This window comes from Clostridium lapidicellarium (assembly GCF_041224415.1).
Classification (GTDB): Bacteria; Bacillota; Clostridia; order Clostridiales; family Clostridiaceae; genus Clostridium_B; species Clostridium_B lapidicellarium.
Genome location: NZ_JBGFFE010000005.1, coordinates 57,672 through 115,342, shown reverse-complemented (window position 1 = coordinate 115,342; position 57,671 = coordinate 57,672). Strand labels below are relative to the sequence as shown.

The following is a 57,671-nucleotide window of genomic DNA, read 5'->3' as shown; positions in this document are numbered from 1 at the left end:
CACGGCTTCAAGCTGGTCGAGGGACGATCCGTCCGCAAGTACACCGACGAGACATCCGTCGCCAAGGCAGTCGCTGATGCCGGGTACGACCCGTATGAGAAGAAACTTCTGGGCATCACCGCCATGCAGAAGCTTCTCGGCAAGTCCCGTTTTGATGAACTCCTGTCGGCATACATTGAGAAACCACAGGGCAAACCGACACTCGTGCCGGACAGCGACAAGCGCCCGGCCATAAACACAGCAAAAAATGATTTTATGGAGGACAAATTATGAGTAAGAAGATGCAGAACCCGATGAAAGTCATCACCGGCCCGGATACACGCTGGAGTTATGCCAACGTGTGGGATCCGAAATCCATCAATGGTGGTACCCCAAAGTACAGTGTTTCGCTCATCATTCCGAAGTCCGATGCCAGGACACTCGCTAAAATCAAGACCGCCATCGAAGCCGCCTACAAGGAAGGCGAAGCAAAGCTCAAAGGCAGCGGTAAGACTGTACCAGCGCTTTCCGCAATCAAGAGCCCTCTTCGTGACGGCGACACGGAACGCCCGGATGACCCGGCCTACGCACATGCGTACTTCGTCAACGCAAACGCTGCGTCTGCTCCCGGCATCGTGGATGCAGATGTGAATCCAATTCTGACCCGTTCTGAGGTTTACAGCGGTGTCTACGGCAGAGCCAGCATCACCTTTTACGCTTTCAACTCTTCCGGTAACAAGGGAATTGCCTGCGGTCTCAACAACTTACAGAAAATCCGCGACGGAGAACCGCTCGGCGGCAAGGCAAGCGCTGAGGAAGATTTTGCGGCTGACGATGATGAGGATTTCCTGAACTGAAGGAGGCTGCTATGACCTGGACATATACTCTCTGCGCTCTGACCCTGGCTCTGTATATCCTTCTCGCTGTTTTCTGGATTGTCCGCTCGCTCATCGATACGGTCGATGACCGCAGGCGCGACAAGGAAAATGCAAAGTGGGAGTCCGAGAAGAAAAAACTCGAACTCGAAAAAGCACAGCGTGACAAGGAATATCACGAGGCACGAATGAAGGAACTTAACCTGAAGTAAGCATATGGCAGGCGGCGGGGAGCAATCTCCACCGCTTGTTTTGAATAGAGGTGAACATATTGAAAAAAGAAATATGGAAAGACATACCTGGATATGAAGGTCGATATCAAGCCAGTACAGAGGGCAGAATCCGTAGTCTTGATAGACAAGTTCTCGGCAAATGTCATTATACAGGCAAACCATTCTACCGAACTGTGAAAGGAAGAATTCTCAGACCTGGTAGGTTCTGCAAGACAGGACACCTATCGGTTGTTCTCGGTCATGGGACTGCGGGAAAACCTGTTCATCAGCTTGTCATACTCACCTTTGTAGGACCTCCGCCAGAAGGCATGGAAGTGCTGCATAGAAACGGGGATCCAACAGATAACAGGCTGAAAAATTTACACTACGGAACTCGCTCTGAAAACATTCTTGATGTGTACCGCCAAGGTGGCAAATGGAGAAAGCTGTCGATCGACGATGTTCAATCAATTCGATTCGGATTCTACTGTGGAATCAAAGAAGTTGAGCTCGCAGCAATGTACGACGTAACGCCATCGATCATCAGTGCAATAAAAACGGGGAGGAATTTTGCATGGCTAAAGTGAACAGTTTGTCATTGGATCTGGAGACATTTTCCAGCATCGACCTTAGCAAATGTGGCGTGTACAAGTACGCATCTTCTCCTGACTTCGAGATCCTGCTCTTTGGATATTCCATTGACAGCGGAGAGGTCAGAACGATTGATCTTGCTCAGGGAGAAACGATTCCACAGGAGATCATCGACGCACTTGTTAGTGACGAAGTCGTCAAATGGGCGTACAACGCGAACTTCGAACGGATATGTCTTTCCCGGTATCTGCGTGACATGGAAATCAGTCTCGACCCATTTCATGACGATCATCCTCTGTCCATGGAACGCGCCCGTCTTCTCAATCCTGAAAGCTGGCGCTGCTCAATGGTCTGGGCGTCAACGATGGGACTTCCGCATTCTCTGGAAGGCGTGGGCGCTGTCCTCGGCCTTGAAAAGCAAAAGCTCACAGAGGGCAAGGACCACATCAAATACTTCTGCGTTCCCTGCGCTCCGACAAAATCGAACGGCGGAAGAACCAGAAACCTACCCTGTCACGCTCCGGATAAATGGGAAACCTTCAAGCAATATAACATCCGGGACGTTGAAACGGAAATGGGCATCAAGAAGCGTCTGTCAAAGTTCCCGGTACCAGACTTCGTTTGGGATGAATACCACATCGATCAGGAAATCAATGATCGCGGCGTCCGGCTGGACATGGATCTTGTGGAAAAGGCCATCGAGATGGATTCCAGGTCACGGTCAGAACTCACCGCGGCCATGAAGGAGATCACTTCCCTCGATAATCCGAACAGCGTGCAGCAGATGAAGCAGTGGCTTTCGGATAACGGCCTTGAAACTGACAGCCTCGGCAAAAAGGCCGTCGCGGAGCTCTTGAAAACTGCTCCGCCGAAGCTCTGCACCGTCCTGGAACTCCGCCAGCAGCTTGCCAAATCCTCCGTCAAAAAATATCAGACCATGCAGCGGGCCGTCTGTGATGACGGAAGAGCCCGCGGGATGTTCGCCTTTTACGGCGCGAATCGCACGGGTCGCTGGTCAGGCAGGCTTATTCAGATGCAAAACCTCCCGCAGAATCATCTCCCCGATCTGGCCGAAGCCCGCGCTCTTGTGAAATCCGGAAACTTTGAAGCCGTCAAAATGCTCTACGAGGATGTGCCGGACACGCTTTCCCAGCTCATCCGGACAGCGTTCATTCCGAAAGACGGCATGCTTTTTTACGTCGCCGACTTTTCTGCCATCGAAGCGAGGGTAATCGCATGGTACGCCGGTGAGAAATGGAGACAGAAGGTATTCGAGAATGGCGGTGACATCTACTGCGCATCGGCCAGCCAGATGTTCCATGTACCGGTTGTGAAACACGGCGTGAACGGACACCTGCGGCAAAAAGGTAAAATTGCGGAGCTCGCGCTCGGCTACGGCGGATCGGTCGGAGCGCTTAAGGCGATGGGCGCTCTTGAGATGGGGCTTTCTGAGGACGAGCTTCCTCCATTGGTCGACGCATGGCGGCAGACCAATCCTCATATTGTTCAGTTCTGGTGGGACGTGGATCGGGCTGTCATGAACGCCGTCCGATACCATACCCCTTCTACCATTTACGGTCTGTCGTTCGAGTGCCGCTCCGGAATGCTGTTCATCAGGCTGCCCTCCGGCAGGAAACTCGCATATGTGAAGCCGAAGATCGGAATCAACCGGTTCGGCGGCGAGTGCGTCACCTATGAAGGCATCGGCGCTTCTAAAAAATGGGAATGCCTCGACTCCTATGGGCCGAAATTCGTAGAAAACATCGTGCAGGCCACTTCCCGTGACATTCTGTGCTACGCCATGAAAACGCTACGCTGCTGCCGGATTGTCATGCATGTCCACGATGAACTGATTATTGAAGCAGACCCGTCGGTTTCTCTTGACGCGATCTGTGAACAGATGGGTCGGACTCCTCCGTGGACGCCGGGACTTATCCTTCGAGCAGACGGTTATACTACACCTTTCTATAAGAAGGATTGAAACAACGTCAATAGACAGTTCTCACCTCCGTGAAAAAGCGGAGGTGATTTTTTCGCTCAAAACGACTGCCTTTCTCCAGTGGAAAGTGAAAGGGTGAGCGTCATATAAAAATTTTTCTGCCCGCCCGGAAAGGACAATCATATGTCAAACGAAATAACAACATTTACAAACGCGGAGTTCGGATCTATCCGGACAATCACGATTGCCAACGAACCATGGTTTGTTGGTAAGGATGTGGCCGATATTCTCGGCTACAGCAATCCTCGTAAAGCACTGATTGACCATGTGGATGATGACGACAAGGGAGTAACGAAATGTGACACCCTTGGTGGAAAACAGCAGATGGCCGTAATTAATGAATCTGGTCTGTATTCTCTGATTCTCTTCAGCAAACTTCCTTCAGCAAAGCGCTTCAAAAAGTGGGTAACATCTGAAGTACTGCCTTCAATCCGTAAACATGGTCTCTATGCGATTGATGACATTCTGGCTGATCCTGATCTTGCCATTGCTGCGCTGCAGGAACTCAAAGCTGAACGTGAAAAATGTAAGTCTCTTGAAAACACGGTTGCCGTGCAGACACAGCAGATTGCCGAAATGAAACCAAAAGTCAGCTATTACGATGTCGTTTTGAACTGCAAGGATCTCGTGGCCATTTCGATTATCGCCAAAGACTATGGTTGGAGCGCCAAACATATGAACAAGTGGCTGCACGACAAGAAAATTCAATTCAAACAGCCAAGTGGAATCTGGCTCCTTTATCAGAAATATGCCGACAGAGGATACACGTCTACCAAAACCACTACCTATTCCGGTTCGGATGGAGAAGCGCATACTGCCGTTCATACTTATTGGACCCAGTCCGGGCGTCTCTTTATTTACGACCTTATGAAAGCTGACGGGAATCTTCCACTCATCGAACAAGGGAATTAAAAATCATCCGCTCAAATCAGGCGTTCATCTCCAGTGAAAAGTAGGGATGGGTGCCCTTAGTCTACCCAGAAATGAGGTTTAACGCGATGTATGAAGTGAAAGAAAAAAGAAGAACACTCGAGGACAGTACTGAGATTACAACCTATAGCCGCAACGTCATAAGCTGCAATATTCTCGAAGTGGAAGCCGGTACCACAGGATACAAGGGCGGCGATACCGGCCACGGCGGACGCACCTATTTTAGGATTGAAGACGCAGGCGGCACGGACATGACGGTCAATTCCTACGTGAATCAGTTCGGCTGCAGCGGACTTGAAGTTACGCTCTGCGGCGACTGCGAACTTGAAACCATGATTCGTGCCCTAAAGTTCATTACAAAGGTACTGGAGCAGGAATCGGAGGAGGTGTACGACTGATGTTTACCCTCTACAGTTCAGATGTAATTGGAAATCCGAGTAACTGCTCCTATCCGCATAAGACTGTCATCATGGATGCAGACAATCTAAAAGCTGCCGTCTGCCATGACTATGTCTGTGCAGAATATAAAAACCACTACAGGAATGGCGACAACTTTATCTCCGCTGACTGCCTTCCGGTAGACTGCGACAATGACCACTCGGAGAATCCGAAAGACTGGGTTACCCCAAAGAATGTCATGGACGCCTTTCCGGGAGTCAGTTTTGCCGTTCATTACAGCCGTTTCCATAAACGTGAGAAAAACGGAAAACCCGCGAGGCCGAAATTCCATGTGCTTTTCCCGATTGACCGCGTGACCGATGCCTCACTCTACAGCGATATGAAGAAACTGGTCAATTCCATCTTTCCGTATTTTGATACAAAAGCTCTGGATGCAGCGCGCTTTTTCTTTGGTACAGCGGATTCCAATGTCGAGCTCTATCCCGGCCGCATGAATCTTACAGAATTCCTGAACGGTGAGGATTTTGACAAGAATCTGTCCGGCGGCTATGAAAATGATTCTGTTATCCCAGAAGGCAGCCGCAACGCGACGATGTCCCGCTTTGCCGGTATCGTCATCAAAAAATACGGCGATACAGACACTGCTTACCGGAGCTTTCTTGAAGAAGCTGCAAAGTGCAATCCACCACTTGAAGCCGGTGAGCTTAACACAATCTGGCACAGCGCCCAGCGCTTTTATTCCAAGATTAGCAAGGAGGATGGCTACGTTTCTCCGGAAGTTTATAACGATGAAAACAGCTATAAGCCGGATGATTTCTCCGACGTCGGTCAGGCCGAAGTGCTCGCAAAGTACTTTTCAAACGAGCTCCGCTACTCTCCGTCCACTCACTTCATCCGTTACAGCGGCCACTACTGGCAGGAAACAGAGCCAGGCGCTCAGGCAGTCGCGCACGAACTTACCCGAAGGCAGATGAAGGAATCAGAAAAAGACATGATGGAAACCTTGAAAAAGCTGAAGGACACCGGTGCCCAGGATATCCTCGACAATACATCAAAAGCAAAAGCCGTACAGTTAATGAATGACGAACAGATGCAGGCTTATCAGGACTTTCTCACTGCTAAAGCCTATCGGGATTTTGCAATCCGCCGCCGGGATTCCAAGAATATCACGTCAACACTGAAAGAATCGCACCCGATGCTGGAAATCTCGCCGCGGGATTTGGACGCGGACTGCTTTCTGCTCTGCACGCCGGAAGCAACTTATGACCTCAGAAAAGGCATGGCCGGTGCGCGGGAACATTCAGCGGATGACTTTATCACAAAAATTACGTCCGTCTCGCCCAGTTCGAAAGGCGAAAAGCTCTGGCTGGACTGCCTTGACCTCATTTTTCAGAAGAATCAGCAGCTTATCAATTACGTCCAGATGATCTGCGGCCTTGCCGCTATCGGAAAAGTCTATGTGGAAGCACTGATTATTGCCTATGGTGACGGACGGAACGGGAAGTCAACCTTCTGGAATTCGGTGTCCCGTGTGCTCGGCCTTTACAGCGGAAATATCTCCGCCGATACCCTGACCGTCGGATGCCGCAGGAACATCAAGCCGGAAATGGCTGAGGTCAAAGGAAAGCGGCTTCTCATCGCTGCAGAAATGCAGGAAGGCGCGAGACTCAATGACTCAACAATCAAACAGCTCTGCTCTACGGATGACGTATTTGCAGAAAAGAAATACAAAGACCCGTTCTCTTTCAAGCCCTGCCATACTCTCGTACTCTATACCAACCATCTGCCGCGTGTCTCAGCATCGGATGATGGTATCTGGCGCAGGCTTATTGTCATTCCGTTTGGTGCCAAGATTGAAGGCAATACCGACATCAAGAATTATGGCGAGTATTTGTATGAAAACGCTGGTGAAAGCATTCTGGCTTGGATCATTGAAGGTGCAAAGAAAGTAATCGCACTCGACTACCAGATTCCAGTTCCCGACTGTGTGGCGAAAGCCATCAATGAATACCGCAGTCAGAATGACTGGTTCGGGCATTTTCTTGAATATAAATGTGAAGCCGGCCCTTCATTTAAGGAAAGCTCCGCGGCCCTGTACCAAGCGTACCGGAACTATTCTCTCGACTGTAACGAATATGTTCGCAGCACTGCGGATTTCTATTTTGCTCTGGAGAAGGCTGGATTTGAACGGCTGACGCTGAATCGAAAACGCTATTTTAAGGGTCTTCGCATTCGTGAGGATACCGGCGCCGAGGAGGATTTTCTGAAATGAATGGCACCGATGACAAGGTGTATCAACCTCTCTACACAGACTTTTCTATAGGCCATAAAAAATCATATAAGAAAAAGTTCGTGCAGCTACCTTGATACACCTTGTAAAAGTCCGAAAAATCAACGTTTAGAAAGGGTTTGTAGATATGCAGTTTTACACTTGGATGAAACACAATTTCTTAACTGACGATTCCCCGAAAGGCAATCTGGCACGTGACATAAAGGATGATGGTTTTTATTTTCCGAAAGCTGGCAGACATGACAAGGTAAAAAAATATCTCATTTGTAGAAATGCCAGTGACAAATGTCTGAAAACGTTCGAGGAATGTTGGAAGGAGTATACGGAATGCGAGAAAAAGATATTGAAAACAAATTAACGCTGGCAGTTAAAAAGGCAGGCGGCATCGCCCTGAAGTTCGTGTCTCCAGGTTTTGCGGGAATGCCAGACCGCATCGTCTTATTATCTGACGGCCTTATCGCCTTTGCGGAACTGAAGGCACCCGGAAAGAAGCCGCGCCCGCTCCAGTTGGCAAGGCACCGGCTGCTTCGGTCGTTGGGTTTTAAAGTATATGTGATCGACAGCGTAAAGCAGATTGGAAGGATGCTGGATGAACTTCAAGCCACATGATTATCAGAAATATGCTATAGACTATATCGAAACGCATCCTATCGCCGCAGTTCTCCTCGATATGGGCCTTGGCAAAACTGTAATCAGTCTGACGGCCATCAAAGACCTGTTGTTCGACAGTTTTGAAGTTCACCGGGTTCTCGTCGTCGCACCGCTCCGCGTCGCCCGCGATACCTGGCCTTCCGAAATCAGAAAATGGTCGCACCTCAAAGAACTGACCTATTCTGTTGCAGTAGGAAATGTAAAGGAACGCAGAATCGCCCTAATGCAGAATGCCGATATCACCATCATAAACCGTGAAAATCTCGGATGGTTGATTGACGAGTCCGGATTCCCATTTGACTTTGATATGGTCATTCTTGACGAGCTCTCTTCCTTCAAAAATCATCGGTCAAAGCGCTTCCGTTCCATGATGAAAGTAAGGCCCAATGTAAAACGTATCGTAGGACTCACCGGTACCCCTTCATCAAATGGCCTTATGGATCTCTGGGCGGAGTTCCGCCTTCTGGATATGGGCCAGCGCCTCGGACGGTTCATTACCCAGTACCGCACGAATTACTTCATGCCGGATAAGCGAAATGGTGAGATCATCTATTCCTATAAGCCGCTGCCGGGCGCGGAGGACACCATCTACCGGGAAATTTCGGATATCACGATTTCCATGAAGTCGACGGATCACCTAAAAATGCCAAAGCTCATCAGCAGCGAATATGAAGTCCGCCTGTCCGATGAGGAACAGAAACGGTACGACAGCCTAAAGAAGAATCTGGTTCTGCAGCTTCCGGCCGGCGACATCACAGCCGCCAATGCCGCGTCCCTCTCCGGAAAGCTGTGTCAGATGGCCAACGGTGCCGTTTACTCTGACACCGGAATCGTTGTTCACATTCATGACCGAAAGCTGGACGCACTGGAGGACCTGATCGAAGCGGCAAACGGGAAGCCTGTGCTGGTGGCCTACTGGTTCAAGCATGACTTCGCCAGAATATCCGAGCGGCTGCACAAACTCCACATCCCGTCCTCCTGCCTTAATACTTCCGACAGCATCCGCAGATGGAACAACGGCGAACTTCCCGTGGCCCTCGTGCATCCCGCTTCTGCCGGGCATGGGCTGAACCTGCAAAGCGGCGGCTCAACGCTCATCTGGTTCGGGCTGACATGGTCGCTGGAGCTCTACCAGCAGACAAACGCCCGTCTCTGGAGACAGGGCCAAACCGCAAGCACTGTGGTGATTCAGCACATCATCACAAAGGGAACCATTGATGGTCGCATTCTGAAAGCCCTCTCGCATAAGAACAACACACAGGCAGCCCTGATCAACGCCGTGAAGGCGGACCTGAAAATCAGAGACAACTTTTGACAATCCGTGCCAATCCGAGTGAAACTTTCAATTCATCTTTACGGAGGTACGGTTATGCAGATAGCATGGAAATACCTGAATAAAAGGGCTGCCGCCTTGGATGCCCTCAAGGACTACGGCAGCATGCAATTCATTCTGGAACACACGCCCGACAACATCCGAGCGGAGCATGAAAAGATAGAAAGCGTCCGCAGTCCCAGTTTTGATAGGATGCCGCACGCCTATAACCCGCAGGCCTGTGAGGAACGCATTTTAAACGGCATCGAGGAAATCGACGTGCTGAAAGAGCGGTACTGGCAGGCGCTGGAGTACATGGCGTGGTTCCAGCCAGCGTGGGAAAATCTGACCGAGGGTGAGCGGTATGTGCTGAAAGCGTTTTACCTTTCCAACGGAACAGATGAACCCGTTGGCACAGTCTGTGAGCACTTCAGCATAGAGCGTTCCTCCGCCTACAACAAAAAGAACCGCGCGCTGAAGCATCTGGCGCTGCTGCTGTACGGAAAGCAGTAAAGTGAGTAAAATCGTGGACGACTTTCCCGTTTGAGTGTGCTATACTAATAGCATAGAGAACTGAAAAGGTGAAAGCCATCGAGGAGAAATCCCCGGTGGCTTTTTTGATACCCGTGAGGAAGTGAATGAATGCCGTATAAACCAAAACGTCCGTGCCGTTACCCCGGGTGCCCGCGTCTAACTGACGGTACCTACTGCGAAGAACACGTGAAGCTTGTGCGGCGGCACTACGAACAGTTTACCCGAGGTTACTCCACCAGCAAGCGCTACGGCAGAGCGTGGAAGAAAATCCGTGACCGTTACGTCCGCAAGCATCCGCTCTGTGAGCAGTGTTTGAAGGAAGGACGCTATGTTGCAGTCGAGGAGGTCCACCACATCATTCCTCTCTCCGAGGGAGGTACAAATGACGAATCAAACCTGATGAGCCTTTGCCGCTCCTGCCACGAGAAGATTCATAAGCAGCGTGGTGATAGATGATTTTTGGCGGGTGGGGGCGGTCAAAATCATGAAACACTCCTTCAGCGGAAAGCGCCGTCCCCTCACACGCGCGAAAAAAGCGTATTCAAAAGGGTAATAAAAGAAGGCGGTGAGAAAAATACCAACAAAATCGAATAATACCGGCGGCCGCGGCGGCAGACGTTCGGGTGCTGGACGCAAAAAATCTGCAGTATCCGAGAAAGCCGCGAACGGAAATCCGGGCGGCAGACCGCTTGAGGTGCTGGATATCCCGGAGATGGAAGGTGCCGACATGCCAGCACCGCATGACTTTCTTTCTGCCAAGCAGCATGACGGCTCGACGCTCGAAGCCGGTGAAATCTACCGGGAAACCTGGGAATGGCTCCAGAGAATCGGTGTCGCGCAGAAGGTTTCGCCGCAGCTCTTGGAACGCTACGCTATGTGCTCCGCAAGATGGATTCAGTGTGAAGAGATAACAACGAAGCTCGGATATCTTTCAAAGCATCCGACGACTGGCAAGCCGATCCCTTCTCCCTTCATTAACATCGGCATCAACTACATGAATCAGGCCAACCGCCTATGGGATGAAATCTTCCAGATTGTGAAGGAGAACTGCTCAACAGAATACGGCGGCCTCAATCCGCAGGATGACGTCATGGAACGGCTGCTCCGCGCCAGAAAGGGAATATAAATGGATACAACCAAATTTGAGCAGGTACCGATCGATAAACTGGTGCCCTATGCCCGGAATGCGAGGACGCATTCAAAAGAACAGATTGCGCAGCTGAGAGCCAGCCTTCGGGAGTTCGGTTTTGTCTCTCCCGCCGTCATCGACAGCAAATACAACATCTTGGTCGGCCACGGCAGAGTGCAGGCGGCACGTGAGGAAGGCTATACCACCGTTCCCTGTGTCTTTGCCGAAAACCTGACGGATGCTCAGAAACGGGCCTATATCCTCGCGGATAACCAGCTCGCACTGGGCGCCGGATGGGACGAAGAGATGCTCTCCGTTGAACTGTCCGACCTGCAGGATGAGTCCTTTGACATTTCACTTCTCGGTTTCGACAGCGATGAGCTCGAAAAGCTGATGAACGACGACTCCGGAAAAAACGTCGAGGACGATGACTTCAATCTTTCCGCTGCACTTGAGAAAGCGTCATTTGTGGAACGCGGCGACATCTGGACAGTTGGAAAACATCACCTCATGTGTGGTGATGCTACTTCGGCGGATGACGTGAACACGCTCATGGGCAACAAGAGGGCCAACCTCATCGTAACCGACCCGCCTTACGGAGTTTCCTTCAAAGCCTCGGACGGCCTCACGATAGAAAACGACAGCCTGAAGGGCGAGGAATTTTATAACTTTCTACTCTCTTCTTTCAAGAACATGGCTGACCATCTCGAAAAAGGCGGCGCGGCTTATGTGTTCCATGCGGACACGGAAGACCTGAACTTCCGGAAGGCCTTCATCGACGCAGGCTTTCATCTCGCGGGTGTCTGCATCTGGGTAAAGAACAGTCTCGTACTCGGCCGCTCCGACTATCAATGGCAGCACGAGCCGATTTTGTATGGCTTTCTGCAGAATGGAAAACACCCGTGGTACGCTGACAGGAAGCAGACGACCATCTGGAATTACGATAAACCAAAACGAAATAAAGATCACCCGACTTCCAAACCGCTCGACCTCCTTGGCTATCCGATCCAGAATTCCAGCCAGGAGAACGCTGTCATCCTCGATACTTTCGGCGGTTCCGGTTCCACGCTCATGGCCTGTGAAAAGTTAAATCGGATTTGTTACATGATGGAACTTGACCCGAAGTATGCCTCCGTTATCCTCCGCCGGTATGTAGAGGATACGAATGATGCATGGGATGTGCATGTAGAAAGAAATGGCGAGAAGATTCCCTATTCCAACCTCGTAAAAGACGTTGAAATCGAGAGTGTATAGCACACAAATTTCATCCCGATAATTCGGCGATATTCTACAGCACAAAATTTCCCAAATTGCTTGATAAATAAGGCCTTCTGAGTGATAGATGTACATACCAAAACGAAGGAGGCAAATACCAATGAAAATAGATTACAACGTAACAGGAAAAGACAGGAAGTCCTTAGTCAATGCCATCGCAGCAATCACAGAAGGAAAGGCAGAATACCTCGGTATGCCGACAGCGGCCTACAAAGTCGGCTGCTTCACAGTCGACCGGAACGGAACACTGGAGTTCGGCAACAGAACAGACAGCAAAGGAACCGAGGACCTTATCAAAGAGCTTGACAAGCGCGGCTTCACTGCCAAAGTTGGGGAAACGTCCGGAGAAGAGTCTGAAACGGCGGATGGCGCCGGACAGGGCGAAAACATGGGCCTTACGATTTCGGTTCCACTGGCGGCGGTCTCAACCGGCAACCTGACGAACCTGCTCAAGGCGAAAGGTGCGCTTATCAAGAAGGCACTTGGAATTGACGACATGCCGATTGAAATCGGTGAGAATAAAGTTTCATTCCCATGGTTTCCGGAAATGCCGGGATCGGATGCATCCAAAGCATACACTCATTTCATTGCCGCCCTCTGCAAACTCTCGAAAGACCAAAAACGGGTAAGCAGTACCGAGCACCCGGCCGACAATGAGAAATACGCATTCCGCTGCTTCCTTCTGCGGCTCGGATTCATAGGACCAGAATACAAGCAGGAGAGAAAGATTCTGCTGAAGAACCTGACAGGAAATTCGAGTTTCAGGAACGGGGCGAAAAAAGAGGCCACTGACGATGAAATTTCCGAATAAAGAAACGGCTGAAAAGGTGAAGCGGCAGTTTCCAGTGGGATGCCGCGTGGAACTCCTTCGGATGGACGATGCTCAGGCACCGCCCATCGGCATCAGAGGAATAGTCACTGGAGTCGACGACACCGGCTCCCTTCTCGTAAACTGGGATAATGGCTCCAGCCTCAATGTAATTTACGGCATCGACATCGTGCGGAAGGTGGTGGATTCCGATGACTGAGAAAATTAAGGAACAGATTCTCGCGATTCAGAACACCGGCCTTACAAATATGTTCGACGTAAACGCCGTCCAGCGCCTTGCCTACAAACGTGATTTCTATGAGCTGGTGTTTTTCCTTGAGGAACACCGCAAGGAATATGTGCATTTCATTCTCACAAGCGAAGCGTAAACTACACAATTTTACCGTTCCTAAAAGGCTTGACTTCTCGCATAGAATTCTCCGGAATCCACTTGCTATTCGTTCCCTTCAGAGTGATATATGTATATGCAAAAAGGAAAACACATCTGAATAAAACGGAGGGAAAAGACCATGTGGAGCAAAGGAAGCCTAAAAATCGGAAATCACATCATTCACTACTGGGTCAAGCACTACGAGCAGGGCAGCCAGTACGGAATTGAAAACGAAGGCAGAATCTCGAAGCTCATGCTGAAAAAAAACGGCGCGGTCATTGCCAACTACGACCGGGGTTGGGATATGGAACCGGAAACGGAAGCCGCGCAGCTTGCCTATGCGATTTTGGTAAAGAAATATAACTGAACATGAATAGAAATATTCCGAAAGAAGAAGCCGTACGGCTCTTTCTCTCGTACCAACATAGATTTGTGAGTATCGCCAGTCGAATATATCGACAGGCGGCCTTTTATTTTGCCTTGAAAGGAGGATGCCGCCGTGGCAATGAGGAAATTGAAACATTACAAGCCAACCCGCTTCATGGCAGAAGGTTCCGCCTACAACAAGGTTATGGCGGACTACGCCGTGACGTTCATCGAGCAGCTCTGCCATACCAAGGGCACATGGGCAGGAAAGCCTTTCGAGCTCATTGACTGGCAGGAGCAGATTATTCGTGACCTCTTCGGCATTCTGAAGCCGAACGGTTACCGGCAGTTTAACACGGCCTATATCGAAATCCCGAAGAAGATGGGAAAGTCTGAGCTTGCCGCTGCGGTCGCGCTGCTCCTCTGCTGCGGCGACGGAGAGGAACGCGCTGAGGTCTACGGCTGTGCCGCTGACCGCCAGCAGGCAGCCATCGTGTTCGACGTCGCCGCCGACATGGTCCGAATGTGTCCGGCGCTCGACCGGCGCATCAAAATTCTTGCTTCTCAAAAGCGGATTATCTACCAACCTACGAACAGTTTCTATCAGGTGCTCTCCGCCGAAGCATATTCAAAGCACGGTTTCAACGTCCACGGCGTCGTCTTCGATGAACTGCACACACAGCCGAATCGGAAGCTCTTCGATGTCATGACAAAAGGTTCCGGCGACGCCAGAATGCAGCCTTTATATTTTCTCATCACGACAGCCGGTAATGACACAAACACGATCTGCTACGAGGTCCATCAGAAGGCGCAGGATATCCTTGACGGCAGGAAGGTTGACCCGACCTTCTACCCGGTCATCTACGGTGCCGCTGAAACGGACGACTGGACAGACCCGAAGATCTGGAAGAAAGCAAATCCGTCGCTCGGCATTACAGTCGGCATCGATAAAGTCGAAGCAGCCTGTGAATCGGCGAAGCAAAATCCCAGCGAGGAGAACTCCTTCCGGCAGCTCCGCTTAAATCAATGGGTTAAGCAGGCCGTCCGCTGGATGCCGATGGATAAATGGGACACCTGTGCGTTCCCTGTAAACGAAGAGGAACTGGAAAACCGCGTCTGCTACGGCGGTCTCGACCTCTCATCCACGACCGACATCACGGCATTCGTTCTGCTTTTCCCTCCCAAAGACGAGGACGGCAAATATGTGGTTCTCCCGTACTTCTGGGTGCCGGAAGAAATGCTCGACCTCCGTGTCCGGCGCGACCACGTGCCCTATGACATCTGGAAAAAGCAAGGGTATCTCGAAACTACGGAAGGAAATGTGATACACTACGGCTATATTGAAAAGTTCATCGAGCGTCTCGGTGAGCGCTTCAACATCCGTGAGATTGCTTTTGACCGCTGGGGAGCTGTGCAAATGGTGCAGAACCTCGAAGGCATGGGTTTCACGGTCGTTCCGTTCGGGCAGGGCTTCAAGGATATGTCGCCGCCCACGAAGGAACTCATGAATCTCACGCTGGAAAAACGCATCGCACACGGCGGCCACCCGGTGCTCCGCTGGATGATAGACAACATCTTCATCCGCACCGACCCTGCCGGAAACATCAAGGCGGACAAGGAAAAAAGTACAGAAAAAATCGATGGTGCGATTGCAATGATCATGGCGCTTGACCGTGCCATTCGCTGCGGCAACGACAACGGCGCTTCTGTTTACGATGACAGAGGCATTTTATTTCTGTAAATAATATTTTCATTTTTGCTTGCTGTTAGCTTGCATATTGCAGCCAACTTGTGTTATGCTATCCGTGAAAGGATGGGATTTGTATGGCACGAACTTCTAATGTTTTCGCCCGTGTAGAGCCAGAAATCAAAAAGCAAGCCGAAGAAGTACTCAATCAGCTCGGCATTCCGATGTCCAATGCTGTAGGAATGTTTTTAAGACAAGTCGTACTGCAGCGCGGTATTCCATTTGAAATGAAGCTGCCTGCAAATGCTCCGATTGCCTTTGGTGCCCTTACCAAAAAACAATTTGATACTGAAATGAACAAAGGTATGGACGATATAAAGGCAGGCAAGGTTTATTCGTCAGATACCGTTGAAAAAGAGATGAAGCGGGACTTTGGAGTATGAGCTGGGAAGTTGCATATTCCGAAAAAGCGCGCCAGGATTTAAGAAGCATTTATGAATATATTGCAGACGGGCTCTGTGTTCCGGATACAGCGGTAAAGCAGGCAGGACGGATTTTGCAGCATATAAAGAGTTTGAGTGAAATGCCTCTGCGTTACCGATTATACGAGGATGAACCTTGGCACAGTATGGGGCTGCGTTTCTTTCCTGTAGACAATTATCTGGTTTTCTATCTGCCAAAAGAAACGGATAAAATGGTATATATTGTCCGCATCATGTATGGCGTACAGGATATCAGAAAGCAGCTCCGTGAAACAATAAAATATTAATTGCTGAAAGCATCTATCGAAAGGTAGGTGCTTTTCTTACGCCCTTTTTTAGAAAGGATGTGATTTATATATGAGTATCTTCAGCGGCCTTTTCCGGTCACGGGATAAACCAGAACACCGGCCTAAGGATTCAACGAACGGCAGCGGCTACCGCTATTACTTCGGAAACAGTTCTTCCGGCAAAGCGGTGACGGAGCGCTCCGCCATGCAGATTTCAGCAGTATACGCCTGCGTCCGCGTCCTTTCGGAAGCCATTGCGAGCCTTCCGCTGCACCTTTACCGCTATACAGACAAAAACAGCAAGGAAAAGGCTGTCGACCACCCACTGTATCCGCTGCTTCATGACGAACCAAACCCGGAAATGACTTCGTTCATCTTCCGGGAAACGCTTATGACGCACCTTCTGCTTTGGGGCAACGCTTACGCACAGATCATAAGAAACGGACGCGGCGAGGTCACGGCACTTTATCCTCTCATGGCAAACCGGATGCGCGTCGACCGGGACGAAAATGGACATCTGTACTACGAGTATCAGATGAGCACATCCGATGCTCCGACGATGAAGGCAGGAACCGTACGGCTTATGCCAAATGATGTGCTGCATATCCCAGGCCTCGGCTTTGACGGTCTGGTCGGCTATTCGCCGATCGCGATGGCGAAGAATTCCATCGGCATGGCAATGGCGACCGAGGAATACGGCGCGGCTTTCTTTAAGAACGGTGCAAATCCATCCGGCATTCTGTCAATGCCGGGCGTCGTGAAAGACCCGGAGAAAATAAGGAACTCATGGGAGGCCGGATTCGGCGGGAGTTCCAATTCCAACAAGGTCGCCATTTTGGAAGAAGGCATGACCTATACGCCGATTTCCATCAGTCCGGAGCAGGCGCAGTTCCTTGAAACGCGCAAGTTCCAGCTGGACGAAATTGCGAGGATTTTCCGCATCCCGCCACACATGATCGGCGACCTCGAACACGCGACCTTCTCGAACATTGAGCAGCAAAGCTTGGAATTTGTCACTTATACGCTGGAGCCGTGGCTTGTGCGCTGGGAACAATCCATGCAGCGCTCGCTCCTCTCTCCGGAGGAAAAGAAAAGCTACTTCATCCGCTTTAATGTAGACGGGCTCCTGCGGGGAGACTATCAGAGCCGCATGAACGGTTATTCGACCGGCATTCAGAACGGAATTTTTTCCGTGAACGATGTGCGGGAACTTGAGAACATGGATCTCCTTTCCGACGAGGAAGGCGGCAATATCCACGTCCTGAACGGAAACGTGGTAAAACTTGCGGATGCCGGGTCCGCATACAATCAAAATTCAAACAAGGAGGATACCGATGGGAAAGACAAACAAGTTCTGGAGATGGGCAAGAAATAAGCTGCCCGATCCAGCAAATCCCGGACAGGAAACGGAAGAACGGATGTTGTTCCTTGACGGGACAATCGCAGAAGAGAGCTGGTTTGACGACGACGTCACTCCGGCTCTTTTTAGATCGGAATTGGAAAGCAGCTCCGGCGACATCACGGTATGGCTGAACTCTCCGGGCGGTGACTGTTTTGCGGCAGCACAGATTTACAACATGCTCCGCGACTACAAGGGCAAGGTCACAATTAAGATTGACGGTCTTGCGGCTTCCGCGGCAAGCGTCATTGCGATGGCGGGCGACGAAGTTTTGATGTCTCCAGTTTCAATGCTCATGATTCACAATCCGAGCACAGTCGCAATGGGCAATGCCGGTGAGATGCAGAAGACAATCGAAATGTTGGACGAGGTGAAAAACTCCATCGTCAACGCCTACCAGACAAAGACCGGCCTTTCGAGGAATAAACTCAGTAAGCTCATGGATGAAGAGACCTGGATGAATGCTGGGAAAGCAGTCGAGCTGCATTTTGCGGACGGTGTGATTGAGAGGAGCTCCCTCTATGGTAGAAAACCGGAAACAGAGCCTGACGAAACACCTGCTGAGGATGAACCGGACGAAAGAAGCACATCAGAAAAGGAATCCGATGAGGTTGAGCCGAAATCCATGCTCTTCTCCCGTTACAGAGCTGCGGCAGCCATGAACAAGAAGCTCTGCGACTACTGCAGGGAACATTCCGAAAAACCGCCTGATAACGAAAAGCAGGCAAAAGTTTACAACACAGGCAGATCGGTCGAAGACCTCGAAAAGCGTCTCGACCTCATGAAACAGTTCATTTAATAGGAGGACAACATCATGAATGTACAGGAATTAATTAATAAGAGAGCCAAGGCGTGGGAAACGGCAAAGGCATTTCTCGAATCCCACCGCAGCAGCGGCGGCATCCTTTCTGAGGAAGACGGAGCCGCCTACGACAAGATGGAAAAGGAAATCACCGGCCTCACAAAGGAAATCGACAGGCTGAACCGCCAAAAGTCTATCGAGGAACAGATGAGCCAGCCGGTCAATATTCCCCTTACCGGGAAGCCAGGTGCCGGAACAGAGAATAAGCCGGAGAAACACGGCAGAGCATCTGACGCCTACGCGAAAGCAATGCTCACAGCCATGCGCAGCGGCTTCCATCAGGTGTCGGACATTCTGCAGGAAGGCACTGACGCGAACGGCGGTTACCTCGTTCCGGAAGAATGGGACTCCCGCCTTATCGACAAACTCACAGAAGAAAACATCTTCCGCAGCTTTGCAACGACCATCACTACGTCCGGCGAGCACAAGATCAACATTGCGGGAACGAAACCCGCAGCGGCATGGATTGAGGAAGGCGAAGCGTTGACTTTCGGAGATGCGACGTTCGACCAGATCGTCCTTGATGCACACAAGCTCCACGTGGCCATCAAGGTAACCGAGGAACTGCTTTACGACAACGCCTTCAATCTGGAAAACTACATCATTGACCAGTTCGGCAAGGCGCTCGGCAATGCCGAAGAGGACGCTTTCCTGAACGGCAGCGGAACCGGAAAGCCGACCGGCATCTTTGCGGACAAGGGCGGCGGTGTAACGGCTGTAACCTTAAGTGGTACAAAGCTCGCGACGGATGATATTCTCACCCTGATTTATGCCTTGAAGCGCCCGTACCGCAAGAACGCCTGCTTTATTCTGAATGACTCCACCCTCGCGGCAATCCGCAAACTCAAGGACAACAACCAGGCCTACATCTGGCAGCCGTCCTATCAGGCTGGCGAACCGGACAGGCTTTGCGGCTACGCTGTGCGCACTTCCGCTTATGCGCCTGCTCTTGAAGCCGGAAAAGCCGCGATCGCCTTCGGTGATTTCAGCTACTACAACATCGGTGACAGAGGAACCAGAAGTTTTCAGGAACTCCGCGAGCTCTTTGCCGGTAACGGAATGATCGGCTATGTGGCGAAGGAACGTGTCGACGGCAAGCTTGTGCTGCCGGAAGCTGTCCAGATCCTGAAAGCTGGAGCAAGTGCCTGAATCAACTGATTCAAAAGTAGAACAGAGGCGGTGACACATCATGCTGATTACACTGGATGAAGCAAAGCTTTATCTGCATATTGACTCTACAGATGAGGATTCCGTGATAACGGGATTTATAGAAACAGCAGAGAAGCTGTGTATGGACATTGCACGTGTAGACGAAGCAGAACTTCTTGCTTCAAAAGAAACCGCGCGGATTGCGGAACTTTACGCGGTGGCCTATCTATACGAAAACCGGGAGAACGCGGATTTTGGAGGACTGACTTCCATGCTCCGCACTCTCCTTTTTGGTATCCGCAAAGACGCGTTTTAGGAGTGTCTGCCATGAGATATAAAATGCATATCAGCGAGCTGCGGACCATAATCCGCATTCAGAGAAAAGTTGTCACCGGTACAGGTATTCATCAGACAACAAGCTGGATTGACCTTGGCAACACGCTTTCCAGCGATCCGCCCCGCTATCTGCGGTGCAAATGGTATCCTTTGGGCGGCTCCGAAGCATGGATTGCCCAGTCTGTCCAGGTGATTGACGCGGCGAATGTCGTCATGCGGTATAATCCGCTGATCACCGCTTTCTGCAGGCTGATCCGCGGCAGTATTGTTTACACAATCATCGACCCGATGGACCCGGACCAGCACCGCGAATGGACAGTTTTTAAAGTCAAGGCTTCTCTGAACGGTTAATTTCTTTTGAGCGGTCGTCCATACAGGCGGCCGCTTTTCATATGTAAATGTACAAGGAGGCATATCTCATGAAGGAATTCTGGAATTTCATACAATTTGTGTTTGCCGCCATCGGCGGGTGGCTCGGCTATTTTCTCGGCGGCTGCGACGGCCTGCTTTATGCGCTGCTCCTCTTCGTCATCTGCGACTACATCACCGGCGTCCTGTGTGCAGTTTCGGACAAAAAACTTTCATCCGAGGTCGGTTTCAGGGGAATCTGCCGGAAGGTGCTGATTTTTCTGCTGGTCGGAATCGGAAACGTAATTGACGTGCAGGTTCTCGGCCAGCCGGGCGTGCTCCGGACGGCAATCATCTTCTTCTATCTCTCAAACGAAGGGCTGTCTCTGACAGAGAATGCGGCACACCTGGGACTTCCGATACCGGAAAAGCTCAAGACTGTGCTGGAACAGCTCCATGACCGTGATGAAAAGGAGGACAAGTAACATGACTGGAATCAAAGGAATCGACATATCGGTATGGCGGTTCTTTATTGATTCCAACAAGTCGAAAAGCAAATTTCAGTAAGATAACATATTGTGCATCCACCCCGCCTGCGAGTGTTCCCTCATCGGAATACCCGCAGGCTTTTTTTATTTTCTTTCGCTCAAGTCGTTCCTCCATCTCCAGTGAAAAGTGGAGGTGGATAACCGATGGCAGAAGAAGCAAAAACGAATCATACCGGATTCTTTACACAGAAAAAGCTGCAGGGTGATTTTGATTACTACCGCGCCCAGAAAATTGCAGAAATCATGCTTACAAACGATCTGATTTCTCAAGCTGAATTCAACAAATTAACGGACATCAACCGCAGAACTTTCTCTCCTCTGTACGTGGAAATCATGCCGGAAATTGCTTGATAGTTCCGGCAATCAGAGTGATAAATAGACGTACCAGAAGGAGGTGAGTGTATGAAAAAGGTCACAAAAATTGGGGAAAACAAAAAGGTCAATTATAATGGCAGGAAACTTCGCGCAGCTGCTTACTGCCGTGTTTCGACCGATTCTAATGAACAGGCAGAAAGCCTGAAGGCCCAGAAGGAGCACTATGAAAGTTACATCAAGTCGCGCGATGACTGGAAGTTCGCCGGGCTTTATTACGATGAAGGCATCACGGGAACCAAAAAAGAGAAGCGTCCTCAGCTGCGGAAAATGATGGCCGACTGCAAAGCTGGAAAGATTGATTTCATCGTAACCAAATCCATCAGCCGTTTCTCCCGGAATACGGCCGACTGTCTGGAACTGACACGAAAGCTTCTCACGCTGAATATTCCCGTTTACTTTGAAAAGGAAGACATCAACACCGGGGCAATGGAAAGCGAACTGTTCCTTTCCATCCTCTCCAGTATGGCTCAAAACGAATCTGTTTCCATTTCGCAGAATGACAAATGGTCGGTTCAGAAACGATTTGAAAGCGGGACCTTCAAAATCAGTTACCCGCCCTACGGCTATGACTGGGACGGAGAAAAGATGGTTATCAATCCCGCTCAGGCCCAAGTTGTAAAACAGATTTTTTCTGAAACGCTGTCTGGAAAAAGCAGCCCTGCCATTGCGAAGGAACTCAATGCCGGGCATATTCCCAGCAGGAGAAGCGGACATTGGACCAGTACGACTGTCCGCGACATATTGGCCAATGAAAAATACACTGGCGACTGCCTGTTTCAAAAGACTTATACCGATTCCCAGTTTAACCGGCATCACAATCGCGGTGAGAAAAACCGGTATTTATTGCAGAACCATCATGAAGCAATCATCAGCCATGAAGATTTCAACATGGCGGCGGCACTCATTCGTGAACGCGCCGCTGAAAAAGGTGTAGAGAAGGGAAGCCGCAAATATCAGAATCGGTATCCATTTTCCGGGAAGATCATCTGTGGAGAATGCGGCAGCACCTTCAAGAGAAGAATCCACACCTGCAGCGATTTCAAATATGCTGCATGGTGCTGCAAAACGCACATTGAGGACAAGAGCAAGTGCTCGATGAAATTCATCAGAGAAGATACGATTCAGCTTGCCTTTGTCACCATGATAAACAAGCTGGTCTTTGCGCACCGTTTCATTCTGAAGCCCTATGTTGATACCATCAAAAGCTCATCTGCCGACGATGCGGTTCGCCGCGTCCAGAAAATTCAGACGCTCTTGCTGCAGAATGCCGAACAGCGTGAAACGCTACAGAAACTCATGGCACAAGGATACCTCGATAAAATCCTTTACAGCAAAGAAAAGAATGAACTCCTGATGCAGGCCAATGACCTCCGGGCGGAAGCTGATTCCCTGAATAACCGAAAAAGTGAAGGCATCCACACGGTTACAGAAGCGACCGCCCTTCTCCATTTTACGGAAAAAGGCGTCATGCTGGATGATTTTGACGGGGTGCTTTTTGAAAAATTCGTTAACCGCATTCTTGTAAAATCTAGAAATGAACTCTGCTTTGAGATGAAATGCGGTCTGACGCTGACAGAAAGGATTTGAGGCCATGGGACATACACCATTCGGATACCGGATTGAAAACGGAATTGCCGTCGTTGACAAAGAGAATGCCCAGAAAATACGAAAGCTTTACGCCAGTTATCTTTCCGGACTTTCCCTTGCCGGGGCCGCCAAAGAAGCCGGTATTGAAATGTACCACTGCTCTGCAAAACGCATCCTGAGAAACCGGCATTACCTCGGCGATGACTTCTATCCGGCCATTATCGATGCAGATACATTCCGGAAAGCAGAGGAAGAGTTGGAAAGCCGTGCTGAGAAGCTCGGCCGGAAGAACAGGAGAAAGGAAACAGTTCCACAGGCACCGCCGACGAGGTTTTCCGTAAAACCTGCAGAAAAGCATTTTAACGACCCGGTTCTGCAGGCGGAATACCTCTATGGGCGGATTGAAAGCGAGGCAGATTCATGGGAAAAGTCATGCTCATTCCTGCAAAAAGGCAGGTCGGGAACAATGAGAGAAATGAAGAAAATCCAAGGCTGAAAGTTGCAGCCTACTGCCGGGTTAGTACGGACAGTGATGAACAGGCGACAAGCTACGACGCACAGGTCAAACACTACACGGAATACATTCAGAAGAATCCGGAATGGGAGTTCGCAGGCATCTACGCCGACGACGGCATCTCCGGCACGAACACCAAGAAGCGGAATGAATTCAACCGGATGATTGACGACTGCATGGCTGGAAACATCGATATGATTATCACAAAATCCATCAGCCGGTTTGCCCGAAACACGCTGGACTGCCTGAAATACATCCGGCAGCTCAAGGACAAGAACATCCCGGTCTACTTTGAAAAGGAATCCATCAATACATTGGATGCAAAAGGTGAAGTCTTGCTGACAATCATGGCCAGCCTTGCCCAGCAGGAAAGTCAGAGCCTTTCGCAAAACGTAAAGCTCGGCCTGCAGTACCGCTACCAGCAGGGAAAAGTGCAGGTCAATCACAACCGATTTCTCGGTTATACCAAAGACGAGAACGGCCATCTCATCATTGACCCGGAACAGGCAGAGATTGTAAAGAGAATTTACCGCGAATACCTCGAAGGCTCCAGCATGGACAAGATTGCTATCGGGCTTGAGGCAGATGGCATCCTCACCGGAGCCGGAAATACGAAATGGCACACCAGTACCATCAACAAAATTCTCCGCAACGAAAAGTACATGGGCGATGCCCTGCTTCAAAAGACTTATACGGTCGACTTCCTTACCAAGAAGCGAATCAAGAATAACGGCACGGTTCCGCAATACTACGTGGAAGCCGACCATGAAGCCATTATCCCGAAGGACATCTTCATGCAGGTGCAGGAAGAACTGGTCCGCCGCCGTGTGGTGTATGTCAGCCCTTCCGGCAGAAAAAGGAATTTCTCCTGCAGCCACCCGTTCGCGCAGATGATCTACTGCGGGGAATGTGGGGAGCTTTACCGTCGAATTCACTGGTACAACCGGGGCAAAAAGTCGATTGTCTGGCGCTGCATCAGCCGGTTGGAGTCCACTTCGTCAAAAGAACCCTGCCGTAACCGCACGGTGAACGAAACCGTATTACAGAACGTTTCCATAAAAGCAATCAATCGGGTCCTTGAAGATAAAGACCACTTCACAAACGCCCTGCAGCAAAATATCGCCGCTGCCGTACGGCAAACAGATACCCTTTCGCCAGAGGGGATTCAGAAACGGCTGGAAGAACTGCAAATAGAGCTCATCAAAAAAGCAAACAATCAGGACGATTACAAGGCCATCACAGATGAGATTTTTCGGCTCCGCGCACAGAAACAGCAATCCGAATCCGAAAACACGCTGCAGGATGAAACCTTAAGCCGCATCCGCGAGTTGCAGAAATTCATCGCCGCTCAGCCGACTGAACTTACTGAATTTGATGAGACTCTGGTCAAACGGCTGATTCAGAAAATCACTGTCTACGAGGACAAATTCACCGTGGAATTTAAGTCCGGTGTAAGCGTCGATATAAACAAATAAGAGTAAGTTGTCTTGATAGGCAATTTACCTTACAGGTTGAACAGCTTTTTCATCTCTTTTTCAAGCGTTCCGTTCTTTGCATAATCCAGCGTGTCGCATAGCTTAATATTGTGCTTATCGATATGGATCTCATCACTGAATCCAAGAATGTACCTTAGGCAAATCCGGTAGATGATTTCTGTCGGTGCACAACCATATACCTGTTTTGCAAAGATATGATTCAATCTTTCCGCATTATCAGGATACAAAACTTTCATACGGTTGCTTTGGTATAGGCGGGTAACAATCTCTGTGATATACATACCCGATTTCATATAAAGGTCAGCAAATGTATTGTTCGGATCATCGAAGCACCCGGGATTCTCCTGCTCCAGGCGATCAACCATGTTCTTGACCACACGTTTTGGCGTGAAAATTTGGTTTGTTTTCTGTGGCGGAATATAATCAAAGATGTCACCTTTGCTGGTCTCATTAAAGTAATCGGCCAGTTTGGCGCGTTTCTTCATAAATTCCAGAACTGCATCATTAAAGACAACTTCATCAAACAGATGGCCGTCAAAATGTTTCTTGTGTTCCTCGTCTCGAATTTTGTTTCCATTTTCATCCTTTTGATAGTAGTCGCCGCCATCACGCAGCAAGCGGAACTGCTCCAGCGTAACGCCTTCTCCGCTCTGCGGATTAACCGTTACTTCCCAAAATACATCAGCTGGTACGAGTGAATCGAAATTTGCCAGTGCCGTATTTTCATCACCATAGGCCATAAGAAATGCAGGTATGGTGCGGGAAAAGCCACGCAGGTGATCCCTCACGCTGCCTTCAATAGAATCTTTCTTATTATTAAGTTTTTCCGTCTCTACTGTTTTGACGATGGTTTCCGCTGCCTTCTTGACGGTTTCATTACTGTGGAGCTTTTGGTATATGCTGTTTACCATGCTATTATATTCTTTAATGCTTCGTTTCTTATATTCTTCATCAAGCTTTGAGATTTCCGACATGGGAGCGCCTGATTTTTGTGCATCGGCGATTTTGTCTTTACGTTCTTTGACAAGCTGGTGATTGCGGATAGCGTAATCACCGTATTCATGGTTGACTACAGTGTCCGTGGTATCCTGAATTTTCCGCTCCATCTGATTCTGTGTAGATTTTTTCAGGTCATGGCCATACTGCGTTTTTGCTGAGTCTATAAGCGTATTGGCTATAGGCTTGGAAAATTTTTCGCGAAGTTCCTTCAGTTCATCCTTCTTTGGATCCTTTGTCATCTCAACCTGTTTGGTGATGTCCTCAACTGCAGCTGCCAGCTTTTGATCGACATCCCCATATACTTTGTCTCCGAAAAGCTCGCTTGCCGTGCCGATAACCTGTTCCTTCGGGACTTCCACGTTACCTTTTTCATTAAGATTTAGCTTATCAGCTGTCCCTTCGTCAACCTCGACAGGCGCCAGCGTTTTGGGTTCCTCAATTGCCTGCATGCCATTGATAAGATCGATGATCTCTTTCGGCGCCCCAAAAATGCCGGAAATGTTGGCGAAAAGGAAGTTCGACATGAAACCGCGCTCTACGACTTCCTTGGCATGGATGTGCCGCGGAATGGTGAGAACAGACTCGGCATCCAGTTCTATCATAGATCCCTGGTCATCCTCGCCATAAACAGGGAAAAAATTTAGAAGCTCACGGACATGCTTCTTACGCTGGTCGAAGTCTCCTTTGTCGCCCGCTGTTTCAGGAATCAGGTCATTGGCGAACTTTTCAAATATCGTCAGTGTACGCGCCGGATCAAAGTCAAAGACATAAGCGTTCTGTTTTCTGTAAGAGTTGCCCTGTGCATCATGAAACAGGCACGGATTTTGAGCGCGGAAAGCGGCCTGCATGTACAGTGCCGGGCTTGCCATGTTCGAAAGCATCAGCACAGCCGTCCACTCCGGGATCGTGACGCCGGTCGTCAGCTGGCCAACAGACAGAGTAATGGTCTTATCGTATTCTTTGATGGCCTTTGTGACACGGTCGAATGCCTTCTCGTTTTCATCATCGTCGTCCAGCTTGCCGTCGCCTGCTGCAAGAATAATGTGATAATCCTTAAACACAGGATGAAGCTCCAGTTTCTTTGCCAAAGCCTTAGCACTTGCTACGCGATTCAGCAGCCAGAACGTATGTTTTAGCTCGTTTCGCAGCTCCGGGGTAGAAAACGGGAACTTCTCCTGACGTGTTAGTGCATCAAGGAACTTGTCCACATCCGCGTCATGTATGAACTTTCCGGATTCGTTCGTCTTGAAGAACTCATTCAAGTCGAAAGCATATTCTTCAACATCATTGTCTGCAAGCACAACACCCTGTTTTACCTTGTCGCGGATGATATCCGACATCTGGTATGTAAACAGACTAAGCCGTGGAAGGTTTTCATACGGGTTCTCAATTTCGCTGGAATCATTCCAATCACGCTTTTTCTTTTGTTCGTCCGCATACGTCCAGTTGAAAATCGCATCTTCCGCAAATTTGTCATTTGCCAATGCCTTAAACGGCGTACCAGAAAGATGCAACGTCCATTTACGCTTAATATGATTAAAAGCGGTATCTGTCTTGTAGGTATCGACACCTTCATGCGCCTCATCTACAATCATAATATCCCAGTTTAAGCCTTTGTCTGCGCTTACTTCTGACAACTTATCATACTGCCCTCCGAAATAGAGGGAACCTTTCAGATCCTGCAGGCTCACAAATTCGATGCAGCCTTTGGCATGGCTATTTCCATCCAGCACTTTGTCAAGATACTCCTGACGGCTCATCACATATTTTTTGTCTTTAATGCCGTCCACGTTGCTGACAAACAGATAGCCGGACTGCGGGCCGAAAAACGTCTCATAGTCCGAATACCATGAATTTGCAATTGCCGGGCGGTTCGTCACAATAAGAATATTCGTCGCATCAAGCCTTTTGCACAGGTCATAAGCCGAAAGCGTCTTGCCAAAACGTGGCTTTGCATTCCATAAAAATTCACCATTGCTGTGAGATTTGAAATAATCAAGTGCTATCTCAACCGCTTTGTTCTGCTCATCGCGGAGCTTATACGGAATGACCGCGTCCGCGTCATCATCGGAAACAACACCGTGATTCTGGGTAAAATCAACAAAATCACCCTTTGCGGTATTGGGCGCAATGCAGAACCACTCCGTGCCTTCCTCACGATCGACGCTAAGCTTCTTCAAATAGGCATGAAAGTCTTTATCTGTAAAGGTTCCGAATGGTTCCGTCATATATGCGGCGCGCAGATGCCACCATGTTTTATGCGGCACGCCGACGGTATGCGTCTGCTCTTTGATGCGGGTTTCCACATCCCGCTCCGTAAAGCCGATTTTTGTCCAGCCGTCGTGCGCAGGCACTCCCGGCGTGGTATACGCATAGCATTGGGGAACGACTGGATAAGCTGTTTGGATTTTGATGCCCGCCATCACGCCATCTCCTTTACATGCGATTCAATAAAGGCTATCTCCTTTTCATCAAGCCCATACTTGCGGTACAGCTGTAAATCAATTTCATGAATGGATTTTGACCAGTCGATATCGGAATTTGAAGTGTAATCTTGGAGTGGTATCAACTTCCAAACGCCACTATCATTGTCTTGGGTGACTTTAAGTACACCTAACAGAACGCGCGCAAATTTGCTTTTTACATACTGTAACAAGGCATTAGCTTCTAACTCAGTATGAAATGAGCCAATTCCAATAAATGACTGTGTATAGCCGATTAACGGCTCGCCGATTAACGGCGTAGATAATACTTCACCAAGTGCACCTGAACCGTTTGCTCTTGGCACAAGCACTTTCCATAGCTTTAGATTCTCATGGGACATATCCACGTATTTGCGGGAAATGTATTTCCATGTTCGCTTATTCTTCAAAATACCAAGTATTCTTAAATCATCTTCATCTTTTTTCTCGTCAGTGAATAGTGCAACTTTTTCAAAAATATTATTTCTGAAACGGCGGTCCTTTCCTTTTGAACCGAGAATGCTTTTATACTCGGGATAATCTGCATAGAGCGCGTCTAGGTCGAATTTTACTTGGGTATAAATCATGGATGCAATACTTTTATTTTCGTTTACTGCTCTTGCTTTTTTAACAATCTCATTCAGTTCCGGAAATGCAGTAAATATTCCGATGGATTCAAAAGTCTTAAAATTGTCATGGTATGTTATTGCAACGCCTCCCTTAATATCCGTATTAGGGAATACCGCAGTACTGTTTGGCTCATATTGAAGAACTTTAAAATGTTCGTCATTAAGCATTTTCTCATTCCAGACTTTAGGTGTACTGCCAGCATTGAAAAGGAAACGTGCCGGATGAATCAGTTCCACTTTATCAGCTATTTTATAAACCGCATCCATAAACTGGTTATATACAGGCTTCGCATAATTTCCATTTTCTCCTGAATTCTCAAAGTCCTCATTATATGGTGGATTTCCAATTACAAAATCGAAAAGTTTATGTTCCATGACTTTCATCTCCTTTAGTTTGTTGAAAAGAATGGAATTATCTCTTCTCCAGTTGTATATTTTGCACGGTATAGCTTCAGGTTCATTATCTGCCATATCTGTCATTTCAGAATACATATCGAAAAGCGTTAGCTGCTGGAATTCCTCGTACGGTTTTCCGAGCGGGATAGTGTCTTTCAGGCCGTCCATCTGCCAGACGTTCCATACAATTTTATTCGCCACTGTCTGAAGCAGCTTCTCGTCGGGTTCCTTGTCCCACCGTTCCTGATAGTAGTCGATAAATGTTAGGAGCAAATTGATTCTCGCTATCAGAAGACTGTCACCCTGATACTCGTACCCGTAGGACGCCTCGAACGCCCGGATTGCCCATTTGACCCACTCGTCATAGTTTTCGGCATTTTCATTCACGACCCGAAGTTTCCGGTCGAGCTGCCCAATCCGGCGCTTTGGCGGGACGATAAGCTGCCCTGTTGACACATCGTAGCGGGATACAAGATAAGGCGCTTCTCCGCAGGTGATTTCCAGCCGCCGTGAATCCACATAATGTTTCCAAGTCTTTCTTTTTGGAAACTCGATCGGTTCTTCAGCAACCGTCCATGTGTGGTCGTCGTTTTCTGCATTGAATACATATTTCCTGCCAAACCACTCTTTATCGCAATCATTGTTCATCAAGTTACACAGCCACGCTGGGGTGAAAACCTCGGCTTTTTTTCGTGTACGTTCCTGCTGTGCCTCCTGCGTCTTCTGGATTCTCGGCTTGATGATGTCCGCATTCTGTAGAAGGAGGCTGCGGCTTATATGGTCCTTATAGGTGAAGCCACGTCCAAGTTTCTCATAGGTATCGGTTGCCCAGATAATATTTTTCTTTGTTGATTTATCCTTAAGAAGCAAATCCAAAAGAGAGGCCACCGGACCGCTCTGAATGTCTATAAGTTTTTCCACAAACGGATTTTCCCTCCTTTAAGCCTGTTCATTATCTTCCGTATTGCTTTCTTCTGATGCGCCGCCGGATCTGATCCATTTGTCAATTTCGGACAATTTGAATTTCCAAAGCCTGCCGACCTTATAGGCAGGCATATTACGCTTATTGATCCATTGCAGGATGCTTTCGCGTCCAACTCCGGCAAGGTTGTTGCTGATTTCCAGCCGCCCATCATCCAGATAATGAATGAGACGCGGCCACTGTTCCACAAGATAGTGCAGTGCCTGGCCGAGGGCGGACTTCGGCGCCGCGTTTCTCGTCTTTACCCATGCCAGGATGGCGTCCAGAATCGGTTTTGCCTGACTCTGCCGCTGCTTTTTCCGCTCCTCTGGCGACAGTTCCGCGATCCTGTTTTCTATTTCAAAAAGCCTGCTGCAGTACAGCAGCCCGATTCCAGCGGAAGATGTTTTCTGCTGGGACTTTGGCAAAGCTTTTACTGCCTTGTCAAATTTCCGCCGCGCATGAGCCCAGCAGCCGACCAGCGTAACATTTTCCAGCTTTCCGTAGGCCTGGTAACCGTCCGTATGCAGATATCCGCGGAAACCCTTCAAAAACGAAATTGGATTATCTGCTTTTCGATCCGGCTGGTATTGATTCAGCCGGAAGCATCTCCATCGGAATGCCACCTCTTGTGGCTCGTTCTCCACTGTCAGCAGTCTAGCTGATTTATCATCAGTAATAGATTTTACTGCAGATGAGGGAGCTTTCTCATTTTTCTTTCTTGACCTATAAATAAATACTGCGCAGATAATCATAGCTGCTACAATACATATTCCGGCTACTACGTACTCCACAGCTGAGCCCTCCCCTTTTTACTATTCCAAAAAAGAAATGATAAATTTCGCGACTGCATTTCCTGACATCTATCCTCGACACGCAGCATCAAAAAACATCTAATCCACTGCCTCAAAGGCTAACATCTAATCTGGCAACTCAACTATGTGACAGAATTCTGGAACAGCTTCAGAAGCGCTCCGTAGATAAGTTTCCACAAAGCAACTTGCTCCAGTCAGCAGAATTAGTCATCAACCCCGTAAGCGCCCTGAAATCAAAGGCTTTTCAGCCGTTACTTTTTTACCCTTGACATCAATACGCACGTCTCAACGTGGGCGGTGTGCGGGAACATATCCATCAGTTTTACCTTGTCTAATTTATATCCGGAACCAATAAATGAGTTCAGGTCATTTACAAGAGATTTTGGGTTGCAGGATATGTAAACTATCTGTGAAGCATTGAAAGCTGTAATCTGTTTGATTGCTTTGGGATTGATTCCAGGCCTTGGGGGATCGAGTACTATTATGTCAGGTTTGTCCTCCAGGGTTTTTATTACGTTAAGCACATCTCCCGCTATAAAACTACAATTTTCTATATTGTTCAATACTGCATTTTCCCTGGCAGATTTCACAGCTTCCTTTACCAGTTCTACGCCTATCACTTTTTTTGCATGGGAAGACAGTATTTGTGCTATGGTTCCAGTGCCGCAGTAAAGGTCGAAAATTGTCTTTGATGAAGAATCCCCTATGAAATTTTTTATTATATCGTATAATTTTTCAGTACCACGGGAATTGGTCTGAAAAAAGGATTGCGGGTAGATTTTAAATTTCAATCCCAAAATTTTTTCAATTATAAAACCGTTTCCATATAGTATTTCAATAGAGTCGTTTTTTACTGTATCTGACAGACTGTCATTTATAGTGTGAAGTATACCCTTTAATTTGCCGCTGTAATTTAAATCCTTTAATATTTCAGTTATTTCAGTGAAATCGAAATCAATTTGCGAAGTAGTTACAATGTTTATCAGTATTTCCCCCGTATTTTTTCCTTTTCTGATTACCAGATTTCTCAGGAATCCTCTATGGCTTCGAACCCTGTAGTAGGACAGCTTTTTTTCCCTGAAATAGAGTACAGTTTTATTTAAGATGAGATTGAAATCCTCATCGACTATTTTACATCTGTCAGCATTCACAATCCCGAATGCCTTTCCTTTCATGTGCATTCCCAGGGTAAGAGGTCCACCCTTTTGTTCATCTCCAAAGGTAAATTCCATTTTATTTCTGTATTGAAATTTATCAGGGCTTTTTTCTATACCCAGGAATTTAAAATTTTTAATAGATGATTGCTGGAAAAGATCCAAAACCTGCCGCATTTTTAATTTGACCTGCATATCATAGGGTATAAACTGAAAATTACATCCGCCGCAGAGGTTGAAGTGGGGGCAGGCCGGATCTATTGCATAATTTACATTTTCAATTATTTCAATTATTTTAGCTTCTGCATATCCATTTCTTTTTTTCGTAATCTGACCTTTTATTTTCTGACCAGGTACTGAGTTTTTTATATATACTTTCAATCCATCCCTTTGTGCAATTCCCATTGCTGGGAATTGTGATTCCTCTATGGAAAATTCATATTGATTTCCCTTTTTCAATTTCCAATCTGCTCCTTTTTTGATGCTTTAGTAAATTTTTCACCTAAAGTCTTTCTGAATTTGCAGCTTCTCATTATAACAGGATACAGTACTAATACAATTAGGAACAATATTATATACATACCCTTCATATCTGCTATATAATATCCGAACAGAAGCCTTAAAATAAGGTCAAATAAATAAAGTAGGGCCAATGAAATTACAGCTGGTACAGCCGTATCTATAACTGAGAGTTTTAGATTCTGCGGTATCAGACTCTTTTTCTTATTTGAGTTTTTATCTGAATTGGTATTTTCTTTGACGTCTGAAGGTTTGATTTTGGCAGTGTCCTTTTCAAAATTATTTATCTTAGTGTCATCGGTTTTGTCTTTATTGTCCTCTTTCATGGTATCTTTAGCTTCAGGCTTTTTATCTTCTTTTTCCTCTTTCTTAGATTCTTCTAGTTTTTTCTTCTCCTCCATATTTTTACTTTTCAGTTCTTCCAAAAACTGCTTTTTTGCTTTTTCATCTACTGAAAATTTATTATCATCCTTGTTTTCTCCCATGGAATGTATGCCTCCTTCTTCTTTTTAGCTTTTACATGACAAATATATTATGCTACACTATGGCATCTATGTAAATAGCTATAAAAGATCTTTTATTATTGTTTACATATTGTTTTACAATTTTACCGTTTAGTTTTATAATTTTAGTATTAAATAATGTTGTATTCAGTTTATCAGTTTAGAGGATATTTAATTATGGATAAATCAAATGTGTTATTTTTAAATTTTTTGGATGTAATATTTTTTATAGTATGTGTAACTTTCAAAATATTAGTATATGGAAAACATCTGGAAACAGGACATATGAAATTTGTTTCACTTTTCATTCCAACTATTGCCTCGGTGATGATTATAGTTTCTATATCATTGTTTTTCAATACAGGGGCTCGTTCCAGAATGCTCTATATATTTAACATTGTAATAAGCTCCTTTATAGTAAGTGATATTATTTATTTTAGATATTTTAAGGATATAATATCTCTTCCTGTACTTGCAAATGGATTCCAGCTAGGAGCTGTAAAATCAAGTGTATCCAGCCTGATGAATATAAAGGATTTTCTGTATTTTTTTGACATTGCATTTATTGTGCCCTTTATAAATAGGTACGTCAGGCAGTACGGAAGTAATGTTTTTCCAGATTATAAGCTGCCGGTGGTTATGCTTCTTCTTTTATTTGGAGTTGTTTTGGACTTTAAAAGCTTTTATGGGCTTTCAAGGGAACAGCCCAGGCTATTGAGTACGATGTACAATAAAGTCTACATAACTAGAAAATTGGGTGTATTGAATTATCACTGTCTTGACATATATAATTCAGTTTCAGCAAATATAACGAAATTGGTACCTGATTCCGAAAAAAAGATAGATGAGATAAATACATTTATTGATAATAATAAATCGGATGGAAAAAGTTTAAAGGGTTCTGCAGAGGGTAAAAATCTTATAATGATACAGGTGGAAGCCCTCCAGGAATTTGTAATGGGAGCTTCTGTAAATGGACAGGAAATAACTCCAAATTTGAACAGGTGGGCCAGAAGATCTGAATATTTCAATAATTTTTATTATCAGGTGGCGGCAGGAGGTACTTCTGATGCGGAGTTCATGACCAATAATTCACTTTATCCGGCTTCTGCGGGGTCGGCATATTTCTTGTATTCGGGTAATAGATTTCATGCTATGCCTGAAAATTTCAAAAAAAAGGGATACAGCACGGCAGCCTTTCATGCCTTTAGGGAAAATTTTTGGAATAGAAATATAATGTATAAGAAATTTGGATTTGATACCTTCTACGGCGAGAAGAGTTACAGGGGAAATGAGATAATAGGTATGGGTCTCAGTGACAGATCTTTTTTGAACCAGTCACTAATAAAATTGGACAGCATGAAGTCTCCCTATTACGCTTTCCTGATAACACTTACCAGTCATTTTCCGTATGATCAGGTGAACAAATATGGAAATTTCGATGTGGGAAGCTTGAATGGCACTTTCCTTGGAAACTACTTAAAGGCAATACACTATACGGACCAACAGCTGGGTATGTTTCTGGATTCTCTGGATGAAAGGGGAACGCTTAAAAATTCAGTTGTAGTACTTTACGGAGATCACTATGCAGTACCTAAGGATAGGGGAAATCAGCTGCTTAAATTCTTAAACATAAATTCTACCTCCGATGTAAACTGGGAAAAACTTCAGAAGGTACCTCTTCTGGTACATTTTCCCGATGAATCGGTAAAAGGTGTAAACAATACTTATGGAGGAGAAATGGATGTATACCCCACGGTTTGCAATTTATTTAATCTGCCTGAAAAAGATATGCTTGGCAAAGATCTTTTTAACCCCATAAATCAAAGGGTGATATTCAGGAATGGTTCCTTTATAGACAAAAATTACTATTATTCTTCTGGGGATAATGTATACTATAGTATGAAGACGGGGAAAAAAGCAGCTGAAAATGACAGGCTTAGGAAAGAGAAGGAAAATGTGCTGGATCAGCTTGGATATTCTGATTATATATTAAAGCACAATGTAATGGATAAATTGAAAAAATAGAAAATCTAAGGTGCTTGGAATGAAGAGATTAAAAAATATTCAAAATAAAATATATCCCGTACTCACAATAGTAGTAGTTGTAGTTATATGGCAGTTGGTGGTGGGATTCCAGTATATACAGCCATATATTCTTCCTTCTCCGCTTGATATTGTAAAAACCCTTATTTCGGATTTTGGGAATATAATGAAAGATACGGAGGTTACCCTTTATGAGTCCTTTATAGGGTTTTTTATATCCATAGTATTTTCATTTGTATTGGCTATAATAATGGATAGCTTCAATATAGTTAAAAAATCATTATATCCTATTCTGCTTATATCTCAGACTATTCCGACTATAGCCATAGCACCGCTTTTCATAATATGGTTCGGATTTGGAGTACTTCCCAAGATAATAGTTGTGATAATGGTGTGTTTTTTCCCCATAGTTGTAAACCTTGTGGATGGCCTGGAAAAGATAGACCCGGATTACATAAATTTATTTCATAACATGAAAGCCTCCAGGCTTCAGATATTTTACCATCTCAAACTTCCCTATGCCATGGTGAATTTCTTTTCAGGCTTGAAGATTGCTGCAACTTACATGATAATGGCTGCAATTATAGGTGAGTGGCTGGGGGGAGACAGTGGAATAGGCGTGTATATGGTAAGAGCCAAAAACGCCTACCAGCTTGATAAAGTATTTGCTTCAATCATAGTTATTGTTGTGATAAGTATCGCAATAATTTATATTATAGATTTCATAGGTAAAAAAGTAATACATTGGAGATAAGAGGGGAAAATAATGAAAAAAAGAAAATTTATATTTTTGATATTGGCTGTTTTTGTAAGTGTGGTTGTTCTGTCGGGGTGTGGAACAGATAATAAGAATAAAACATCAAATTCTTTGGAAAAGACTACTGTGATATTGGATTGGACTCCAAATACAAATCATACTGGACTGTATGTGGCCTTGAACAAGGGATATTATAAGAATGAAGGGCTGGATGTTAAGATAGTTCAACCGTCTGCCGGAAGTGTTACCAATCTCATAGCTGCCGGGAAGGGTGATTTTGGAGTGAGCTATCAGGAAGATGTTACCTATGCACTTACAGGCGATAAACCGCTTCCTGTGAAGGCTATTGCTGCAATAATACAGCACAATACTTCCGGATTTGCCGCGCCAAAGAGCAAAAATATAAAAACTCCGAAGGATTTTGAAGGAAAAGTGTATGGAGGATGGGGGTCGCCTTCTGAAGAGGCGGTGCTTAAAGCTGTGATGGAAAAGAGCGGCGGTGATTTTAAGAAAGTCAAAATAGTAAACATTGGAAGCGATGATTTTTTTGCGGCTACGAAAAAAAACGTGGACTTTGCTTGGATATTTGAAGGCTGGACCGGCATACAGGCTAAATTGAAGGGAGAACAGCTTGATTACATACCTGTCAGAAATTTGGATCCGTCCCTGGACTACTACACACCTATTCTTATAAGCAGTGATAGAATTATAGATAAAAATCCAGAAAAAGTGAAGAAATTTTTAGCGGCTACTGCCAAGGGCTATGAATATTCCATAAAACATCCTGAGGAAAGCGCAGGAATACTTTTGAAGTATGCTCCGGAGATAGACAAGAATCTGGCTGTTGAAAGTCAAAAGTACATGGCGAAACAGTATGTGGCAGATGCTCCCAGATGGGGAGTTATGAAATCTCAGGTATGGCAGCGTTATGCCAAATTTTTGAAAGATAAGGGCCTGATAAAAAAGGAGTTAAATACAAGTGATGCATTTACAAACGAATTCCTTCCCAAATAATACAGGCGATACTATGATTGAGCTTGAGAATGTGTGTAAAAAATTTGGCCAAAGGACAGTACTTCAGAATGTAAGTTTGTATTTGAACAGGGGGGAATTTGTCTCTATACTCGGTCCGAGCGGCTGCGGCAAGAGTACTCTTTTTAATATAATAACGGGGTTTGTAAAAGAGGACGGCGGCAGTGTCTTTGTAAAAGATGACATAGGTTATATGCAGCAGAAAGATCTTCTCCTGCCCTGGAAAACGGTAATTTCAAATGTGGTATTGCCCCTTGATATAAGAAAGGTGAATAGGAATAAATCTAGGAAAATTGCCGAAAAGTATATTGATATGTTTGGACTGGGCGGTTATGAAGATAAATATCCCTATGAACTTTCAGGCGGTATGAGGCAGAGAGCCAGCTTTTTAAGAACATTTCTTTCTTCAAAGGAGATAATGCTTCTGGATGAGCCCTTTGGTGCACTTGATTCCATAACAAGGGGAAAAATGCAGAGGTGGATTTTGAATATGAAGAGAAAGCTTGGCAGAAGCGTACTTTTTGTAACCCACGACGTTGAGGAGGCCATTGTTCTTTCGGACAGGATATATGTACTTTCCTCAAAACCCAGTAAAGTCAAGAAAGAGATTGCAGTGGATTTCAACAGGGACGACAAGGAAAACAGGTTGTTTTCACAGGAACTTTTAAGTATGAAACAGGATATACTGAAATTGCTTTAAATAAAATTAGTTAAAGCCAGGTGCTACAGAGGCAGGATCTGGCCTTTGATTTTATTCTGTTTTATCTGCATGCAGGTTGAGACCCAGTGCGGGTTGGGACAGTTCAAGTCCTGTAATTTCACCATTGTTGTCCGTGTCAAATTTAAGGTTCACATCTGCAATCCTGAGGAAAAATTTAACTTGGGACTGGGGATATAGCTGATATTTTTCACCTTGGTTGTTCTGCTCGTAAAAGATGGATTTCCCGTCGGTGGTTATGGATACATTTCCAGGGCTATTTTGCAGCTTGTAACTGCCAATATATTTATCTAAATTTTTAACATTCAGGTTGACTACATGTTTTGCCGCTGGAAGTTCGTAATTTTCTCCCAGAATTATGCCGGCCAGGGTGTCATTTAGAGGATTTATGTTGTAATAACCTACATTTGTGAGAATGATTATAGTCAGATTTTTGTCGGGATATCTGGCTATATTGCTGGTGAATCCAACTGTATTTCCGCCGTGATATATTTTTCTCCCGTATTTTCCATTTGAAAGCATCCATCCGTATCCGTAGTAAGGTCCTGAAGATGTCATTGCCATGTGATCTGAAAATATATTGTCCAATGTAGACTTTTTAACAAGTTTTTCCGTATAAAGAGCCCTGTCCCATTTGTATAGATCTTCTGTGCTTGAGTACAGGCATCCTGCACCGTAGGTCCCCTTAAGTGTTGCTTCATCGTTTACAGAATACACGTCCAGGTAACCTCCGTAGCCTGTTGAAGAATACATTTTTTCACTGCCGTTATAGCTTAGTCCTGTATTTTTCATATCCAGAGGCTGGAAGATATTTTTTTGAAGGTAGTCTTCGTAACTCATTTTACTTACTTTTGTAATTATATATCCCAGAAGTATATATCCTGAATTGCTGTAGCTGAAATTGCTTCCCGGTTTAAATTCCAGAGGCTTATTTTTAAATATATCCATTACTTTGTTTATATCTCCCAAAGAGTATTGATTCATGCTCCAGAATTCAGGGAGATTGGTGCAATTTACAATTCCTGAACTGTGTGTGAGAAGGTTTCCTATTGTTATGGTATCTCCTCTTGGAAAATCGGGGATGTATTTTGAAATGGGATCACCTGTGTTTATCAGACCTTTTTCGACCAGCTGCATTATGGCCATTGCCGTAAATTGTTTGGTCATGGAACCTATGGGAAAGGTGGTGTTTTGGGTATTTTGAATATTTTGCTGAAAATCTGATTTACCATAACCCTTGTCTAAGAGTATCTTTCCATTCCGGGCCGCGAGTACGCTGCCGTGAAAATTATCCGTATTTTGAAGTGCACTTAAATAGGCGTCCAATTTTTGCGAAATGTAGGAACTTTCTTGATTTATCTGTACTTTTTCGGGGGTTGTTATTTTAATGCTTTTTGTACTGTTGTCCCAGTTTATGGTCTTACCGAATATTCTGCTGAAAAACTCCAGAGGTACAAATACAAAATTAGTTTTTATGATTGGAGCTGTTGACAGGATAATATTGTTGTTGTTCACAGATATTTTCTTATTGCTGTTTTTGAGATTTATGGTGTAGGTTGGAGTGATGAATTCAGCGGTGTTTGTGCCTACCTTTAAGTTTCCATTTAATTTCCCGGAAAATACATTTAGGGAAACCATGACTGTTGAATTTGAGTCCTGATAAGGTTGTACATATTTTGATGGAATGTTTTTCCCGTCAATGCTTACGGTGAATTCAGTGTCATTTGATACCGCCTGGGTGGTACTGGCTTTTACATCTGCTGTAGTTCCGCCTAGACATACCAGAAAAATTGATATAAGTACGGAGGAAAATACTTTTTTAAACATTTGCCCCATCTCCTTTTATAGTAAGATACTATAATCATATCACAAAAATATGCAGTATTGCTAAATTTAGTGAATATGTCGGCGGTGATTTTGAAAATAATAAGGCTGGCAGAATTATGTTTTAACTGTAAAGCAATATCTGCCAGTACATTGGAGAATTAATGTGATCTATCTTTTAATATGTTAAATTCAAATCGTTGAGCATTTGAAAATCCTTATTTACTGCTTGCCCCTCTGTAGTTAGATAATCACCTATGAGCATGCCGTTTATACCGGCAATGAATCCCAGAGGCTGCAGGCTCTTTAGGTTTTTCTCCCTTCCTCCGGCAAATCTCAAATTCTTGTCAGGGAATATGAATCTCATTATTGCAAAAGTCTTTATTATCTCGATAGGGGCAAGAGGTTTTGCATTCTCGAGTCTTGTACCTTTAACTGGGTTCAGCACATTCAAAGGCACTGCGTCCACATCCAGTTCCTTTAGTAGGAATGCATGTTCTATACGCTGGTTCATGGTCTCCCCCATGCCCATGATCATGCCTGAACATACTTCCATGCCGGCCTTTTTCGCATATCGTATTGTATCAATTCTTTCGTCATATCCGTGAGTTGAAACTATATTGGGATAAAAACTTCTTGCTGTTTCCAGGTTGTGGTTATAACGTTCAACACCTGCATCTGCCAGCTGTTGTGCCGCATCCATGGTGAGGGTTCCGAGACAGGCGCATAATTTCAAATTTGTATTTGCCTTCATTCTTCTAAAAGCATTCAATATTATTTTAAAATTTTTTTCATTTCCGGTATAACCTAAACCGCTTGTGCAGATATCACAGTGCTTTGCACCTGCTTTTTCACGTTTTATTGCTGTTTCCACTATTTTATCCTCGTCTATAAGTGGATAACATTTTACATTGGTGTGGTGGTGGGCGGATTGAGAACAAAATGCACAGTCTTCAGGGCAGCCGCCTGATTTTGCATTTATAACCGAGCACAGGTCCACCTTGCTTCCGTTGAACTTTTCCCTTATCTTGTTGGCAAAGCTGCACAGCAGAAATACGTCACTTTCACTGCATTTCCCCAAATCTTCTGCTTCTTTTCTTGTTATGTTTCCCCCATTTAAAATCCTCTGTCCTATGTCCAATATTTTGTCCCATAATTCATCCATAAAAATATCTCCTTCTACAGTTTATTGTAAACCCAATTTTATATAAAGGTTAACAAATTAATTATAACAATATACATGTGTAAATTCAAGATATTTTTTGTATTGACAAATATGATTGATAATACTATTATACTAAATTGTAAACCATATTTTGAAATATGGTTGACAAATGAATAAAGGCAGGTGGTTCTATGAAAACAAGGGACATGGTTTTGATATCAATATTTGCAGCACTTACTGCTATAGGTGCTTTTATAAGAATACCAATACCTTTTGTGCCTTTCACACTGCAGTGGCTGTTTTGTGCACTGAGTGGAATTGTTCTGGGTGCCAGGCTGGGGGCGCTTTCTCAAATACTGTATGTGAGTATGGGGCTTATAGGAATCCCTATTTTCACGGAAGGAGGGGGTCTATCTTACATATTTAAGCCTACATTTGGCTATCTTATAGGCTTCATAGTGGCTTCTTATGTAATCGGTAAATTATATTCCAAAATTCAAAAAAACAGTTTTGTAAAATCTCTTCTGTGTGTTTTAAGTGGTCTGTTCTTTGTTTATCTATTTGGCGTACTGCATCTGTATTTGATTTACAATTTATATCTGGGGGACAGGAAAACCATGGGATGGGCTGTATTTTACGGCTTTATCATCTGTGTGGGAGGTGATTTGCTTATAAGTGTATCCGTTGCATTTTTATCTTTGAAGCTGAAAGTTTTGAAGGCAGTTCGCAGTTGAATATTGAGTTCGTAGAAAAGGAGGTTATTAAAATGACAAAAGCTGTTTATGTAGTGGGGACTGATACGGAAATTGGAAAGACACTGGTTACGGGAGCACTGATCTACATTTTACGTAAAAATGGCTGCAGTGCGGTTTATTTTAAGGCCGCATTGAGTGGAGTTGAATCCATAGACGGGAAAGTTATTCCTGGAGATACGGATTTTGTCTCTTCAATTGCCGGTATTGAGGAAGAATACGAAGATCTGACGCCTTATATTTATAAAACGGCAGTTTCTCCCTATTTGGCTTCCCAAATTGAAAACAATCCAGTCGACATAGAGGTTGTTAGGGATAAATTCAGTAATTTAAGTAAAAAGTATGATTATATAATTTGTGAAGGAAGCGGAGGCGTGACATGCCCAATTGCAGATGTAAATAATCGGGTATATACTTTGGACAACCTAATAAGTGATATGGGCATGGATGTTATTTTAGTTGCCAGGGCAGGACTTGGAACTATAAATCACACTCTTTTAACCGTTGATTATCTTAGAAATAGAGATATTTCCATAAGTGGGATTGTAGTTAACGGATATAGAGACAGCATGCTCTGTGACGACAATATAAAAATGATCAAAAAAATGACCGGTATCCCTGTACTTGGGGTTATGCCTTTTGTGGATAAAAAATCGGACAGTTTTATGGAAGATGTTAAGAAAGAATCTGAAAAGGTATTTGAACCAAAAAAAATAATAGAATGCATGAAGGAAATATAAATTTTATATGGTGGTGAATTATATGGACGAACTTGAGAAAAAAGATTTGAAGTACATATGGCATCCCTGTACTCAGATGAAGGATTGTGAAGAGCTGCCTCCAATCATAATAAAAAGAGGTAAGGGATGTTATTTATATGATATACACGGTAACTCCTATTTGGACTGTATAAGTTCTTGGTGGACAAATATATTTGGACACAGCAACCCCAGGATCAACAGGGCCATTGAGAAACAGCTGGATCAGATTGAACATGTGATTTTTGCACATTTCTCAAATACGCCTGCTGTCAAATTGGCAGAAAAACTTGTTGAAATTACACCAGATGGATTGTCCAAAGTATTTTTTTCGGATAATGGATCTTCGGCAGTGGAAATAGCCTTGAAGATGAGCTTTCAATATTACCAGCAAATCGGGAAAAACAAAAAGATCAGGTTTGCCGCGATAACCGGGGCTTATCATGGAGAGACAATAGGCGCCCTTTCCGTGGGGGATCTGGATTTGTACAGTAAAATATACAAGCCTCTTCTGATAGATACTATTAAAGTAAAGGGACCTGACTGTTATAGATGCGAATATGGAAAAGACAGACATACCTGCGGTGCCCAGTGTTTTGAACATATGGAAAAATCACTTGAACGCCATCACGATGAACTCTGTGCCGTAATCATAGAGCCTATGGTACAGGGAGCTGCGGGAATGAGAATGTATTCTCCCGTCTACCTTAAGAAACTTAGAAAGGCCTGTGACTACTATGACATCATTTTGATTGCCGATGAGATAGCAGTTGGTTTTGGCAGGACGGGAAAGATGTTTGCATGCAACCATGCGGATATAAGCCCGGATATAATGTGTTTGTCAAAGGGTATCAGTGCGGGGTACATGCCCATGTCTGTGGCTGTGACTACAGATAAAATATATAATGCTTTTTATGACGACTATGTAAAATTGAAGACTTTCATACACAGCCATACCTATGCGGGCAATGCAATGGCCTGTGCTGCGGCCTGTGAAAGCCTCAATATATTCAAGAATGAAAATATAATTGAAAAAAATATTGAAAAATCCAGGATGATTGGAGAATTGACGGTTAAAAAGGCCAGAGGAATGGATTTTGTAGGGGATGTCCGACAGCAGGGAATGATAACGGCTGTAGAGCTGGTTAAGGATAGAAAAACCAAGGAGTGTTTTGACTGGAAGGACAGGGTAGGCTATGGAATATATAAAATGGCCTTGAAAAAAGGGCTTCTGTTGAGACCGATAGGGGATATACTGTATTTTATGCCCCCTTATGTTATAAAAAAGGAGGATATAGAATTTATGGTGGATAAATGTTTTGAAAGTATATCAGAATATTTCGATTTAAATTAATGAATTATGCACTGATTAGTCAGCTGAATCAGTGCATTTTTGCTAAATTTAATTTATAATAATAAAAAGAGGTGATGATTTTTGAAAATCAAAAAAATAATTATTCTGGCATTTTTTATAGCACTGAGTTTTATAGGTGCCAATATAAAGATTGCGGGAAGTATAGCTTTCGATTCCACGGCAGGATTTTTGGGAACATTGATTATGGGTCCTTTTTACGGGGCGGTAATAGGTGCATTTGGTCATCTGCTGTCGGCGGCCATCAGTGGGTTTCCACTCAGCTTGCCGGTACATATGATTATTATGGTGGATATGGCACTTACTATGTTTTTATTTGGAATTACATATAAATTTTTTATAAAGTCAAATAGATTGCTGGCAATAATTATATCTTCTGCAGCAGGTGTTTTGATAAACGGACCTGTGTCGGTATTTATGCTAGTACCCATAATAGGTAAGGCTGTACTGGCCATGCTGCCGCTTCTGGTTCTGGCAGCTGCACTTAACATTCTGGTGGCATATCTGGTATATAAATTTTTACCGGGGAGTGTAAAACAATGGAAATAAAAAAAATAAGGGATTTGAGTTTGATAAGGCTGGATGAAACCAGGACTATGGTAGTGGCCTGCGACAGCTGCGGGGGTGTTGGAAGTAAAAAGTGGGACGCTTATAAAGTACCTCCCGTTTATGTAGGGGGTTTCTCTGCACGGGTTGTTTTGCTGGAGTTGATCTGTGCAGGTGCAAAAGTAGTTGCACTTACAGATAATATCTGCAATGAAATGGATAATACCGGGAAAGAAATAATTGCGGGAATAAAAAAAGAGCTTAAAGCTGCGGGAATTGAAGATGTGATCCTTACGGGGAGCACAGAGGAAAATTTTGCAACTGTTTCTACAGCTGTTGGAATGACTGCTGTGGGTTTGGCGGATCAGAAAGATCTGAAGGTAAACAGTGTAAGGGGGGAAGCGGTTATAATAAGTGCAGGTGTGCCCAAAGTTGGAAAGGAGATAGATTTAGAAGGAGATAGTGAAATAATCGATTATAAAACATTATATGGACTGTTGAAGAATCCCTCCGTATATGAAATAGTTCCGGTAGGATCCAGGGGCATAGCCTATGAAGCTGGACAACTTGCTTTGTACAACAATTTGAGATGCCATATAAATGATGATTGCGGTGTGGATGTCCAAAAGTCAGGCGGTCCGGAAACTTCGGTGATTGCAGCAGTAGACGGGAAAGCTGTAAGGGACATACTGCAAGATGTCCCGGAAACACATGTCATAGGATATCTGCGGTTTCTGTGAACATAATTTCTCATGCAAGCGGAGCAAACATCCTGAGTACGGATTCCAGAACTTTTTTGAAGAAACATCTTTTCTCCCAGGTACTTTTTTCTATTTTCCTGCACTGTTTCATGGTGTTTACAAAGTCGCTGTAAATGTCATTTATTATGGGAACGTCATACATGTATACGGCACATTCAAAATGCAGGTACAGACTCCTGTAGTCCATGTTTATGGTTCCTACCACCGCACACTCGCCGTCGGAAACGAAAGTCTTGCCATGTATGAATCCAGGGGTGTATTCATATATTTTCACGCCTGAATCGAGAAGCTTGTCATAATGAGATCTTGTAAGGACCTGTATGGTCTTTTTATCGGGTATGGAAGGTGTTATTATTCTCACGTCCACTCCACGTTTTGCAGCCAGAGTCAGTGCAAGTATCATTTCATATCCTATTATCAAGTATGGGGTTGTGATGTAGACATAATTTTTGGCACTGTCTATAATGCTCAAATACACGTTTTGTGCCACATCGTTGTTTTCCTCCGGGTTGCTGTTGTAAGGCAGTATGACACCTGTATATTCATTTAGCTTATTTTCAAACTTGTATTTTTCAAAATCCTCTCTTTTTTTTGTTATTGACTGCCACATTCTCAAAAACATGGATGTAAAGCTGTAAACGGCATCTCCCTTCAGACACACTCCCATGTCTTTCCAGTAGCCGTATTTGCTGTAGGAGTTTATATATTCGTCTCCTATATTCATTCCTCCAGTAAATGCGATTTTACCGTCAATTATCGCCATTTTTCTGTGATCCCTGTAGTTGAGCATGACATTCAGTATTATTTTTATAGGGTTGAATATTTTGTATTTTATGTTGTTTTTCCTCAGGGATTTTTCAAAATCCCTTGGAAGGACAAACATTGATCCTATGTAATCAACCAGGATTCTGACCTCTACCCCGTTTCGTGCCTTTTCTTTTAATATTTCAAATATATTGTCCCATACCTCTCCTCTGGAAATTATAAAATACTCGAGAAATATGAATTTATCGGCTTTTTTCAATTCTTCCAGCAATTTTTTATACATACTTTCCCCCGATGGGAAATAGATTATTTTTGTATTGAAATAGGCCCCATAGCCACTTGTATTTTTAATCAACCTTGTTTGATTGTATCGAGTTTTATTTTTCTCCTTTAGAAGCGAGAGCATGGCTTGATCTTCTTTGGGAAATATTTTTTCATCCAGTTCCATTTTGTTCATTTTGTTGAAATTGCGTTTGATTCCAATTCTGGATAGGATATAGATAATGACTCCCACTACCGGGATCAGGAGTATCAAAGTAATCCAGCATATTTTATAGGATGTATTTTTATCCTTATAGTTCAGGTGTATTACGGAAATAGCGCTGAGAATTTCAAAAAATATAAAATAGTATATAAAAAATATGTTAAATATGTTGTATATGAGTACTATTGCTATAAATTGAAATACCAACCAGAATATAAAAACTATGAATTTTAAAATTGAAACAAATATTTTTCTTTCTCCCAATTACAGCACCTACTTTTATATTATATTTGGCTTGTATGTCTATGATCTTCTCTTAAAAGTGGTTCCGCATTTTCTACAGGTTATAGTTATTTTTCCCTTATGCCGCGGGACCCTCATTTTTTGAGAACAATTTGGGCATCTGAATATTTTATAGTACCTGCTGTTGTCAAATAAGTTTTTGTGTGTTTTAACCCGCCTGACAAGAGGTGATATAAAATTTTCATAAGCCTGAAGTTCTTTGTACCTCCTGTACTTGTTTCTTGAAAGACACCTCCATGTAGAATATATTATGCAGACAAAGCCAAAAGTGGCACTGTACCTAAATAGGGAAAATATGAATCCAGCTATGTAAAGATGGGTTGAAAGTTTATCAATTCCATAGCTGTCCCTGAAATAATAGAGAATTTTATTTAAATATTTATTCAAATATATCACTCCTGTAAATTAGGTTTTATATAGTTATTATACCAGTGTTATATGATATAGTAATATTATAATAACATAATTTTGTGATTCATAGGGGTGTGTTTGCTTGAAATTCATGAGAAAATATGTAGATAGATACTGGAAGGGGTTTTCCCTTGCAATAATATGTCTTACGGTGGAGGCACTGTGCGATCTTATGCAGCCCACTATAATGTCCAGCATAGTGGATGTAGGTGTAGCGTACAGAGATATAAATTATATAGTTAAGAAGGGGCTTGTAATGCTCGGCATTACTGCTGTTGGTGCCATTGGGGCTTCCGGGAGAAACATATTGTCGGGAACTGTATCACAGAATTTCAGCGCAGATCTCAGGGAGGATTTATTTAGAAAGGTACAGAGTTTTTCTTTCAAAAGTATTGATAAATTTGAAAGGAGCTCGCTTATAACACGGCTTACCAATGATGTAACTCAGATTCAGAACTTTGTAAACAGCCTTATGAGGATAGCCGTAAAGGCACCTATTTTGTGTGTAGGAAGTATAATTATGGCATCCAGGCTGAACCTCCGTCTTTCAGTGATAATTTTTATTGCAATATCGGTTGTGGGGGTACTTATATTTTTAAACATGCATATAGGGTATCCATATTTTATGAGAGTGCAGCAGGCCTTGGATAAGGTGAATTCCGTAATGAGGGAATACCTGTCAGGGGTGAGGGTAGTAAAGGCATTTAACCGCTCGGATTATGAAAATAAAAGGTTTGAAGGTTTCAATGAAGAACTTGGCAATTTATCCACCAGGGCAATGCAGGTTATGTCCATATTTTCCCCGGGCATAAATTTTGCCATAAATGCGGGAATAGTATCCGTGCTCTGGATTGGGGGAATATATGTAAGCAGGGGTACTATGAAAGTTGGGCAGATAATTGCATTTACAAACTATATGACACAGATACTGTACTCAATTATGATCATATCTTCGGTTTTTAACACATTTGTAAAATCCAAGGCTTCTGCCAGCAGGATCTCTGAGGTGTTTGAAGAGGAAAACAGTTCCAGCCCCGGCGGATCTGGATTGGGCCTCGATAAAATAGGAGAGATAAGATTTGAAAATGTGAGTTTTGCCTATGACGATAATCACCGGGTTGTTCAAAATGTCAGCTTTACATGTACTCCGGGGGAGACACTTGGGATAATAGGGTCGACGGGTTCGGGCAAAAGCACTCTGGTAAGTTTGATTCCGAGGTTTTACGACCCCACCTGCGGAACTATTAGGATTGATGGTCTGGATATAAGATACATGGATAAAAAGGTATTGAGGGATAAAATAGCTCTTGTGCCCCAGAAAACATTGCTGTTTACGGGAAGTATACTTGAAAATATAAAGTGGGGAGATGAAAATGCCTCTCTTGAAGAAATTGAAGAAGCCGCCCGGGCTGCGGAGGCAGATGGATTTATTTCAGAGTTTCCGGAAAAATACGATACCAAGCTTGGCCAGGGAGGGGTAAATCTTTCGGGAGGTCAGAAACAGAGAATTTCTATAGCCAGGGCACTTGTAAAAAAGCCCGAATTACTGATTCTTGACGATTGTACCAGTGCGGTAGATGCCTCTACAGAATCAAGGATCAGAAAAAAATTGGGAAAGTATTCGGATCACCTCACCTGTATAGTAATTGCACAGAAAATAGCTTCCGTCATGTCTGCAGACAGGATAATTGTTATGGAGAATGGCAAATTGGCAGGCATGGGAAAACACAGAGAACTTATGAAAGATTGTCAGGTATATAGGGATATATTCTTATCCCAGGTTGGAAGAAGGGGGAAATCATGATGAATGGCAATGTCAGGGTCCCCATAGGCGGCAGGAGAGGTGTGAAGGGAAGGGGCAGCATCAGACCGGTTGAAAAACCCAAAAATTTCAAAAAAACTTTATTTAGGCTGTGGAAATATTTTGGCAGTGAAAGAAGACTTTTAATCATAATTTTTGTATTTATAATATTGGATTCTGTAGTATCTTTTTTAGGACCTTATCTAATAGGAAAATCAATTGATGCCATATCCGGATTGAAAGTAAGGGCCGATTTTAGCCTGCTGTCCATAATGGTTATCCTGCTTTTACTTACGTATATAGTAGATGGGATACTGACTTTTTTTCAAAGCTGGCTTATGGCCGGCACAGCCCAGAGAATAATAGTAAGGCTTAGAGAAAATTTGTTCAACAAACTGCAGAAACTCCCCATATCTTTTTTTGATAAAAATACCCACGGGGAAATAATGAGTAGGCTTACCAACGATATAGAAAATGTTAGCTCTACCATATCCCAGTCAACTACACACCTTATGTCATCAGCTGTGACAGTGCTTGGATCCTTTATAATGATGCTTGTTTTAAGCCCTCTTTTGACGCTCGTAACCCTCATTGTAGTTCCAATGGTGTTTTTACTTACCAGAAGTATAGCGGGGAGTACGAACAAATTGTTTAAAGATCAGCAGACGGAACTTGGAATATTAAATGGACATATAGAGGAATCCATATCCGGACTTCAGGTGGTAAAGGCTTTTAACCATGAAGGGAAGATTATAGATGAATTTAATGTGATGAACCGAAAATTGTGCAAAATAGGACTTAAAGCTCAGATCTTGTCCGGATTTTTAATGCCTCTTATGAACGTTATAAACAATATAGGATTTGCTGCAGTAGCTGGAGTCGGTGGAGTTCTGGCCGTGAAGGATATCATAACTGTTGGTACCATAGCCAGTTTTTTAAACTATTCAAGGCAGTTCACACGTCCTTTAAACAGTATAGCCAGTATATTCAATACACTCCAGTCGGCGGTTGCAGGTGCTGAAAGGGTATTTGAAATACTGGACGAGACGGAGGAGTCGGAGGATATACCCGGTGCTAAGGTACTTGAAAGTGCCAGAGGGAATATTGTTTTTAAAAATGTGTGCTTCGGATACAGAAAAGATGTGGAAGTATTGAAAAACGTAAATTTTGAGATAAGACCAGGTACAAGTGTCGCATTGGTTGGACCTACCGGGGCAGGTAAAACTACTATCGTGAACTTGCTCAACAGGTTTTATGACGTATCCAGCGGTGAGATTTTCATAGATGGCGTGGACATAAGAAATTATACCAGGGACAGTCTTAGAAAATGCTTTGGAATAGTTCTTCAGGATACCTATCTTTTTACGGGTACCATATTTGAAAATATTAAGTATGGCAATCTTGACGCCGATTATTCTAAAGTTAGGGAAATTGCAAAATCGGTAGGGGCAGATCAGTTTATTGAAAAGCTCCCCATGGGATATGATACCGTGATTCAAGAGGGAGGAGGAAATCTGAGCCAGGGTGAAAGGCAGATAATATCCATAGCAAGAACTGTACTTTCCAATCCTTCCATACTCATCTTGGATGAGGCTACCAGCAATATAGATACAAGGACTGAAATTAAAATCCAGAAAGCCATGTTCAAACTTATGGAAAACAGGACCAGTTTTATTATTGCCCACAGGCTCAGTACTACAAAGTATTCAGATATTATAATGGTAATAGATAATGGCAGGATAGTTGAATTTGGGAACCATGAGGATCTGATGGATAAAAGGGGAATATATTATGACATGTATTGTGCTCAAATGGTTCCGGAAAACGGTAAGTGAAAATTCACCATCCCTTTTGTATTTTTGATTTAACAGAATTTTATCTGTCCATGTTCTAAGCTTCTGATTCTGGCCAGGGAATAGATCTTATACCCTTTTGATTCCAGCAGCTTTCTTCCGGGTTGAAAGGATTTCTCAATAACTATGCCTATACCCGAAACTTTGGCCCCGGCGGATTCAACCAGGCGTATAGCTCCTGATGCGGCCTCTCCCTTTGCCAAGAAATCATCTATGATTAAAATTCTGTCCCCGGTGCTGATGTATTTTTTAGATAAAGTTAGGTTGTAATCCACAGATTTGGTAAAAGAGTGTATTACAGTCTGATATATGTTGTCATTTAAAATTTTTGAAGTTTTCTTTTTTAATATTACCATCGGGAGCTTCATTTGAAGTGCCGTCATAGATGCCGGTGCAATTCCGGAACTTTCAATCGTAAATATTTTTGTGGGTTTATATTCCTCAAAATAATTTTTAAAATAAGTGCCTATTTCGTACATCAAGTTTAAATCAACCTGATGATTTAAAAAGGAATCTACTTTTAATATATTTTTATCAACTACAATTCCATCTTTTACAATTCTTCTTTTTAATGAATCCATTTTTTACCACCTTATATAATTATTTTGTATTTTCAACTGTTATACAATAATATTAATTTATAACTTCGACTGGTGTCAATATTGGAAAATATATGATTTAGGAATATAATATACCTGTAAACAATATTTTATGAAAAAACAGGTCTGCTGCACAATTGAATTTGTGCAGCAGTTTATTTTACAATACCGTAAAATATTTTTACGGAAAGACACAGAGATATTGTTATGAATATCGGTCTTATGAGTTTTGAACCTTTTAAAATGGCTGTACTGGCTCCCAGTCTTGAGCCTATGATCATGGAAATGGCCGCAGGTATTCCGAGCCTGTAATCAATTTGTCCGTTGATTAAAAATACTGACAGGGATGTTATGTTGCTGGTAAAATTCAATACCTTTGAATTTCCGCCGGAGCGGACAAAGTCAAAATTGAAAATATATATGAGTCCGAATATTAAAAAGGAACCTGTACCAGGACCGAAAAAACCATCGTAAAATCCCAGTGAAAATGCCAGTAAAATACCGAGAAAGATGGATTTCTTCTTCAATACTTTAAATTTGTCCTCCATGCCTACATTTTTGGAAAATACACTGTATATGCTTACAAAGAGAAGGAGTACCATAACTATGCTGTTTAGGTATCCTGCATTGATCTTTAACATAGTATGCGTACCCATCACAGCTCCAACCAAAGTAAACGGGAGTAGAAACTTTAATATTTTGAAATCCACCTTGCCGGACTGTGCAAACTTTATTGAACTGGTAAAAGAAGCGCAGGTTGACGAGAATTTATTTGTACCCAGTGCCATGTGGGGAGAAATACCTGTTATCATAAAGGCCGGAAGGCTTATAAGTCCTCCGCCTCCTGCTATGGAGTCCACAAATGCAGCAAAAAATGCCGCAACACACAGTAATGCAATTTCTGTCATCATAAATAACACCGCCTATAGAAACATATATTGTAAATTATAGAACTGGACGCTTCAAAGATCAACTTAAAATAAATCTAGTGGACAGACTTAGCTGTTCACTAGATTTATGGGACTCTTGTTTATAAAGGCTTCAATGTTATTACCAAGGAGATCCACCAATCTCTGCCTTGCCTCGATGCATTTACAGCCTATATGTGGAGTCAATATAACGTTTTTCATGGAAAAAAGAGGATTGTCTATATCAAAAGGTTCTTTTTCCTGGACGTCAAGGGCGGCCCCTGCGATTGTCCCGTTTTGCAGTGCCTCTATCAGATTTTTTTCATCTATTATGGCTCCCCTTGCGGTGTTTATAATGAATGAAGTTGATTTCATGAGATTGAATTTATCTCTGTTGATAAGGTGTTTTGTGTCTTTTGTAAGAGGACAGTGAATCGATACGAAGTCGCTCTTTGACAGAAGCTCGTCTAATGATACAAATTTTACGTTGGAAATTGGTTTGATACTTCTATTGTAGACTAGAATCTTCATACCCAGAGCCAAGGCTGTTTTTATAACGCGCTGGCCTATGGCACCAGCTCCAATTATACCAAGGGTTTTACCTTTTATCTCTGCATGAGGTACATGAAGATCATCGGTGAAATTGCTGAAATCACCCTTTCTGAGCATTGTCTGCTGCAGTATTAGAGATGAGCATAAATTCAACATGAAAGTTATGGCAAGCTGTGCTACTGCATCTGTACTATAACCTGGTACGTTGCAAACAAGGATATTCTTTTTGCGGGCAGCTTTTATGTCTATATTGTTGTAGCCTGTGCCGGCTTCACATATGAGCTCTACAGAAGATGGAAATTTATCTATTAGATCGCTGCTTAAAGGAAGTTCTTTGGTCACTACAATATTTTGTTCTTTAACCCTCTCCAGAATTTCATATTTGTCGCTTCTGTCATACAATTTGACCTTGGTAAATTTATTTAGTTTTGAAAAATTGATTTTACCGTCGAAGTTTATTTTTTTTAAATTTAAAAATACAGTGTTTTTCATAATAATCCCCTTCCCATGTTGCCGAATATTCTAAATTTAGTATAACTTTTGTGAAAATTGCTGTCAAACCCCATTTGAACCTGCTGTTGAATTCTGGTTTTATAAGTATATAATTAAAACATTATATGCTTGATATTTTGAGGGGTGAGATTATGAAACCATTAGCAGAATTGATGAGACCGGATTCACTGGATGATTTTATTGGACAAAGTCAGATATTGGGTAAAGGCAAACCGCTGTATAACCTGATAATTAAGAAAATGATACCAAATTGCATACTCTATGGTCCTCCGGGGACCGGTAAAACGACGCTGGCCAATATTATGGCAAATTATATGGACAAAAAATTTTACAAGCTCAATGCCACAACGGCATCTTTAAAGGATATACAAAATATTATTTCAAGCTTGGGTACTTTGCTTAATTATAAGGGAATTGTCATATACATAGATGAGCTGCAGTATTTCAACAAGAGGCAGCAGCAGTCTCTGCTGGAATTTATTGAAAATGGAAAAATAACTTTGATAGCAAGTACTACTGAAAATCCGTATTTTGCCATACACAAGGCTGTTTTGAGCAGGTGTGACATATTTAAGTTTTTGCCGCTGTCCGTAGATGAGATAGTAACCGGACTTAAAAGATCGCTGAATAGATTGGCTGAAAATAATATGAATATTGAATGCCCCGGTAATGCTTTAAAATATATAGCGGAAATTTCTCAGGGAGATTACAGGAAGGCCTATAACATACTGGAGCTGGCAGTTAATTCCCAGCTTGAAGAAAAAAAGGTTATATCTGTAGAATATGTTGAAAGCCTGAAGCAGTCACATATGCGTGCGGATTCCAGCGGTGATGAATTTTACAATGTTTTAAGTGCCCTGCAGAAGAGCATCAGGGGAAGCGACCCGGATGCATCTGTTCATTATCTGGCCAGACTGATAAACAGCGGCAATATGCTGGCCGTAGCCCGCAGATTATCGGTAATTGCTGCGGAAGATGTTGGATTGGCATATCCCAATGCCCTTTCAGTAGTCAATTCGGGTTTGGAACTTGCTTTAAAAGTTGGATTTCCTGAAGCCAGGATAATACTTTCTGAAATTGTAATATATCTGGCCACTTTGCCTAAGTCGAATAGCGCATATCTGGCTGTAGATGCCGCCATTGATGATCTTAAACACAGGAGCGTGGGCGATGTGCCGGATCACTTGAAAGATGCCCATTATGCCGGATCAAGCAAACTTGGTGTAAAAGGTTATAAATATCCTCACGACTATCACAACAATTATGTGAATCAGGAATATATGCCCAAAGAGTTAAGAGGGAGGAAATATTATACTGCTCAGTGCAATAAATATGAAAAAAGTATCGAAAAATATTGGAACTCCGTTAAAAAGGCCCATAAATAGAAAATTTGCCATTTGAATAATTTAAGGAAGCTATATATACTTAAATTGTTGATACTTGATGGGACCGGGGGGTGTTTAAAGAGATACTATGGTAAAAAAATTATATAAAAGTTTGCTGACTCTGATAGTACTTTTGCTGTTGTCTGTGGGAAACAATTGCTATGCGGCGGAAAATTATAAGGTTTGGAACAACGGATCCATAGCCAATGTGAATGAAAACAAGACATGGACTGTAACCTTTAATAAAAATGTAGATGTAAATTCAATTAAGGGTTCTATCAAGGTATATGAACTGGATAATAATCAGCCTGTTGAGATTAAAATTGAGAATTCAGGTTCTAATTCGGTAAAGGTTTCTCCCGAGAATTCATATGTTACTGGTAAAAATTATGTACTTGTGGTAGATGATGCTTTAAAATCCACTTCCGGGAAGCAGTTAAAACAAGGTGTAAAATATAATTTTACGATAGATGGGGATTCTTCTCAAGATGAAATTCCTATTGAGAATTATGATCAATATTATAGCGCACTGAAAAATGCTCTGGCAAATTATAAGAGCAAACTGGTCCTGAACATAGAAAATTACAATAGAGACACTTATGATTTAAATGTAATAAATGATGTGCTCTATGACAATCCCAACCTGCGCGATTGGTATTTAAGTGCAGAGGCAAATCTTCAGGGCAGCGGCCCCGTGAAGATGATTATTAATTTTAACTACAGCGATACCAAGCAGAACCTCATAGAAAAGGATAATGAAATCCAGAACAAAGTCGATGAGATAGTGAAAAATGTTACAAATCCAAGTATGAAGGATTATCAAAAGGAGCTTGCCCTTCATGATTATGTGGTCAGGAATGCAAATTATGATAACAGTACAGATGTTCCCAACGATTCCTATACGTCTTATGGCGTTTTGATAAAGGGAGTTGGTGTCTGCGAAGGATATGCAGATGCAATGGACAGGCTTCTTACGGCAGCGGGTATAGAATGCAGAATGGTGACTGGAAAGGCGAATGGAGGATCCGGATGGGTGGATCATGCCTGGAATATAGTAAAGATCCAGGGTGAGTATTATCATCTTGATTCTACCTGGGACGATCCAATTATGGGTGACGGTTCCCATATAATTTCTCATTCCTATTTCAATGTAACAGATAGTAAAATGGCACGAAGCCATATATGGGATACTTCAAAATATCCTAGATGCAATAGTAATGATTATAGTTTTGGCAATATTATTTCAAAATAAGAGCCATTTTTTTGATGGCCCTTATTTTATATTAACTTATTGACAAGTTGAGAAAATAATAATATGATATAAATGAAAATGATTATCATTATTATTTAGATATGAGGTGACCAAAATGAGTAAGGTGAATATTATTTATTGGAGCGGAACGGGCAACACGAAGGCCATGGCCAATCTGATAGCGGAAGGTGCCGGGGGAAAAGGGGCCGATGTCAGCGTATTGAATGTTGCTGAGGCTTCTGAAAAAGATGTTGAAGATGCAGATATAGTTTTATTTGGATCCCCCGCCATGGGAACTGAGGTGATTGAAGAAGAAGAAATGGATCCTTTTGTTGAATCCATATCTTCCTGTGTATCCGGGAAAAAAGTGGGATTGTTTGGTTCTTACGGCTGGGGAGATGGAGAATGGATGAGAAATTGGGTCAAGAGAATGGAAGATTACGGTGCAAATGTACTTAATGAGGGGCTGATTGTCCAGGAGGCACCGGAAGGAGAGACAGAAGAGGACTGCAGAAATTTTGGAAGGCAAATAATGGATGAAGGATAATGGTTTCAGGACATTTATCTATGAAAAAGACGATAAAAAATATATGATGACACTTATAACTTACAGTATATCTCCCACTCTTTCCGGATACAAACCGGCAACTTTGATCAATGTGTCCAATAAATACAAGAACATGTATGATCTTTGGTGCAAATATGGAAAGGAATATATAAAAAACATAAATTTAGAAGTATTTGAGATTTTCAGGACAGATAGTTCATCAATACTTTTATTTTACAACGAGATATTTCTGTCCAGAGTTTTATCCAGTAAAGCCAATTCTGACTTTTTGAATAAATTTGGTTATTCCAGGGATATGTCTCTAAAAGATAGTTTGGGATTGCTTAAAGATAGATATTATTATAATTTCTGTCCCCATGAGATGGGTATTTTTCTTGGTATACCTCTTCAGGACGTCAAGGATTTTATATGTAAGGACAGGAAAGAATGTATATGCTGTGGGTACTGGAAAGTTTATAATAATCGGGAATATGCATTGAGAATCTTTAAAAACTATGACAAGTCAAAACATGATTTTATGAAGTTGATTGAAAAAAATATAGGCATTGCTAAAGCTGTAGAAATGCTTTCTTCTTGTTCCCGGTTTTAGCGAAGTTTACTGCCGCACAGCTCATTGTGCGGCAGATTTTTACTCAATGTGTGGGAAAGCAGTCTATTAAATTCTTTTTCCACAAGTTTTATATTTTATTTATAATTTTATACTTATTTTGTTAATAAATATAGTATATTATAATATAGTGATATGTATTTTAAATATATTCCATTTGGAAAAGGAGTTTTGAATTATGAAGTTTAAAACGATTTTTAGCAAGTTTATCATTGCAATTATGGTTCTAGCATTATCTGCATCTTTTGGAAGCTCCAGGGTTTATGCGGATGCCTATAAAGTTGTAACTCTGGGGGGAGATCTTACAAATGACCAGAAAGAGGATATGCTTAAATATTTTGGAGTTACCAGACAGGATGCAAATGTAATAGAAGTGAATATAGATGAAGAGAGAAAATATCTGGGAAATATCGCAACCAGCCAGCAGATAGGTACGAAGTCCATATCCAGTTCTTATGTAGAGCCGACATCGAGCGGTGGACTGAATGTGAGTACCAATAATATATACTGGGTAAGCAGCAGCATGATAAAGAATGCACTTATAACTGCAGGTGTGAAAAATGCCAATGTAAAAGTTTCTGCACCTTTCAATGTATCGGGCACTGCAGCCCTCACGGGAATTTTGAAGGGATTTGAAAACAGCGGCAGCGGAAATAAAATCGATGAAGCCAAGAAGCAGGCTGCCAATGA

At 43.7% G+C, this 57,671-nt stretch carries 60 protein-coding genes (2 of these 60 cut by a window edge); 48 read left to right on the top strand and 12 right to left on the bottom strand.

From position 1 onward, the window contains the following. The 32 genes from AB8S09_RS05755 to AB8S09_RS05600 form a co-directional block, all read left to right on the top strand. Positions 1-273, top strand: partial view of a DUF2800 domain-containing protein gene (locus tag AB8S09_RS05755; protein WP_369868656.1) — the end only. It extends 864 nt beyond the left edge of the window; only the last 273 of its 1,137 coding nucleotides appear in the window; its start codon lies off the left edge, out of view; the stop codon is at positions 271-273. Then, complete coding sequence (locus AB8S09_RS05750; RefSeq protein WP_275844733.1) at positions 270-836, top strand: DUF2815 family protein; 567 nt, start codon at positions 270-272, stop codon at positions 834-836. Before AB8S09_RS05755 ends, AB8S09_RS05750 begins: the two co-directional genes overlap by 4 nt. A gap of 11 nt (positions 837-847) precedes the next feature. Continuing rightward, positions 848-1,066: a hypothetical protein gene (locus tag AB8S09_RS05745; protein WP_369868655.1), complete on the top strand. Its 219-nt coding sequence runs from the start codon at positions 848-850 to the stop codon at positions 1,064-1,066. A 59-nt stretch (positions 1,067-1,125) separates the two neighbouring features. After that, positions 1,126-1,653: an NUMOD4 motif-containing HNH endonuclease gene (locus AB8S09_RS05740; RefSeq protein WP_369868654.1), complete on the top strand. Its 528-nt coding sequence runs from the start codon at positions 1,126-1,128 to the stop codon at positions 1,651-1,653. Then, a complete protein-coding gene (locus AB8S09_RS05735; RefSeq protein WP_369868671.1) occupies positions 1,650-3,638 on the top strand; it encodes a DNA polymerase in 1,989 nt (662 codons plus the stop codon). The genes AB8S09_RS05740 and AB8S09_RS05735 overlap by 4 nt, the downstream gene beginning before the upstream one ends. Before the next feature lie 141 nt (positions 3,639-3,779). Next, entirely contained in the window at positions 3,780-4,568 is a 789-nt protein-coding gene (locus tag AB8S09_RS05730; RefSeq protein ID WP_369868653.1) for a phage antirepressor KilAC domain-containing protein, read from the top strand. A gap of 86 nt (positions 4,569-4,654) precedes the next feature. Beyond that, positions 4,655-4,984 (top strand): hypothetical protein, encoded by a 330-nt coding sequence (locus AB8S09_RS05725; RefSeq protein WP_369868652.1) that lies wholly within the window; start codon positions 4,655-4,657, stop codon positions 4,982-4,984. Next, positions 4,984-7,257, top strand: coding sequence for a phage/plasmid primase, P4 family (locus AB8S09_RS05720; protein ID WP_369868651.1), 2,274 nt, complete (start codon positions 4,984-4,986; stop codon positions 7,255-7,257). The genes AB8S09_RS05725 and AB8S09_RS05720 overlap by 1 nt, the downstream gene beginning before the upstream one ends. Before the next feature lie 145 nt (positions 7,258-7,402). Beyond that, positions 7,403-7,633 carry a YozE family protein gene (locus tag AB8S09_RS05715; protein ID WP_369868650.1) on the top strand — a complete coding sequence of 77 codons (231 nt, stop codon included), beginning with the start codon at positions 7,403-7,405 and terminating at the stop codon, positions 7,631-7,633. Continuing rightward, positions 7,603-7,884 carry a VRR-NUC domain-containing protein gene (locus tag AB8S09_RS05710; RefSeq protein ID WP_268057592.1) on the top strand — a complete coding sequence of 94 codons (282 nt, stop codon included), beginning with the start codon at positions 7,603-7,605 and terminating at the stop codon, positions 7,882-7,884. The genes AB8S09_RS05715 and AB8S09_RS05710 overlap by 31 nt, the downstream gene beginning before the upstream one ends. Then, entirely contained in the window at positions 7,865-9,241 is a 1,377-nt protein-coding gene (locus tag AB8S09_RS05705; RefSeq protein WP_369868649.1) for an SNF2-related protein, read from the top strand. The genes AB8S09_RS05710 and AB8S09_RS05705 overlap by 20 nt, the downstream gene beginning before the upstream one ends. Positions 9,242-9,295: 54 nt before the next feature. Further along, the gene (locus AB8S09_RS05700) at positions 9,296-9,751 is read left to right on the top strand and encodes a hypothetical protein (RefSeq protein ID WP_268057594.1); all 456 of its coding nucleotides are present in this window, start codon (positions 9,296-9,298) and stop codon (positions 9,749-9,751) included. Between the two features lie 129 nt (positions 9,752-9,880). Then, a complete protein-coding gene (locus tag AB8S09_RS05695; protein WP_369868648.1) occupies positions 9,881-10,228 on the top strand; it encodes an HNH endonuclease in 348 nt (115 codons plus the stop codon). Between the two features lie 118 nt (positions 10,229-10,346). Continuing rightward, positions 10,347-10,898 (top strand): P27 family phage terminase small subunit, encoded by a 552-nt coding sequence (locus AB8S09_RS05690; RefSeq protein WP_369868670.1) that lies wholly within the window; start codon positions 10,347-10,349, stop codon positions 10,896-10,898. Next, the gene (locus AB8S09_RS05685) at positions 10,899-12,155 is read left to right on the top strand and encodes a site-specific DNA-methyltransferase (RefSeq protein WP_369868647.1); all 1,257 of its coding nucleotides are present in this window, start codon (positions 10,899-10,901) and stop codon (positions 12,153-12,155) included. It abuts the gene before it with no gap. Positions 12,156-12,276: 121 nt separating this feature from the next. Next, positions 12,277-12,987: a virulence protein gene (locus tag AB8S09_RS05680; RefSeq protein ID WP_174192702.1), complete on the top strand. Its 711-nt coding sequence runs from the start codon at positions 12,277-12,279 to the stop codon at positions 12,985-12,987. After that, positions 12,971-13,204: a DUF4314 domain-containing protein gene (locus tag AB8S09_RS05675; RefSeq protein ID WP_174192700.1), complete on the top strand. Its 234-nt coding sequence runs from the start codon at positions 12,971-12,973 to the stop codon at positions 13,202-13,204. Before AB8S09_RS05680 ends, AB8S09_RS05675 begins: the two co-directional genes overlap by 17 nt. Beyond that, positions 13,197-13,373, top strand: coding sequence for a DUF5049 domain-containing protein (locus tag AB8S09_RS05670; protein ID WP_174192698.1), 177 nt, complete (start codon positions 13,197-13,199; stop codon positions 13,371-13,373). The genes AB8S09_RS05675 and AB8S09_RS05670 overlap by 8 nt, the downstream gene beginning before the upstream one ends. Positions 13,374-13,514: 141 nt before the next feature. Beyond that, positions 13,515-13,742: a DUF7678 domain-containing protein gene (locus AB8S09_RS05665; RefSeq protein ID WP_369868646.1), complete on the top strand. Its 228-nt coding sequence runs from the start codon at positions 13,515-13,517 to the stop codon at positions 13,740-13,742. A 138-nt stretch (positions 13,743-13,880) separates the two neighbouring features. Continuing rightward, positions 13,881-15,482 (top strand): terminase large subunit, encoded by a 1,602-nt coding sequence (locus AB8S09_RS05660; RefSeq protein WP_174193619.1) that lies wholly within the window; start codon positions 13,881-13,883, stop codon positions 15,480-15,482. An 83-nt stretch (positions 15,483-15,565) separates the two neighbouring features. Then, on the top strand, positions 15,566-15,871 hold the full coding sequence (locus AB8S09_RS05655; protein ID WP_174192696.1) for a type II toxin-antitoxin system RelB/DinJ family antitoxin: 306 nt from the start codon (positions 15,566-15,568) through the stop codon (positions 15,869-15,871). After that, complete coding sequence (locus tag AB8S09_RS05650) at positions 15,868-16,197, top strand: type II toxin-antitoxin system RelE/ParE family toxin (RefSeq protein ID WP_174192694.1); 330 nt, start codon at positions 15,868-15,870, stop codon at positions 16,195-16,197. The genes AB8S09_RS05655 and AB8S09_RS05650 overlap by 4 nt, the downstream gene beginning before the upstream one ends. A gap of 70 nt (positions 16,198-16,267) precedes the next feature. Beyond that, positions 16,268-17,572 carry a phage portal protein gene (locus AB8S09_RS05645; RefSeq protein ID WP_369868645.1) on the top strand — a complete coding sequence of 435 codons (1,305 nt, stop codon included), beginning with the start codon at positions 16,268-16,270 and terminating at the stop codon, positions 17,570-17,572. Further along, complete coding sequence (locus tag AB8S09_RS05640) at positions 17,532-18,395, top strand: head maturation protease, ClpP-related (protein ID WP_369868644.1); 864 nt, start codon at positions 17,532-17,534, stop codon at positions 18,393-18,395. The genes AB8S09_RS05645 and AB8S09_RS05640 overlap by 41 nt, the downstream gene beginning before the upstream one ends. A 15-nt stretch (positions 18,396-18,410) precedes the next feature. Next, complete coding sequence (locus AB8S09_RS05635; RefSeq protein WP_369868643.1) at positions 18,411-19,607, top strand: phage major capsid protein; 1,197 nt, start codon at positions 18,411-18,413, stop codon at positions 19,605-19,607. 40 nt (positions 19,608-19,647) lie between these two features. Next, positions 19,648-19,923, top strand: a complete 276-nt coding sequence (locus AB8S09_RS05630; RefSeq protein ID WP_086036623.1) for a head-tail connector protein — start codon at positions 19,648-19,650, stop codon at positions 19,921-19,923. A gap of 11 nt (positions 19,924-19,934) precedes the next feature. Beyond that, positions 19,935-20,294, top strand: a complete 360-nt coding sequence (locus AB8S09_RS05625) for a head-tail adaptor protein (RefSeq protein WP_369868642.1) — start codon at positions 19,935-19,937, stop codon at positions 20,292-20,294. A gap of 68 nt (positions 20,295-20,362) precedes the next feature. Further along, a complete protein-coding gene (locus tag AB8S09_RS05620) occupies positions 20,363-20,776 on the top strand; it encodes a phage holin family protein (RefSeq protein ID WP_086036625.1) in 414 nt (137 codons plus the stop codon). A gap of 207 nt (positions 20,777-20,983) precedes the next feature. Beyond that, positions 20,984-21,190, top strand: a complete 207-nt coding sequence (locus AB8S09_RS05615; RefSeq protein ID WP_086036626.1) for an SHOCT domain-containing protein — start codon at positions 20,984-20,986, stop codon at positions 21,188-21,190. A gap of 51 nt (positions 21,191-21,241) precedes the next feature. Beyond that, positions 21,242-22,801, top strand: a complete 1,560-nt coding sequence (locus AB8S09_RS05610; protein ID WP_369868641.1) for a recombinase family protein — start codon at positions 21,242-21,244, stop codon at positions 22,799-22,801. 4 nt (positions 22,802-22,805) lie between these two features. Next, a complete protein-coding gene (locus tag AB8S09_RS05605; RefSeq protein WP_330672378.1) occupies positions 22,806-23,297 on the top strand; it encodes a hypothetical protein in 492 nt (163 codons plus the stop codon). Continuing rightward, entirely contained in the window at positions 23,222-24,790 is a 1,569-nt protein-coding gene (locus AB8S09_RS05600; protein WP_369868640.1) for a recombinase family protein, read from the top strand. Before AB8S09_RS05605 ends, AB8S09_RS05600 begins: the two co-directional genes overlap by 76 nt. A 29-nt stretch (positions 24,791-24,819) precedes the next feature. On the opposite strand, the gene AB8S09_RS05595 is transcribed toward AB8S09_RS05600, so the two are convergent. The 5 genes from AB8S09_RS05595 to AB8S09_RS05575 all read right to left on the bottom strand — a co-directional run bounded on the left by AB8S09_RS05595 (position 24,820) and on the right by AB8S09_RS05575 (position 33,231). After that, on the bottom strand, positions 24,820-28,233 hold the full coding sequence (locus AB8S09_RS05595) for a DEAD/DEAH box helicase family protein (protein ID WP_369868639.1): 3,414 nt from the start codon (positions 28,231-28,233) through the stop codon (positions 24,820-24,822). Continuing rightward, positions 28,233-30,218: an Eco57I restriction-modification methylase domain-containing protein gene (locus tag AB8S09_RS05590; RefSeq protein WP_369868638.1), complete on the bottom strand. Its 1,986-nt coding sequence runs from the start codon at positions 30,216-30,218 to the stop codon at positions 28,233-28,235. Before AB8S09_RS05590 ends, AB8S09_RS05595 begins: the two co-directional genes overlap by 1 nt. Before the next feature lie 18 nt (positions 30,219-30,236). Then, the gene (locus AB8S09_RS05585; RefSeq protein ID WP_369868637.1) at positions 30,237-31,052 is read right to left on the bottom strand and encodes an IS66 family transposase; all 816 of its coding nucleotides are present in this window, start codon (positions 31,050-31,052) and stop codon (positions 30,237-30,239) included. Positions 31,053-31,324: 272 nt separating this feature from the next. After that, positions 31,325-32,686 carry a 23S rRNA (uracil(1939)-C(5))-methyltransferase RlmD gene (gene rlmD / locus AB8S09_RS05580; RefSeq protein ID WP_369868636.1) on the bottom strand — a complete coding sequence of 454 codons (1,362 nt, stop codon included), beginning with the start codon at positions 32,684-32,686 and terminating at the stop codon, positions 31,325-31,327. Continuing rightward, the gene (locus tag AB8S09_RS05575) at positions 32,683-33,231 is read right to left on the bottom strand and encodes an RDD family protein (protein ID WP_369868635.1); all 549 of its coding nucleotides are present in this window, start codon (positions 33,229-33,231) and stop codon (positions 32,683-32,685) included. Before AB8S09_RS05575 ends, rlmD begins: the two co-directional genes overlap by 4 nt. A gap of 195 nt (positions 33,232-33,426) precedes the next feature. Here AB8S09_RS05575 and AB8S09_RS05570 point away from each other — a divergent pair, with 195 nt between their 5' ends. Genes AB8S09_RS05570 through AB8S09_RS05555 form a run of 4 tightly spaced genes read left to right on the top strand, consistent with a single transcriptional unit; the run spans position 33,427 to position 37,784 of the window. Next, complete coding sequence (locus AB8S09_RS05570; protein ID WP_369868634.1) at positions 33,427-35,277, top strand: LTA synthase family protein; 1,851 nt, start codon at positions 33,427-33,429, stop codon at positions 35,275-35,277. 19 nt (positions 35,278-35,296) lie between these two features. Beyond that, on the top strand, positions 35,297-36,049 hold the full coding sequence (locus AB8S09_RS05565; RefSeq protein ID WP_294181871.1) for an ABC transporter permease: 753 nt from the start codon (positions 35,297-35,299) through the stop codon (positions 36,047-36,049). Between the two features lie 12 nt (positions 36,050-36,061). Continuing rightward, a complete protein-coding gene (locus AB8S09_RS05560; RefSeq protein WP_294181872.1) occupies positions 36,062-37,066 on the top strand; it encodes an ABC transporter substrate-binding protein in 1,005 nt (334 codons plus the stop codon). Then, positions 37,035-37,784 (top strand): ABC transporter ATP-binding protein, encoded by a 750-nt coding sequence (locus tag AB8S09_RS05555; RefSeq protein WP_294182022.1) that lies wholly within the window; start codon positions 37,035-37,037, stop codon positions 37,782-37,784. Before AB8S09_RS05560 ends, AB8S09_RS05555 begins: the two co-directional genes overlap by 32 nt. A gap of 51 nt (positions 37,785-37,835) precedes the next feature. Here the strand turns inward: AB8S09_RS05555 and AB8S09_RS05550 are convergent, their stop codons facing one another. Together AB8S09_RS05550 and bioB are read right to left on the bottom strand one after the other, a co-directional pair. Next, positions 37,836-39,629, bottom strand: a complete 1,794-nt coding sequence (locus AB8S09_RS05550; RefSeq protein WP_369868633.1) for a serine hydrolase — start codon at positions 39,627-39,629, stop codon at positions 37,836-37,838. Positions 39,630-39,804: 175 nt separating this feature from the next. After that, positions 39,805-40,791, bottom strand: a complete 987-nt coding sequence (gene bioB, locus AB8S09_RS05545; protein WP_294181875.1) for a biotin synthase BioB — start codon at positions 40,789-40,791, stop codon at positions 39,805-39,807. A gap of 191 nt (positions 40,792-40,982) precedes the next feature. Here bioB and AB8S09_RS05540 point away from each other — a divergent pair, with 191 nt between their 5' ends. The 5 genes from AB8S09_RS05540 to AB8S09_RS05520 all read left to right on the top strand — a co-directional run bounded on the left by AB8S09_RS05540 (position 40,983) and on the right by AB8S09_RS05520 (position 44,959). Continuing rightward, positions 40,983-41,525, top strand: coding sequence for a biotin transporter BioY (locus tag AB8S09_RS05540; RefSeq protein WP_294181876.1), 543 nt, complete (start codon positions 40,983-40,985; stop codon positions 41,523-41,525). Between the two features lie 32 nt (positions 41,526-41,557). Continuing rightward, the gene (gene bioD, locus AB8S09_RS05535) at positions 41,558-42,283 is read left to right on the top strand and encodes a dethiobiotin synthase (RefSeq protein WP_369868632.1); all 726 of its coding nucleotides are present in this window, start codon (positions 41,558-41,560) and stop codon (positions 42,281-42,283) included. A 22-nt stretch (positions 42,284-42,305) separates the two neighbouring features. Then, positions 42,306-43,655: an adenosylmethionine--8-amino-7-oxononanoate transaminase gene (bioA, locus tag AB8S09_RS05530; RefSeq protein ID WP_369868631.1), complete on the top strand. Its 1,350-nt coding sequence runs from the start codon at positions 42,306-42,308 to the stop codon at positions 43,653-43,655. 81 nt (positions 43,656-43,736) lie between these two features. After that, positions 43,737-44,222, top strand: a complete 486-nt coding sequence (locus AB8S09_RS05525; protein ID WP_294181882.1) for an ECF transporter S component — start codon at positions 43,737-43,739, stop codon at positions 44,220-44,222. Then, positions 44,213-44,959: an AIR synthase related protein gene (locus tag AB8S09_RS05520; RefSeq protein WP_294181884.1), complete on the top strand. Its 747-nt coding sequence runs from the start codon at positions 44,213-44,215 to the stop codon at positions 44,957-44,959. The genes AB8S09_RS05525 and AB8S09_RS05520 overlap by 10 nt, the downstream gene beginning before the upstream one ends. Positions 44,960-44,969: 10 nt before the next feature. Here AB8S09_RS05520 and cls read toward each other — a convergent pair whose 3' ends face one another. Further along, complete coding sequence (gene cls, locus AB8S09_RS05515; protein ID WP_294181887.1) at positions 44,970-46,493, bottom strand: cardiolipin synthase; 1,524 nt, start codon at positions 46,491-46,493, stop codon at positions 44,970-44,972. Between the two features lie 39 nt (positions 46,494-46,532). Beyond that, positions 46,533-46,919 carry a hypothetical protein gene (locus tag AB8S09_RS05510; protein ID WP_294181889.1) on the bottom strand — a complete coding sequence of 129 codons (387 nt, stop codon included), beginning with the start codon at positions 46,917-46,919 and terminating at the stop codon, positions 46,533-46,535. Positions 46,920-47,034: 115 nt separating this feature from the next. On the opposite strand from AB8S09_RS05510, the gene AB8S09_RS05505 reads away from it, so the two are divergent. Both AB8S09_RS05505 and AB8S09_RS05500 read left to right on the top strand, forming a co-directional pair. Beyond that, positions 47,035-48,747: an ABC transporter ATP-binding protein gene (locus AB8S09_RS05505; RefSeq protein WP_369868669.1), complete on the top strand. Its 1,713-nt coding sequence runs from the start codon at positions 47,035-47,037 to the stop codon at positions 48,745-48,747. Continuing rightward, positions 48,744-50,579, top strand: a complete 1,836-nt coding sequence (locus AB8S09_RS05500) for an ABC transporter ATP-binding protein (RefSeq protein WP_369868630.1) — start codon at positions 48,744-48,746, stop codon at positions 50,577-50,579. The genes AB8S09_RS05505 and AB8S09_RS05500 overlap by 4 nt, the downstream gene beginning before the upstream one ends. A gap of 29 nt (positions 50,580-50,608) precedes the next feature. Here AB8S09_RS05500 and AB8S09_RS05495 read toward each other — a convergent pair whose 3' ends face one another. The 3 genes from AB8S09_RS05495 to AB8S09_RS05485 all read right to left on the bottom strand — a co-directional run bounded on the left by AB8S09_RS05495 (position 50,609) and on the right by AB8S09_RS05485 (position 53,148). Then, a complete protein-coding gene (locus AB8S09_RS05495) occupies positions 50,609-51,178 on the bottom strand; it encodes a xanthine phosphoribosyltransferase (RefSeq protein WP_369868629.1) in 570 nt (189 codons plus the stop codon). A gap of 173 nt (positions 51,179-51,351) precedes the next feature. Then, a complete protein-coding gene (locus tag AB8S09_RS05490; protein WP_369868668.1) occupies positions 51,352-52,104 on the bottom strand; it encodes a TSUP family transporter in 753 nt (250 codons plus the stop codon). Positions 52,105-52,194: 90 nt separating this feature from the next. Then, on the bottom strand, positions 52,195-53,148 hold the full coding sequence (locus AB8S09_RS05485; protein ID WP_369868628.1) for an NAD(P)-dependent oxidoreductase: 954 nt from the start codon (positions 53,146-53,148) through the stop codon (positions 52,195-52,197). Between the two features lie 152 nt (positions 53,149-53,300). Here AB8S09_RS05485 and AB8S09_RS05480 point away from each other — a divergent pair, with 152 nt between their 5' ends. The 5 genes from AB8S09_RS05480 to AB8S09_RS05460 all read left to right on the top strand — a co-directional run. Beyond that, entirely contained in the window at positions 53,301-54,554 is a 1,254-nt protein-coding gene (locus AB8S09_RS05480; RefSeq protein WP_369868627.1) for a replication-associated recombination protein A, read from the top strand. A gap of 88 nt (positions 54,555-54,642) precedes the next feature. Continuing rightward, on the top strand, positions 54,643-55,806 hold the full coding sequence (locus tag AB8S09_RS05475; protein ID WP_294181902.1) for a transglutaminase domain-containing protein: 1,164 nt from the start codon (positions 54,643-54,645) through the stop codon (positions 55,804-55,806). Between the two features lie 115 nt (positions 55,807-55,921). Continuing rightward, positions 55,922-56,353, top strand: coding sequence for a flavodoxin (locus AB8S09_RS05470; protein ID WP_294181904.1), 432 nt, complete (start codon positions 55,922-55,924; stop codon positions 56,351-56,353). Beyond that, complete coding sequence (locus AB8S09_RS05465) at positions 56,343-56,963, top strand: DUF3793 family protein (protein WP_294181906.1); 621 nt, start codon at positions 56,343-56,345, stop codon at positions 56,961-56,963. The genes AB8S09_RS05470 and AB8S09_RS05465 overlap by 11 nt, the downstream gene beginning before the upstream one ends. A 196-nt stretch (positions 56,964-57,159) precedes the next feature. Then, positions 57,160-57,671 carry the 5' portion of a DUF1002 domain-containing protein gene (locus AB8S09_RS05460; RefSeq protein WP_294181908.1) on the top strand. 358 nt of this gene lie beyond the right edge of the window, so 512 of the gene's 870 nt are visible here — the first part of the coding sequence; the start codon lies at positions 57,160-57,162; the stop codon falls past the right edge of the window.

What these genes read in the sequence shown, in the direction of transcription:
- AB8S09_RS05750 (WP_275844733.1), top strand. Translation starts at nt 270, where the DNA reads ATGAGTAAGAAGATGCAGAACCCGATGAAAGTCATCACCGGCCCGGAT.
- AB8S09_RS05745 (WP_369868655.1), top strand. Translation starts at nt 848, where the DNA reads ATGACCTGGACATATACTCTCTGCGCTCTGACCCTGGCTCTGTATATC.
- AB8S09_RS05730 (WP_369868653.1), top strand. Translation starts at nt 3,780, where the DNA reads ATGTCAAACGAAATAACAACATTTACAAACGCGGAGTTCGGATCTATC.
- AB8S09_RS05725 (WP_369868652.1), top strand. Translation starts at nt 4,655, where the DNA reads ATGTATGAAGTGAAAGAAAAAAGAAGAACACTCGAGGACAGTACTGAG.
- AB8S09_RS05720 (WP_369868651.1), top strand. Translation starts at nt 4,984, where the DNA reads ATGTTTACCCTCTACAGTTCAGATGTAATTGGAAATCCGAGTAACTGC.
- AB8S09_RS05715 (WP_369868650.1), top strand. Translation starts at nt 7,403, where the DNA reads ATGCAGTTTTACACTTGGATGAAACACAATTTCTTAACTGACGATTCC.
- AB8S09_RS05710 (WP_268057592.1), top strand. Translation starts at nt 7,603, where the DNA reads ATGCGAGAAAAAGATATTGAAAACAAATTAACGCTGGCAGTTAAAAAG.
- AB8S09_RS05705 (WP_369868649.1), top strand. Translation starts at nt 7,865, where the DNA reads ATGAACTTCAAGCCACATGATTATCAGAAATATGCTATAGACTATATC.
- AB8S09_RS05700 (WP_268057594.1), top strand. Translation starts at nt 9,296, where the DNA reads ATGCAGATAGCATGGAAATACCTGAATAAAAGGGCTGCCGCCTTGGAT.
- AB8S09_RS05695 (WP_369868648.1), top strand. Translation starts at nt 9,881, where the DNA reads ATGCCGTATAAACCAAAACGTCCGTGCCGTTACCCCGGGTGCCCGCGT.
- AB8S09_RS05685 (WP_369868647.1), top strand. Translation starts at nt 10,899, where the DNA reads ATGGATACAACCAAATTTGAGCAGGTACCGATCGATAAACTGGTGCCC.
- AB8S09_RS05680 (WP_174192702.1), top strand. Translation starts at nt 12,277, where the DNA reads ATGAAAATAGATTACAACGTAACAGGAAAAGACAGGAAGTCCTTAGTC.
- AB8S09_RS05675 (WP_174192700.1), top strand. Translation starts at nt 12,971, where the DNA reads ATGAAATTTCCGAATAAAGAAACGGCTGAAAAGGTGAAGCGGCAGTTT.
- AB8S09_RS05670 (WP_174192698.1), top strand. Translation starts at nt 13,197, where the DNA reads ATGACTGAGAAAATTAAGGAACAGATTCTCGCGATTCAGAACACCGGC.
- AB8S09_RS05665 (WP_369868646.1), top strand. Translation starts at nt 13,515, where the DNA reads ATGTGGAGCAAAGGAAGCCTAAAAATCGGAAATCACATCATTCACTAC.
- AB8S09_RS05660 (WP_174193619.1), top strand. Translation starts at nt 13,881, where the DNA reads ATGAGGAAATTGAAACATTACAAGCCAACCCGCTTCATGGCAGAAGGT.
- AB8S09_RS05655 (WP_174192696.1), top strand. Translation starts at nt 15,566, where the DNA reads ATGGCACGAACTTCTAATGTTTTCGCCCGTGTAGAGCCAGAAATCAAA.
- AB8S09_RS05650 (WP_174192694.1), top strand. Translation starts at nt 15,868, where the DNA reads ATGAGCTGGGAAGTTGCATATTCCGAAAAAGCGCGCCAGGATTTAAGA.
- AB8S09_RS05645 (WP_369868645.1), top strand. Translation starts at nt 16,268, where the DNA reads ATGAGTATCTTCAGCGGCCTTTTCCGGTCACGGGATAAACCAGAACAC.
- AB8S09_RS05640 (WP_369868644.1), top strand. Translation starts at nt 17,532, where the DNA reads ATGGGAAAGACAAACAAGTTCTGGAGATGGGCAAGAAATAAGCTGCCC.
- AB8S09_RS05635 (WP_369868643.1), top strand. Translation starts at nt 18,411, where the DNA reads ATGAATGTACAGGAATTAATTAATAAGAGAGCCAAGGCGTGGGAAACG.
- AB8S09_RS05630 (WP_086036623.1), top strand. Translation starts at nt 19,648, where the DNA reads ATGCTGATTACACTGGATGAAGCAAAGCTTTATCTGCATATTGACTCT.
- AB8S09_RS05625 (WP_369868642.1), top strand. Translation starts at nt 19,935, where the DNA reads ATGAGATATAAAATGCATATCAGCGAGCTGCGGACCATAATCCGCATT.
- AB8S09_RS05620 (WP_086036625.1), top strand. Translation starts at nt 20,363, where the DNA reads ATGAAGGAATTCTGGAATTTCATACAATTTGTGTTTGCCGCCATCGGC.
- AB8S09_RS05615 (WP_086036626.1), top strand. Translation starts at nt 20,984, where the DNA reads ATGGCAGAAGAAGCAAAAACGAATCATACCGGATTCTTTACACAGAAA.
- AB8S09_RS05610 (WP_369868641.1), top strand. Translation starts at nt 21,242, where the DNA reads ATGAAAAAGGTCACAAAAATTGGGGAAAACAAAAAGGTCAATTATAAT.
- AB8S09_RS05605 (WP_330672378.1), top strand. Translation starts at nt 22,806, where the DNA reads ATGGGACATACACCATTCGGATACCGGATTGAAAACGGAATTGCCGTC.
- AB8S09_RS05600 (WP_369868640.1), top strand. Translation starts at nt 23,222, where the DNA reads ATGGGAAAAGTCATGCTCATTCCTGCAAAAAGGCAGGTCGGGAACAAT.
- AB8S09_RS05595 (WP_369868639.1), bottom strand. Translation starts at nt 28,233, where the DNA reads ATGGCGGGCATCAAAATCCAAACAGCTTATCCAGTCGTTCCCCAATGC.
- AB8S09_RS05575 (WP_369868635.1), bottom strand. Translation starts at nt 33,231, where the DNA reads ATGGGAGAAAACAAGGATGATAATAAATTTTCAGTAGATGAAAAAGCA.
- AB8S09_RS05570 (WP_369868634.1), top strand. Translation starts at nt 33,427, where the DNA reads ATGGATAAATCAAATGTGTTATTTTTAAATTTTTTGGATGTAATATTT.
- AB8S09_RS05565 (WP_294181871.1), top strand. Translation starts at nt 35,297, where the DNA reads ATGAAGAGATTAAAAAATATTCAAAATAAAATATATCCCGTACTCACA.
- AB8S09_RS05560 (WP_294181872.1), top strand. Translation starts at nt 36,062, where the DNA reads ATGAAAAAAAGAAAATTTATATTTTTGATATTGGCTGTTTTTGTAAGT.
- AB8S09_RS05555 (WP_294182022.1), top strand. Translation starts at nt 37,035, where the DNA reads ATGCATTTACAAACGAATTCCTTCCCAAATAATACAGGCGATACTATG.
- AB8S09_RS05550 (WP_369868633.1), bottom strand. Translation starts at nt 39,629, where the DNA reads ATGTTTAAAAAAGTATTTTCCTCCGTACTTATATCAATTTTTCTGGTA.
- bioB (WP_294181875.1), bottom strand. Translation starts at nt 40,791, where the DNA reads ATGGATGAATTATGGGACAAAATATTGGACATAGGACAGAGGATTTTA.
- AB8S09_RS05540 (WP_294181876.1), top strand. Translation starts at nt 40,983, where the DNA reads ATGAAAACAAGGGACATGGTTTTGATATCAATATTTGCAGCACTTACT.
- bioD (WP_369868632.1), top strand. Translation starts at nt 41,558, where the DNA reads ATGACAAAAGCTGTTTATGTAGTGGGGACTGATACGGAAATTGGAAAG.
- bioA (WP_369868631.1), top strand. Translation starts at nt 42,306, where the DNA reads ATGGACGAACTTGAGAAAAAAGATTTGAAGTACATATGGCATCCCTGT.
- AB8S09_RS05520 (WP_294181884.1), top strand. Translation starts at nt 44,213, where the DNA reads ATGGAAATAAAAAAAATAAGGGATTTGAGTTTGATAAGGCTGGATGAA.
- AB8S09_RS05505 (WP_369868669.1), top strand. Translation starts at nt 47,035, where the DNA reads ATGAGAAAATATGTAGATAGATACTGGAAGGGGTTTTCCCTTGCAATA.
- AB8S09_RS05500 (WP_369868630.1), top strand. Translation starts at nt 48,744, where the DNA reads ATGATGAATGGCAATGTCAGGGTCCCCATAGGCGGCAGGAGAGGTGTG.
- AB8S09_RS05495 (WP_369868629.1), bottom strand. Translation starts at nt 51,178, where the DNA reads ATGGATTCATTAAAAAGAAGAATTGTAAAAGATGGAATTGTAGTTGAT.
- AB8S09_RS05490 (WP_369868668.1), bottom strand. Translation starts at nt 52,104, where the DNA reads ATGACAGAAATTGCATTACTGTGTGTTGCGGCATTTTTTGCTGCATTT.
- AB8S09_RS05485 (WP_369868628.1), bottom strand. Translation starts at nt 53,148, where the DNA reads ATGAAAAACACTGTATTTTTAAATTTAAAAAAAATAAACTTCGACGGT.
- AB8S09_RS05480 (WP_369868627.1), top strand. Translation starts at nt 53,301, where the DNA reads ATGAAACCATTAGCAGAATTGATGAGACCGGATTCACTGGATGATTTT.
- AB8S09_RS05475 (WP_294181902.1), top strand. Translation starts at nt 54,643, where the DNA reads ATGGTAAAAAAATTATATAAAAGTTTGCTGACTCTGATAGTACTTTTG.
- AB8S09_RS05470 (WP_294181904.1), top strand. Translation starts at nt 55,922, where the DNA reads ATGAGTAAGGTGAATATTATTTATTGGAGCGGAACGGGCAACACGAAG.
- AB8S09_RS05465 (WP_294181906.1), top strand. Translation starts at nt 56,343, where the DNA reads ATGAAGGATAATGGTTTCAGGACATTTATCTATGAAAAAGACGATAAA.